Below are 54,849 nucleotides of genomic sequence, written 5' to 3' on the forward strand. Positions count from 1 at the left end.
GTCGGCCGCGGAGCCGCAGCGGGATACCGGCTGGACCTGGACCCGGCGTGCGTCGACGCTGTCCGGTTCGAGGAGGCGCTCCGGGAGAGCCGTCGACTGTTCGCGCTCGGCGATGCCGAGCACGCCGACCGGGCCGCCGCGATGCTTCGTTCCGCGCTCGATCAGTGGCACGGCGAGCCCTACGCTGACCTCGCGGACAAACCCTTTGCCCTGGCCGAAGTCGCACGACTTCGAGCAGTTCACCGTGCGGCACTGCTCCTCTACGCGGAGGCGGTCAACGGGTTGGGGCGGCACGCCGAGGCGATGGGCGACCTGACCGGCGCGGTGGCCGCTGACCCGTACGACGAGGGCCTGCGCTGCATGCTCGCTCTCACCCTCTACCGGGACGGCCGCACTGACGAGGCGGCGGAGGTGTGCCGGGACGGCTTGGCGTTGCTGGGCCGCCGGGGCATCGACGCACCGGAGCTGCATGACTTGCAGCGCGACATCCTGCGGCGGGAGGTGCGACAACCGGCCGGCGGTTCGGCCGGTCGGCCCACGGTGCCCCGGATGCTGCCTCCGGACCTGCCGTTCTTCGTCGGCCGTGCGCAGGAGCTGTCCACGGCGGAGGCCCGGCTGATCGAGCGTGACGAGCAGCGGCCGGCGATTCTGCTTGTCCTGGGTCCGGCAGGGGTCGGCAAGACCAGTTCGAGTGTGCATCTGGCCCACCGGCTGGCCCCTCGATTCTCCGACGGGCAGCTCTACGCCAACCTCCGGGGCTTCGACGCGACTGCCGCGGCGCTGGCGCCGACCGAGGTGCTGCGCGCCTTTCTCGAGGCGCTCGGTGTGGCACCGGAGCAGATTCCGACCAACCTCAACGCACAGGTCGCCAGATACCAGGCCCAGTTGCGGGACCGACGGATCCTGATCATGCTCGACAACGCGCACAGCGCCGACCAGGTCCGGCCGCTACTTCCCGGCTCGGCCACGTGCGTGACAGTGGTGACCAGCCGGAATCGGATGTCATCCCTGATCGCCGTCGACGGTGCCCACCCGCTCACCCTCGGCCTGCTCGATGAGGGGGAAGCGGCCCAACTCGTCAGGGACCGAATCGGCATCGACCGCGCCGGGCAGGAACCCGAGGCCGTCTTCGAGATTGCCCGGCTCTGTGCGGGCCTCCCGCTGGCGTTGTCCATCGCCGCCGCCCGGGCCGCTGCCAACCCCCAGTTCGACCTCCGGTCCCTCGCCGGTGATCTGGCCAGCGCCGGGGTGCTGGACAGACTCACCGACAGCGACTCTTCGGTGGACGTACGCGCGGTGTTCTCCTGGTCCTATCGCGCCTTGACCCCGGCGGCCGCTCGGCTGTTCCGGCTGCTCGGCCTGCATCCCGGCCCGGATTTCACCGCCGCCGCGGCGGCCAGCCTGGCCGGCCTGAGCCGGCGCACGGCCAACGCCCTGCTCGTCGAACTGACCGGTGCCCACCTGACGGGGGAGCGGGTCCCGGGCCGGTACGTCCTGCATGATCTGCTCCGCGCCTACGCGGGTGAACTGTGCGAGGACGAACCCGAACGGCAGGCCGCGCGACGCCGGTTGCTGGACCACTACCTGCATTCGGCCGTCGCGGCGGACAAGGTGCTGATGCCGTACCGGCAACCGGTCGCGGTGGTCGCACCGGAGGAGGGCGTGACGCCCGAAGACCCGGCGGAGGTCGACCCCCTCGCCTGGTTCACCGTGGAACACCAGACGCTCATCGCCGTGGTCGGTTGCGCCGCCCACGCCGGTCTCGACCGGCACGCCGCGCAGCTGGCCTGGGCGATGGCGACCTATCTCGGCCGGGGCAGCTACTGGCACGACGTTCTGGCCACCCAGTCCCTGGCCCTGTCGGCGGCGGTCCGCCTCGACGACCGGTCGGCGCAGGCCCAGTGCCGCAGGGAACTTTCCCACGCGCTCGCCGGGCTCGGGCGACTGGAGCAGGCGCGGGACCAGCTGCACCGGGCGCTGATCGACCTCTCCGACGTCGCGGATCCCATCGGTCAGGCGTACAACCACCTGAGCCTGGGTTGGCTGTACGAGTTGCAGGGTGATCAACGATCGGCGACTCACCACGATCAGGTCGCGCTCGACCTGTTCAGACGAGGTGGCGACCGCAGCGGGCAGGCCCGGGCACTGAACGCGGTGGGCTGGGACTACGCGCAGGTCGGCAACTATCGGCAGGCCATCGGTTACTGCCGGCAGGCGCTGTCGCTGCACGCCGAACTGGGCGACGACGCCGGGGCCGTGAACACCTGGGACACCCTCGGCTACGCCTATCACCACCTGGGTGAGTACAGCATCGCCATCGAGTGCTACGAGCAGGCACTGTGCCTGAACGTCGGGCATCGCTTCAAGGAAGCCGAGGCCCTGGCCCACCTGGGCGACTGCCACCACGCCCTGGGTGACATGGCGGCCGCCGCGAACAGTTGGGGCCGGGCGTACGCGATCATGACCGAGCTGCGCACCGGCGACGCCGACGCGGTACGGGCCAAGCTGGAACTCACCCGGGCGAGGGTGCCGGCCGTGGGTCATGGTGAGGGCGAGCGAGGGGCGTTGAGAACCGCGCCCAGTATCCGCTCCCCGGAGAAGTAGCCGATTCGCCGTGAGTCGAAGCTTGATCCCGGATTGTCGCCCAGGAGTACGACCATGCCTGGTGGGACTCGCTCCTCAGCCAACGCCGGCACCCGGTCACGGGGTACCGGATCGCCCGGCGCCGCCGCCACCCTCTTGATCAACCATCGGCGTCGGCCCACCTCGGCTGCCGAGGCGCCGTCGCGCAGTGGCGGCAGTGGCCACTTGCCGTCGACTGACGGATACTCCACGACCACCACATGCCCGGTGGCCGGCAGGCGGCCCCGCCGCACCAGCACCCGGTCGCCGTCCCGGTAGGTCGGCTCCATGCTGGCGCCGTCCACTGTCACCGCGACGAGACGACGTGTCAGAAGGCGCCATCCGAGCAGGGCCGCGCCGGCCAGGGCAGCCAACGACCCGACGATCAGCAACAGCTCGTACGCCCTCGACGCCTCAGCGAGCGGGGTCCCGAACGTGGCAGCCTGGATCATCGTGCCTCCGTCGTCAGCGCGCTCCCGGCGGTTCCGCCGTAGCCGGACGCTTGAAGATCGAACAACCGGCGGTAGGTGCCGTCGGCCGCGATCAGGGAATCGTGCGTGCCGCGTTCCGTCACCCGACCGTCGGCGATGACGACAATCAGGTCGGCGTCGCGGAGGGTGCCCAGACGGTGGGAGATCAGCACACTGGTCCGGCCCGTGCGGTACCGCAGCAGGCGGTGGTGGATCTCGTCCTCGGCTGCGGCGTCGAGCCCGGCCGAGGGCTCGTCGAGGATCAGCAGGTCCGGCCGGTCACGCAGGAAGGCGCGGGCAAGCGCCAGCCGTTGCCACTGGCCACCCGAGAGAACCACACCGGTGCTCGGGTCCTGCTTGTCGGACTCCTGGTAGAAGATCCGGGACAACAGGGTGTCGTAACCGTGCGGCAGGGCGGTCAGCACGTCATGGATGCCGGCGGTACGCGCGGCGGCGGTGATCCGTCCTCGCTCCGACAGGGCGGTGAGATCACCCAGAGCGATGTTCTCGGCGGCGGTCAGGTCGTAGTGCATGTAGTCCTGAAAGACAGCGCCGATACGGCGCCGCAACTGGGCGGGGTCGACCTCGCGGATGTCCACCCCGTCCCAGAGAACCTGCCCACGGGTGGGGTCGTGGAACCTGCACAACAACTTCACCAGCGTCGACTTGCCGGCACCGTTGAGCCCGACGACCGCGAGGGTGGCACCGGCCGGGATCCGAAGGTTCACCCCACGCAGGACCCACGGCGACCCGGGGGAGTACCGGAACCACACGTCCCGCAGCTCGACGCCCCGCCTGAGCTGATCGACCGGCCGCGCGACCGGGGCGATGGGCAGATCCGGGGGACTGGTCGTCACCGCCACGTAGTGGTCGAACATCAGCAACGCGTGGTGCGCGCGGGCGATCTCCGCCGCCAGCGTGGCCAACGCGCTCTGTACGCCGGCGACCGCCGCGACGAAGACGGTGACCTCACCTACCGTGATCCGACCGGCCGCAGCGGACCGGACCGCCCAGAGCAGACCGATGCCGGCGACGACCGCGGACACGAGCGCCAGGCCGACCTGTGCCAACAGCTCGCGGCGGTCGTTGAGGTGCTTGGCCCGGTTGACCGTCCGGCGGTCGGCCAACATCCGGCCCCGCAGATGGCCGCCTGTGCCGAACAGTCGCACCTCCTTCGCCGCCGCGGAGGTGGAGAGCAACTGGCTGTAGAAGAACTCGCGGCGCTCCGCCGGCCCGATCCGCCACTGCATCCCGGCCCGATAGCGGGCCAACAGCATCTCGGTCGCGAGCATCGGCACCGCCGACGCCAGCACCAGGACGGCCAGCATCGGACTGAACAGGTAGAGCGACCCGAGGAAGCCGGTGACGGTGATCGCCGTACGGGCGGTGCCGAGGACCCCGTCCATGACCTGGCTCGGGGTGCTGCCACCGGTCTGCTGGGCGAGCCGGAGTCGGTCCAGGAACTGAGGGTCCTCGAACCGGTCGAGACCGACGAAGCGGTCCACTGCCGTGAACAACCGATCCTGTGCGAGCAGGCCGACCGACCTGTCCAACTCCGCCCGCAGGTACCGGGTGAGCTGCGGCGCCGACCCCGCCACCATGCCGGCGACGGCGAGCGCCACACCGATCTGGGTCAGCGTCTTCGGCGCCGCGTCGCCGGCGATCCCGTCCAGAATCCCCTTGGTCAACCATGCGATCAGTACCGGCAGCGCACCGGCGCCGAGCATGAGCACCACGTACCCGAGCAGGGTCACCGGGGCGGCCCGGCCGACGAGCAGGCACGCCGTACGGATGCGGCGTGCCGACCGCGCCGGTGGTGCCGACGCCCGCAACCCGCGGGCGTCATCCGCCGCGATGTCGCCGCGCCGCGTCCGCCACCCGATCATGCCGGGGCCGGCGCCGTTTGCTTGATCCGAACCAGCCGGCCGGCGTCATCCGGACCGACCCACATCATCGTGGGATAGGTGAAGGCGCGGAAGGCGTTGCTGAGCGGCCCGCCCTTCGGCTCGACGACCACCCGCGCCACCGGGGCGAGCCGCTCGGTGAACGCATCGGCGTCGTCGGCACCGGCGGCGACGACAGCGAGCACCTGCTCCCGGCCGCCGGGCACCCGCCGGGCGTGCTCGATGAGTTCGGGCAGTTTCTCTCGGCACGAGTCGCAGGAGGTGGAGACGAAGGCCACGAAGGTCTCCGCCCGCAGCAGCTCGCGGCGCACCGGGACGCCATCGACGTCGACGGCGGCGAAATCGCCCACCGGGTCGGCGATGCCCAGTTCGGCGGAGACCCCGGCCTCGTTCGAGAGCAGCGCCGTGTGCTCACGCAGACGCTTCAGGACGCCGAAGGTGAGGAGGAAGTTCACCGTACCGAGCAGGCCCACGACCAGAACGGCCGAAGCAAGGAGGGTCATCTGTTGCTCCCGAAAGTAGTCAACGACTGTGGGTGGTAAGTCGCGGATCGTGGTCGACCCCGCGGAACAGGGCCACCAGGTCGTCGGATCTGATGGCCAGGAAGCCCAGCAGCAGGCCGACGAAGCCGGCGAGCACCAGCCCCGCCGGCCGGAGCGAGCTGGGTGGTGACGCGGCCGAAGCGACAGCCACGACGGCGCCGCCCGCCGCCAGGCCGGTCAGCAGTACGTTGCGGACGACGTGCCGGCGGCCGAGTCTCTGGGCGTTGGCACCAAAGCAGCGGCAGGTACTCGCGGTCCCCCGTCGCACCGCGATTCCCACGCCCACCGTGAAGATGCCCAGCAGCACCGCCGCACCGACCAGCGCAATGCGGGGGACGACACCCGTGGGCACCGCCAACGCCGCACACAGCGCGCCCTCCACCACCACCAGGACGATCGCGGCCGGACGGACCAGGCGCCTCGGCAGCAGTCCGACTCCGCGCAGGGAGGCGACGAACGCGGGGAACGCATCCCGTCCCCACACCTTGCTCACCGAGGACGCCAGGAATACCAGGCCGATCGCGCACCGCACGGTGATGGTCAGATAGTGCATCGGTGTTCCCCTCGCTTCGACTCGTTGACGCCCGGCCACCCCGGCCGAGGATCGACCACCCGATCCCGACGGGTTCCCCATCGGAGAATCGGCTTCGCGACCTCGGCCGGAGGCGGAAAGCCGCATGGTGACAGCGGTCAGTCGCCCTGCGGCCTCAGTTGTCAGCAGCCCTTGCAGTAGATCCACTCACCGGGCTGATCGATTTCCCCGACGGTGCAGGCGTCGCAGGGCAGCGCCCGTCCGCACCGGCTGATGCACTGCCAGCACGAAGGCCAGCTGCCACAGCCCGCCGACGCACTGATCTTGGGTACGAACATGGCCAGCAACCGGCCGCCCATGCCCTCGATGATTCCCCTCATCCGAGCCTCCCGAGATACCCGAGGAGCACCGTGCTTCCTCTGTGGAACACCCTGCCGACGCCTGGTGCAAGGCTGGTGCAAGCACCGTGGAAGAGGTGTGGAAGCACGGCCGGCGTGCGCTCGGCCTCGCTTGACACGACACGGGGCCAAGCGTTGACTCGCGGATATGGGACGGGCCTGCCGCAGCAGGTCGCAGGCATCTTTCTCGTCGCCGCAGCCCTCGTTGTGGGGGTGACCAGTCGTGTCGCGGCGAAGTCCTCAGGAACTCGTCTGCCTGTTCCGGCAGGCGCCGCAGGCATCGGTTATCTGGTGGCCCTGGCGGTAGTGGTGATCGGGTCCCTGATCGTTGCCCGGACCGTCATTCGTCCTGACGGACCGGATTGGCTCGCGTGGGTGCTCGCCGCTGTCGCTTTTGTGGTCACGCTCGGCGGGGCGTGGGTGACGAAGGCGAAGCGAGCGGCATAAGTTCGGGGTCCTACCTGAGCGACATCCGGGCGCGCTTCGCCGGGCAGGCGGACTGACCCGGAGCGATCATCGGAACGACACCGAGACCGGCCTGGCACTGATGGTCCCCGCCAGGGTGGTTCGCCGAAGGTCGGCAGATGCCCTCCCGGCCCGGGTCACGGGAGCGCCGAAGGATCGGTCATTGCCGACTCCGACGCCTCCGTGGCACCATTTATCGATGCGCGTCGAACTCTTGCGTCGCAGCAGGTCTCGCCTACTGCTGGCGATGGCAGCGGCTGCCGTGTCCACCGCATCCCTGGGCTTCGCCACGCCGGCATCCGCCGCGGCCTCTGACGGTCACTACTGCGGGTGGATCTCGCCGGACAGCCCACCAGGCAAGACGGACGCCAAGACCGTCAACTTCACCGGAACTGTCCAGTGCGACGGTCCGGTGCGTCGCGTCGACCTCACCGTGGAGTTGCTCTACCACGGGCTGGTCGGTGGCCCCGGCCAGACGGTGAACGGCCGTACCGAGGTGTGGCAGGACACCAACGTGACCCTGTTCGGTCTTGGCGTCACCAACCCGGGCACGCTCTGCGAGTCGGGCTACTACTCGGGTCGAGCGACCGCCACCGTCCAATTCCTTTCGGGAAGTCCGGAATACATCACCAGATCGGCAACCTCTCTGACGACATACCTGACGTGCCCGCCCCCGGATATTCCGATACCCCCGCCGAGCGGGGCGGTGACGGTCACCAACCCGGGCACCCAGAGCATGCTCAAGCTGGACTCCGTGGCGCTGCAGATGCAGGCCACCGGCGGGAGTGGGTCGTACACCTGGTCGGCGACCGGCCTGCCTCCCGGGCTGGCCATCAATCCCTCGACCGGCCTGATCAGCGGCACGCTCAGCACCATCGGCACCTACAACGTCACGGTCACGGCCGACGGGGGCGGACAGGGCAGCACCACCTTCACCTGGAGTGTCCGAAAAGACTCCCCCTGCACGCGCTGCTGACCAGACCTGCAAAACCCACTCGGTGTCGGAATGACGACGGACGGCCGCACCACGCGCGACCGTCCGCAGCTGCCGCGGGTCAGTGCTCGGCACCGACAAGGCTGGGTGAGTCGTCCTCTCCCGACACCTTCGCACTCACCAGTGAGGTGAGCACCGACAGCACCGCCGCGCCGGACGCGATGCCACCGGCCGCCGCCCAATCCGCCTGCCATGCGTTGAACACGACGTCAGCGCCCCAGTAGAGCAGCAGACCCTGCGCGGCGCTCTTCACCGCCCGCTCGGCGGTGGCCTTCCAGAACTTCGTGGTGAACATCGTGGTACCTCCAGGGGTAGGTTCAGCGGACGGCCCATATCCCAAGAATGCCTGGTCAGAGGCTGTTACAGCTTGCCGCGCGGCCCGGGGATGCCGGTTGTCCCGCCGTGCTAGCCAGGAGAGGTCGGCTGCTTGCCCGGAACGCTTCGGGTACCGCGGCTGGCCTACCGTCCCGAAGGCTGGTGGTGCCAGGTGAAAGCAGTCGTGTACGACCGGTACGGATCCCCGGATGGGTTGCGGATCGAGGACCTCCCCAAGCCTTCCCCCGCCGCCCGACAGGTGCTCGTCAAGATCGCGGCGACCTCGGTGAACCTGAGCGATTGGGAGGCGCTGCGGGGTTCGCCGCTGTATGCGCGCATCGGTGGGCTGCGCTCCCCGGCACGCCGCACCCTCGGCTCGGACATCGCCGGACGGGTCGAGGCGGTGGGCTCCGCCGTCACCCGGTTCCGACCCGGTGACGAGGTGTACGGCGACAACCTCATGCTCAAGGGCGGGTTCGCCGAGTACGCGATCGCCCCCGAGTCGGTCCTGGCCCGTAAGCCCGCCGCCCTGACGTTCGCCGAGGCGTCGACGATCCCGCAGGCGGGCGCGATCGCACAGCAGGGCACTGCGGGCGCAGGAGCCGGCAGCCGAGTCCTGATCAACGGCGCCGGCGGGGGATCCGGCGCGTTCGCGATCCAGTTGGCCAAACGACTCGGCGCCCAGGTGAGCGGGGTCGACAACGCGGGCAAGCTCGACTTCATGCGGTCTGTCGGCGCGGACGAGGTGATCGACTACCGCAGCCGGGACTTCACCCGGGGCGGCCCGTACGATCTCATCCTCGATCTGGTCGCGTACCGGTCGGTGTTCGCCTACCGCCGGGCACTGGCCCCCGGCGGCCGCTACCGGTGCGTCGGCGGATCGGTCCCGGCGGTGCTGCGCGTGCTGACGGTCGGCGCGATGGCCGGCCGGCTCAGCAACCGCCGGCTGGGTGTGCTCGCCGTCCGGGAAGGGCCGGCCCACTTCGAACCGGTGGCCGACCTCTGCGTAGCGGGTGACCTCGGCATCCACATCGACCGGGCCTTCACGCTCGACGAGACCCCTGAGGCGTTGGCCCACGTGGGCGAGGGACGCGCCCTCGGGAAGGTCGTCGTGAGCGTCACCTGACAGGCGTCAGGACAGCGACGGCGGCCAGCGGTGTTCGCGCCACTCGTCCCATGTCGAGAATCCAGCCGGCGGATCGTCAAGAGGTTCACTGCCGTCGAGTTCTGCTCGCGTTGGGATCTCGATGGTGGAGGCCCACTCGGCGAGTTCGTCGTCGGACATCGGCCACGTCGTGTGTGGCGCTTCGGCTTGACGCCGATCACGTCGTCTCCGCTGCTCGGCCGGGGTGAGTTCGAAGTAGCGCATCTCCACCAGCGCGCATCGGTCTGCTGCGGCCTGGCGGAGCGCGGTGCGCTCGTTCCGACTCCAGAGGCCGTAGTCGATCACGACGTTGTTGCCCAGTTCAAGCGCGCGCAGCCCGATCTGGATGAGCCGACCTTCGATCACGTCGCCCGCTGATGCCGGATTCTCGTGGCCGTAGAGAGCCTTCACCCATTCGTCCTTCGTGAGACGGAGCGCTGCCCGCTCGGTCTCGATGCGCCGAGCGGCAGTGGTCTTCCCGGTGCAGGGGAGTCCCACAGTCAGGAACAGTGTTGGTCGCCTCATCATCACCCGCGTCCCGCCGTCAGCGGCGAATGACCAGGTTGGCCATGTCGACGACCGGTCGGTAGCCGAGCGCGGCGTAGATCTTGTTCGAGGTCGGGTTGGCCTGGTCGGTGAACAGGCAGACCCGCGTACCCTCGGCCTGGATTCGTCGGGAAACCTCGGCGACCGCGTTGCTGGCCCACCCCCGTCCGCGTTGGGTGGGCGGGGTGTACACCGGGCCCACCCGGGCCACTCCGAACGACGGCGGGTTGGCACCCGTCAGGTGCACCGGCTCTCCGGCGTCGTCGACCCAGAACCACAGCCGTCCGGCGTGGAGGCGGCGCACCATGTCCGCCCGGTCGGGCATCTCGTGGGCTCTGGTGCCGCGTGGTCGGCCAGCCTGTTCGTCGGCGTCGTCCATGAACGCGGCGAACCAGTCCGTGACCAGCTCCACATCGTCCTCGGTGGCGACCGTCAAGCCGCCCGGCACCGGTGGCGGCATCGTCAGCTCGCCGAGCTCGTGCAGTCGGGTGTGCTGGGTGATGTCGACTCGACCCCCGCCGAGCCGGGTCAGCTCGGCGGCGCACAGTTCCACGGCAGGCAGGGCCCCGTTGACAGCGAGTACCTCCTCCTCGCGCTCGTGCAACGCGTGGGCCAGCGCAACGGACGCCTCGTCGGGCATGGGCAGCAGAAACGGGGGGTGGGGGGCATACGGTGCCGTACGCATCCCGGCGCCGACCACGACGCCGGAGCTGTCGCTGACCACCAGCCACCAATTGCGGTCGGGCTGTGAGATGCCCTCGGCCCGCTGCGACAGCAGCCGGTGCGCGACGGTCGTCACGACCGTGCTGACGACCGGATCGGCGCTCAGGTAGTCATCGGCCACAGCCAGGAACTCGCCCGGATCGGTGCAGAACCGCAGGCGCAGCCCGGCTGTCGAGACAGCGCTCATCCGCCTACGCTAGCCACCGCCCCATTCTCCGCGCCTCCGAATTACCGGCTGCGGCCGGGACTGAGGAGGGCGACTCAGCTGCCGTCAACCGTGCCGTCGCTGAGCTGCGGAGGCTTGGGTAGCAGGATCGGGACCGTTGACAGGCCTTGGATCGCCATCGAGTAGTACGAGTCGAAGAGGTCGAACACCTCGTTGGCCTGGTCAAGGGTGAGGTCGTCGGCGCCGGTGCCGGCTGGCCAGTCGTGCGATGAGACGTGGTACTCGGAGTCCATGGACATCACCTGAACCGATCCGATCTGCCGGGGCGTACGAGGCTCACCTCAGTGAAAACGTACGCGGTGCCGTTCTGGTTCACAGACGGGTGCGTCGATGTATCGTGATCGCTCGATGTGGTGGGCCGAGTGTAACAGGGCTCCACCCTAGTGAAGGTGCTCTTTGGGGCCACCGAATCCGTCGGTTCTGCCCGATAGATGGATGAATTCCCACGTCCTCGCGAGGTACGCGTAACCGGTGGTGCTCGCGTTCAACAGGGCCAGCAACATCAGCGCGCTCCATGCCATCGACGTGATGCCCAGGATCTGCATATCGGCCGGGACTTTCCATTGCAGGAGGGGGAGTTCTGCCTTGTAAACCATGAACAGGCCGCTGGCGGCGATCGAACACAGCACAGTGGCCAGCAGGGAGATCCGCGCCGCGAGTGTTCCCTCAAGTAGACGTCGCGGTTGGCTGTCAAAGCCGAGCCAGGCTGCGGCGACGGCGGGAAAAACCAGAAGGAACGCCGGCACGTCGGTTCCCGGGTCGGGGTCGCGCGAGGTGACGAAGCCGATCAGCCAGATGAGGAGTGCCGCCGCTGTGGAAGCGATGAGCGCGCGGAAGACCGAACCCGGTGGCACCTCGTAGAAGCGGAACCGCACATCCGGGATGCGATCACCGTTGGGCAGTTTTTCCCTGGGCTCGGGAAAGAAGCGTGTGTAGAAGTGGGCGTAGCGTTGGCCGGCGCGTCGGCGGAAACGGTAGTAGGGCGGGGGCGTGGTCAGTTCCAGCAGCGGCCCCGACTTCTCCTGCGCGAAGCTCTGCTCAAGTCGTGACTGGCGATCGTTCCAGTGGGCGTTCAGGTATCCCACCAGTTCCTGCGCCTCCTGTACGCCGACGAACACCCCGTCCTGGCAGTCGATGATGAGGTGATAGCTCTGCGTGGTCCACGCGTTGTCCAACGATATGGAGAAGTCGACAGGTCGGGAGCCGAGCAGCAGACGTGCGCGCGCCTTCAACCAGCTCAGGATGCCCTCGGACAAGGGCGCAAGGGCGAGGGTGGGCGTCATCATCCGCTCGTACGAGACGACGAATCGACCATCCACGGGACAGGGCACAGCCGCCACGACCGCGTAGTGGGATGACAGCTTCTTGATCAGTTGCGCCGCCAGCTTCAGCGCTGCGGGGTTCGCGAGCTTCGTCCGGCCGTTCGCGTGTCCTGCCCGGTACAGCGCGTTGCTGCCCTCGCTGTCATCAGGCTCGTCGCTCGTGGTCGTGGCCCGGCGCATCACCGCCTGGAGAGCGGTCCGTTCCGCGTCGAGAGCGTCCGGGTGTCTGCCGTTGGAGATGTCCTCGCCGTAGGCGATGTCGAGGAGGGTCCGGAGCACTTTGGCGACGAGTTGCAGGTACTGCCGGTAGGAGAGCACCGGTACCGCGCTGCCGTCGGCGGCCAGGACCCGCAGGTTGTCCACCATCTCGCCCTTGCGGGGCACGAGTACGGGGAAGAGGATGACGGCCGGATGCTGGGTGGCGTCGGTGGCGTCGCTCCGCCCACCTTCGAAGCCCTCGTTGCCTGTTGTCGTCCGCTGGGCCGGAATTCCTGGCCTCGGAAGTGTCGCGGTATCAGCGGTGTTCAGCAGCCGTTGGACGTCCCGTGACGGCAACTGCGCATCGATGGTGACCAGCTGGGTCAGCGTCCGCTGGCCCGGATCGTATCGCTCGGTGAGCCGCTGACGAACGTGCGCGGGGTAGATGACGGCAGAGGCGAAAATGCGCGCCTGTGCGGGACCGGCGTTGTCCGAGGTGTTGCTGATCTGCGCTTGGCCAGCGGTTCGCTGCAGGACGTTGACCTGGTATTCGGGTAGCCCCCATACCTTCGTGGATCGATGTGATGTCCGTTGCGGAAGAACGTAACGGCGTCGGGTGTGTATGACGAGGAGCAGACCGAGCGTCAACGCCGCCAGTGCCCGTAGCGCCCATCTCAGGTCGGCGCCCCATCTGTCCGGCGTGCCGACGATCACGAAGACAAACAACAGCGCCATGAGGATGCAGGTGACGAAAACGGAGAGGGCCGATGGCGGCGATACCACTTTTCGCTCTGCGGTGACACGGGCCGACGACGATTTACCCGCCGGCTCTGCTTCCTGCGCGGCCGGTGCGTGTTTGAGCGAGGAGACCACATCCACCTCCGGGATCGCCGCTAGGACTCAATGAAATTCACGTTGGGTTCTACACCCTTACGGCCGGCCATAGAGGGAAGAAGATTGGTGTCAGCGATGCGACAGCAGGACCGGGCGGGCGGTTACAGTTGCCCACAGCAACGGTTCGATTACGGTGGACGGCCGGGCCGGCTGCTGCTCCTCCGAACCGGTTGATTGGGCCCGGCGGCTCAGCCCGCTGGGGGAGCGGGCGGCCAGCGGTACGCCGACAATGGGGGGATGAAGCGAGAGGTGAGCCTGATGCGGGCGAACGGCGCGGTGGCGACGGGTGCGGCGGCCACCGGTGCGCGGGCTGCGGGGGCTGTGTCGCTCGGTGCGCTGGCCGTGGGGGCGCTGGCCGTCGGGGCCGTGGCCGTCGGGGCGCTGGCCATCGGGCGGCTGGCTATCCGCAGGGCAGTGGTGCGGGAGCTGCGCGTCGGCCGGTTGGAGATCGACGAACTGGTGGTGCGCAGTCGACCCACCGCCGAGGAGTAGGGCGTAGCCGCAGCGGGCGGTAGCCGCTGGGCGGGGTCTGGCCGCACCGCGTACGGGAGTCTTGCGGGCACTTGCCGCTCCGGTCGGAGCTGACGCGGGTCCGTCGGCGGGGCATGCTCCCGCCGACGGACCTCAGGCAGGGCGGGCCTACGGTTTGCGGGCGAGCATCCCGACGAACGTGTGATAGGTATCGGTCTGCACCGTGACGGGTGCGTCCGGCTCCGGGCGCCACTCGGCCAGCGGCACCAGCCCCGGTTCCAGCACCGTCAGCCCTTCGGCGAACGAGAGGATCTCCTCGTCGGTACGCCAGCGGCCGGTGCCCAGCGACTCGTTGAAGACCCGTTCGACCTCGCGGGCCTTGCGGGAGCCCTCTGGGTCCCGGTCGCCCGGGTCGCGGAAGTGTGAGATCGCCACGTAGCTGCCGGAGGGCAGCGCGTCGATCAGCGCCGCTGCCACCGCCTTCGGGTCCTCGTCGTCACCGAGGTGGTGCAGGATCGCGAAGAGCAGCAACCCGATCGGCCGGTCGAAGTCGAGGAACCGGCGTGCGTCGGGGTGGTTGAGGATCGCCTGCGGTTCGCGGATGTCCGCCTGGATCACCGTCGCGGTGCCCTCCGCGGCGAGCAGGGCGCGCCCGTGCGTCAGGACGATGGGGTCGTTGTCCACATAGACCACCTGAGCCTTCGGGTTCTGCTCGGTGGCGACCTCGTGCACGTTGCCCTGAGTGGGCAGCCCGGAACCGATGTCGAGGAACTGGTCGATGCCCGCCTCGGTGACGAGGTAGCGGATCACTCGACGCAGGAAGGCCCGGTTCGCCTGGCCGGCGGCCGGCCCGTCCGGGGTGATCCGCAGGGCGTGCTCGGCGACCTTCCGGTCGGCCTCGAAGTTGTCCTTGCCGCCCAGGAAGAAGTCGTAGACCCGGGCCACGCTGGGAATGGTGGGGTCGATGCCGGCGGGTGCCGCCTTGTCGCGGGTCATAGGCGTCTCCATTCGATCGGGGTTGGCGCAGGCAGGGGTCTACGGATGGTGCCGGCGTTGCGGCGAGTGTAACGATCGGAACTGTTGAATTTTGCCCCACTGGTATCGCTCCCAGCCCAGCGAGGGGCGTGAATGGTGCTGACTCGGGAGGAAGGGTGCGGCGACCCTCCGGTGTGGACCGGGCCGTCGCCGACCGAGGCGTGAGATACGTTGGCGATCATCGATGTATCACTGCATGGTCGGTGTATGACAGGCGTCTCCTGGTCCTCGCTGCTCTGCCGTCCCCGGCCGGCCCTGCTGGCCGCCGTCCTGCTGTCGACGGCGGTCCTCGGCACCGCCCTGAGCGCCGCGCCGGCGGCCGATGCCGCCACCGTCGCGCCCGCCGCCCATCCGGGAGTGGCCCCGGCAGCCGCTGCGGGCGCGGTGTCCGCCGCGACGCCGGCCGGAACCGCGCCGCCGGCGCCTGTCAGTACGCCGAGCACCACGCCCGTCCCGCCGAGCCCGCCCACGAACGTGACCGCCAGCGAGGTCCGGACCGGGGCGATCACCCTCACCTGGACGGCCGCCACGTCCGGCTGCTGCGGCATCGCCGGCTACGACATCGCGTATTCCCAGGAGTTTGGCGATATCGGCCTCAGCGCCACCGCCGGCGCGGTCACCACCACCACGATCACCGCCCACGTTGGGCCGGGCATGCAGTTCTCGATCCGCATGATGGCCCGGGACAGTCTCGGGCAACGCTCGAACTGGTCGGACGTGCTGACGGTGGTCACCCCGGTGACGGACACCGGCCCGGACACCACCCCGCCGAGCGCGCCGCAGAGCCTCACCGTCGGCGAGGTGACCGCCTCGACCGCCACGTTGTCCTGGTCATCGTCGACGGACAACGTCGGCGTGCTCGGATACAGCGTCTACCAATTCGACGGCTGGTTCACCTCCAGGCTGATCGCCACCGTGCCGGGTACGACGTACACGGCGTCGCTACCCACGTCGACGCCGACGCCGCTGCGCAACCTGTACTACGTGCGGGCCCGGGACGCGGTGGGCAACGTCTCGATCGCGTCCAACACGGTCGAGCTGCCCACGATGCCCACGACGCCGCCACCCGCCACCTGCCGGGTGACCTACCGCAACCAGTCCGAGTGGCCGGGCGGTTTCGTGGCCACCGCGACGGTTTACAACCTTGGCGCAGCACCGGTCGACGGCTGGACCGTGACCTTCAGCTACCCGGGGGACCAGCAGGTCACCTCGGGGTGGAACGCCACGATCGGCCAGACCGGCACCACCGTGACCGCCCGTAACGTCGACTGGAACCGGGTCCTCGCGCCGGACGGCTCGGCGACCTTCGGCATCCAGGGCCGGTGGGGGGTCAGCGACGCGCCGCCGACCGGTTTCTCGCTGAACGGCGCTCCCTGCACCGTGGGCTGAAGGAGTCTCGTGAACACCCGTCCGGTCACTCCCCACCGTCGCACCAGGGCCCTGGCCGCCGCTGTCACCGCCGGCGTCCTCGTCGCCGCCACGCTCGTCGGCGCGCCCGCACCCGCCTGGGCCGCGAACACGCTCACCATGAGGGGTGCCGACGTCTCCTCGCTTCAGCGCAGCCTGGATCTGGGGGCCACGTACTACGACGCCGGCGGGGTCGCCCGCGACCCGCTGGACATTCTGAGGTCCGTCGGCGTCAACTACGTCCGGCTGCGCGTCTGGAACAACCCGATCAGCGGCTACAACAACAAGAGCAGGGTGTTGGCCCAGGCGAGAGCGGCCAGGGCGAAGGGCCTCAAGGTGCTCATCGACTTTCACTACTCGGACACCTGGGCCGACCCTGGTAAGCAGTACAAACCCGCCGCCTGGGCCACCCACAACCTGAGCCAGCTGCGTACCGACGTCTACGCCTTCACCTACGACGTCTGCGCCAGCCTCAGCGGGCAGGGCACCCCACCGGACAGCGTCCAGATCGGCAACGAGATCAACGTCGGGATGCTGTGGAACGAGGGCAAGGTCGTCAACAACGACTTCGCGCCGCTCGCCAGCCTGCTGAAACAGGGCTACTACGCCACGAAGGCGTGCGGCGGCGGCATCCCGGTGATGATCCATACCGCCAACGCCGACAGCAACGCCAACGCCAGATGGTTCTACGACGGCATCCGCGCCCAGGGTGTGCAGTGGGACATCACCGCCCAGTCGTACTACTGCATGTGGCACGGCAGCCTGGCGAACCTCTACAACAACATCGTCGACCTGCGTGGTCGCTACGGCAAGCCGGTGGTGATCGTGGAGACCGCGTACCCCTTCACCCGCAACAACGCGGACAGCGAGCCGAACGCCATCGGCGACGCGACCTGCGACGGCATCAGCGCGACCTGGTCCGGGCAGGCCCAGGAGTTCGACTGGGTGCAGAACACGGCGCGCAACGCGGGGGCCATCGGTGTCTTCTACTGGGAGCCGACCTGGTACGCCGTCCGGGGCAACGGCTGGGACCCGGCCAACATCATCGGCACCGGAAACCAGTGGGACAACATGGCCATCTTCAACTGGTCCGGCCAGGTGAACCCGGGCGTGCGCTGGACACCGTGACCCGGCCGGGTCGGACGTCCGGCGGCGGCTCCCGGCGTGTGCCACTGCCCCTCGGAGCGGCGGCCACGATCCGTCGCCGAACGTCCGCGATCAGGCGTCGGGGGAGGGTCAGCAGGTGCGGAACCGTCAGCGGTTGAGGTAGGCGGCCAGGCCGCCGAGTTCCTCACTGGCGATGAAGACCGACCGCACGTTGAGGATGGCCTCCTCGACGTGGGTGGGGCAGCCCCACGCCGCGTCGCCCCACGAATCGGCAATCTTGATCTCGGCCGGCGCGGTGCACCCGGCGGCGCCGCCGAGTTGGCAGTGCTCAGGGTGCGGCGCGGCGGCCTGCGCCGCCGCGGCGGCTCGCATCTGGGTGGCGAGTTCCGCGGCGGCGGCGGCACGCTGCTCAGCCTCGGCGCGGAGCTCCCGCTCCACGAGCACCACCCTGGCCAGCTCGTCATTGGCCGACCTGGCGTGTGCCTCGGCGGCGAGCTTCGCCTGCTCGATGTGGTGGCGTTCGATGGCCAGGGCTGCGGTGCCGGCGAAGAGCCGGGCAAGGGCGAGGTCGGTGTCCTGCGGGACGCGCGGGGTGCGGTGGTACATCGCGAAGGTGCCCAGCAGGCCGCCGTCGCGGGCCAGGATCGGCGTCGACCAGCAGGCCGCCAGTCCGGCCTGGTCGGCCAGGCCCCGGAAGTCGTCCCAGAACGGGTCGGTGGCGATGTCGGTGACGATGACCGGCGCCCGCCGGTGGGCGGCGGTGCCGCAGGAGCCGACACCTTCGCCGGTCGCGATGCCGTCGATGGCCTTGTTGTAGAAGTCGGGCAGGCTCGGCGCGGCACCGTGGCGCAGGTGTCGGGCGTCGGCGTCGGCGAGCAGGACGGAGACGAGCACCCCCGGTGCGAGGTTCTCGATGCAGCGGGCCATCCCGTCGAGCACCTCGGTCAGCGGTGCCTGGCGGGCGATCTGCTCCAGCAGGGCCCGGTGTTCGGCCATCAGCCGTTGGGCATGTCTGACCTGTGTGGTCTCCACACCGAGCACCCGAATCCCGGTGACGTTGCCGTCGGCGTCCCGGCGCGGCTCGTAGGTGAAGTCGAAGAACGCCTCCCGCACCTGCGGGCCGCTGCCCAGCATCACCTGGATGTCCCGACCGGTGTAGGGCTCACCCGTACGGAAGACCTGGTCCAGTAGCGCGATGAAGCCCTGATCGGCCAACTCGGGCATCAGTTCGGCGAGCGGGAGCCCGACGCGGGCGCGTTCTTCACCGATGGTGGCGAAGAACGCCGGGTTGGCCGTCTCCAGCAGGTGCTCGGGCCCCGTGAGCGACGCGAAGACGGCGATGGACTCCCCGAACAAACGCCGCAGGTCCTCCTCCGCTGCCTGCTCGGCAGCAGCCGGAGCCGCAGCGGCAGGAGACCGTTGGCCTGGCACTGCGGTCATCGTGTGGTCTCGCCTCTCGTCTGCGGCTGTCGCCGGTCCAGCGTACTCACGCGCCCGGCACTGAGGTCCTACCCACCAACCAGGCGTCGCAACCCGCCGCCCGAGCAGCCACGACACCCGGCACGCGGGGTTCGTCAGCCCGTCTGGTGCGAGGGCTCCGCCGTGGTGGGCCGGGGTTGCTGTTGCCACGGATCACCGCGGGCGCCGGCGGCGAGGTGTCGCTCGTAGCTGTCCACCTTGCCGTCGACGAGGTCGAGGCAGTCGCGCAGCCGCGTGAGCTGCTCGGTGATGTGGCGCCGGTGTTCACGGAGCAGTTCGAGCCGTTCGGCCTCGTTGCCGCTGCCCTCGCGAACGAGCTGGGCCAGGCGGCCGATGGTCGTGAGCGGCATACCGGAGGCCCGGAACTTGACGCAGTTCGCCAGCCACTCGACGTCCCAGGTGCTGTAGACGCGCCTGCCGGACCTGTCACGCTGCACCTCGCTGGCCAACAGACCCGCACGCTCGTAGAGGCGCAGGGTGTGCACACTCAACCCGGTGCGCTGTGCCACCTGCCCGATGCGCAGCCCGCCGTCCGCCATGGCACCGACCGTAGCCCGTTGACCTAGACCCCGGTCTAGCACCTAACGTCCGCCTCATGACCCACACCACATTCGGCCCGCACAGTACGACCGACGACGTCCTCGCCGGAATCGACCTCACCGGCACTACCGCAGTCGTCACGGGCGGCTACTCCGGCCTCGGTCTCGCCACCACCCGCGCCCTCACCCAGGCCGGGGCCCGGGTCATCGTCCCCGCTCTTCGGCCGGACGCGGCGCGCCAGGCACTCGCCGACACCGCCGGGGTCGAGGTCGACCGCCTCGATCTGGCCGATCTCGCCTCCGTCCGCGCGTTCGCCGAACGGTTCCTCCGCAACCATCCCGCCCTCGACATCCTGGTCGCGAGCGCCGGCATCATGGCCTGTCCGGAGACACGCGTCGGCCCCGGCTGGGAAGCGCACTTCGCGGTCAACCACCTCGGCCACTATGCGCTGACGAACCTGCTGTGGCCCGCCCTCACCGCCGCCGACACGGCTCGGGTCGTCTCGGTCGCCTCCGGACGGGACCCGGCGTGGCGTATCCGGTGGGACGACGTGCAGTTCGAGCGCCGCTACGACAAGTGGGAGGCGTACACCCAGTCGAAGCTCGCGAACATCCTGTTCGCCCGCCACCTCGACCTGCTCGGCAGGGAACACGGCGTCCGCGCCTTCTCCGTCAACCCTGGCTGGATCCGCACGCCCCTGCAACGGCACCTCGCGGCCGAGGAGATGGTCGCAGCCGGCTGGATCGACGCGGACGGGAACTCCGCGCCGGGCCTGTTCAAGACCGTCGAGCAGGGCGCTGCCACCCAGGTCTGGGCCGCCACGTCACCCCAGCTCGACGGGAACGGCGGCGACTACTGCGTGGACTGCCACCGCACCGACAGCGACCCGACGGACAGTGGCGAGGCAGCTCGACTCTGGGCGTTGTCAGCCGAGCTGACCGGCCTCGATCTCATCGCCTGAGCCGGAGTCGTGCGGCGAGGGCGGGCTCCTTCCCGGAAGGCTTGTCGAATCAGGCTTGTCCTGCAATTCAGTTCATGGAAATCCGCGTCTTGATCTATGTCTGCACCATCCACAATTGAGCGAAGTTGCTGGACATGGGACCGAATTGCGTTTCACGGCCGACGCCGGGCGCCACATGAAATCCTATCGATTGCTGGATGTCTCAACGTCCGAGAGCCTTATGAACAAAGAAGGTGCCTTCTTTAGCTAATCGGTTGGTGCGACGAGACAGCAGGGGGACGCCATCGGCAGCATCGCCATGGCACCTTGAACGCGCTGCCCCCATCCGGGCGCATCACCAGCAGATCTGGGAGACCTACACACCAATGACCAACCCCTACGACCCTGCGCAAAACCAGCCATCCTCAGGCGCTCAGCAGCCGGCACCGCCAACCGCTCAATTTGCCCAGGTTCCCGCCGGCCAGTATCCGCCGCCGCCCGGGCAGAATCCGGCGCCTGTGGCGCCGCCGCCCACGCGCAAGCGGTCGTGGCTGATGCCCACCCTTATCGGTGCGGCTGTCGTCGTGGTGCTCTGCTGCGGTGGTGGGCTCGTGATCAGCCTGACCGGCGATGACAAGACGTCCGACGTGTCGGCCAGCACGGACATCCCCGCAACCGGCAGCAGTGCATCCGCACCAGCTGCGGCAGCGCCGAGCACGGCGGAGTCGGCACCCGCGTCCGCGAAGCCTGACCCGGTGACGACGACCGCCGCTCCCGACAAGCCCAAGGCCTTCGGCACTGGTGACAAAGTGCGCGGCGGTGACTTCGAATTCACCGTCAACAGCGTGAAGTGTGGGATCTCCCAGGTTGGCAGCGAGTTCCTGAACAAGAAGGCGCAGGGCACCTTCTGCCGGGCCAGCGTGACCGTCAAGAACGTCACCAAGAGCGCCCACACCTTCCACGCTGATGGCACCATCACCGCCCAGGACGGCTCTGGTCGGAAGTACGAGGTCGACGGCGAGGCAGCCATCTACGGCAACACCGACGGGCAGGGCTTCCTCGACAAAATCAACCCGGGCAACTCGGTGAAGGCAAACGTCTACTTCGACGTACCGAAGGGCACGAAGCTGAAGAGCATCACGTTCGATGCCGGCTTGTTCACTCTCGCCGAGGACGCTGTCGTCACTCTGTGACGGAGACGAACCAGCAAGGCGCCGGGCTCACGGATGTGGGCGTGCCTCGTCGTCATTAGACCAATCGATGGCGGCGAGGACGCTGATGCTCTCCAAGGCTGCGGATCGCCCGTCGTGCCGCCAATGGCGGCACGACGGGCGATCGCTGTCGCGCACCAGGCATCGCCGTACCAGACGGCGGTTCTCCGGTCGCCCTGGTCTCGCGAAGGTCAGATCAGGGCCGCGGCCAGGGTGCGGAACGCGTCGGCGGGGAACGTCGTGTCGTCGCCGCCGTTGAGCACCTGGATCGCCACCTCGTCGGCGCCGGCCTGGTAGTGCTGCTCCAGGCCGGCCGCCACCTTCTCGACCGTCCCCCAGGGGATCAGAGCGTCGACGAGCCGGTCGCTGCCGCCGTCGGCGAAGTCCTCATCGGTCCAGCCGAAGCGCCGCAGGTTGTTGGTGTAGTTCGGTAGCGCGAGGTACCCGCTCGTGTACTGCCGGGCGGTGGCGCGTGCGGTGGTGGCGTCCGCGTCGAGGACCACCGCGACCTCCGGGGCGAGCAGCCGGTCTGGCCCGATCGCCGCCCGGGCCTCGGCGGTGTGCTCGGCCGGGACGAAGTACGGGTGGGCCCCGGCGGAACGGTCGCGGGAGAGTTTCAGCATCCGCGGGCCCAGGGCGGCCAGGATGCGTCGCTCGGGCGAGAGCCCGGCCGCGTCGAGGCCGTCCAGGTAGTCCACCATCCTTGAGTACGGCTTGCGGTAGTCGGTGCCGCCGCTCTCCACCACCACTGCGTGGCTGGCACCGAGACCGAGCAGGAACCGGCCCGGATGCGCCCGCTCGGCGTCCTGGGCGAACGCCGCCACCTCGGGGGGCGACGAGTGCCAGATGCTCACGATTCCCGACGCGACCCCGATGCGCGTGGTCCCGTCCAGGATCTCCCGGAAGCGCGGGGCGACGTTCTCGCCGAAACCACCGGAGAACCAGATTCGTGAGTAGCCGAGATCCTCCAGCTCGGTCGCGGCGTCGATCACCGCGCCCCGACTCTCGCTGGCGAGGAAGAACGGTTGCCATACGCTGACGAGTCGTTGTGCCATACCTGAACCCTACGGCCTGCGGCAGCGTCGCGGCGTGGGTTCAACCCGGCCGATGACCATCCGCCTCGGTCTGCTGTGGACAGTCATGGCGTCGGCCCGCTTCATCGCTCTCGTGGCCGGGGTGCCTGTCCGGCCTGGATCACTCACGGTGCCAGGCCGGCCTGGATCGCCAGGATGGCCGCTCGTACCCGGTCGCGGCTGCCGGTCTTGGCCAGCACGTTCGTCACGTGGGACTTGACGGTGCTCATCGACAGGTAGAGGCGTTCGGCGATCTCGTTGTTGTTGAGCCCGGCGCCGATCAGGGCCAGCACGTCGACCTCCCGGGCGGTCAACTTGTAGGTCGACAGGTCCACCCGGGTCGCCGGGCCGGTCGCCCGGACCCGGTCGAGGACGGCACCGGTGACCTCGGCGGAGAGGACCGCCTCGCCGGCCGCGACGGTGCGCACCGCGGCGATCAGGTCGCGGGCGCTGGACCGTTTCAGCAGGAACCCGCGCGCCCCGGAGGCGATGGCGTCCAGCACGTAGGCGTCGTCGTCGAAGGTGGTGACGACGATGACGGCCGGTGCGTGCGGGATCGTGGCCAGCTCACGGGTGGCCTGCAGACCGTCGAGCACCGGCATGCGGATGTCGACGAGGGCGACGTCGATGCGGGAGTCGCGGCGCACCGCGTCGAGGAACTGCCGGCCGTCGGCCGCCTCGGCCGCGACCTGGATGTCGGGTTGGGATCGCAGGATCAGGCTGAAGCCGTCCCGGACCAACTCCTGGTCGTCGGCGATCGCGACGCGGATCACCGGTTCACCACCGGCAGGTTGGCCTGCACGACGGTGCCGCCGCCGGGGCGTTGGCCCAGCTCCCAGCTGCCACCGTACGCGGAGACGCGTTCCCCGATGCCGAGCAGACCCGACCCGCTCGTGGGCGTGCGGGGCGGTCCGACGCCGTCGTCGCTGACCCGCAGGCGGGCATGGTCGCCGACCCGGACCAGTTCGACCCAGGCCGCCGTGGCTTTCGCGTGCCGGGCGATGTTGGTGAGGGCCTCCTGGGCGATGCGGTAGACGGTCAACACCCCGATCTCGTCCAGACCCGGATCGGGGTCCAGTTGGACCCGCACCGTCACGCCCTGCTGGCGCAACGGCTGCGCGAGCAGTTCGTCGATGTCGGACAGGCGCGGCGGCGCGCTCACCGCGATCGACGCGTTCGGGTCACGCAGGTGCACGACGAGAGTGTCGAGTTCGCTCAGCGCGGTACGGCCGCTGCCCGCTATCGCCCGCAACGCCGCCCCCGGGTCGTCGCTGAGTTGGCCCGCCTCGGCCTGCACCACCATCGCGGTGACGTGGTGGCCGACCACGTCATGCAGCTCGCGGGCCAGGTTGGTGCGCTGTTCGAGCCAGGCGGCCTGGCCGCGTAGGTCGGCTGTCTCCCGGGTGAGGGCGTAGCCGCGTGACCACGAGCGCAACAGGATCGCCAGGAGGTAGCCGGCCGTCACGAAGAAGAACGGCTGCTCGTACAGCCCCCGCTCGTTGAGCAGTGCGATGCCGAGTGCGCCGGCCGCACCGGTCAGACCACCCACCCAGCCCAGCCACGGGTGTCGGGCCGGGTCCTCGCAGGTGGAGACGAACACCAGGCCGGCGGCTGCGAGGCCCAGCTGCACCGATTCCCCGGTGCTCACGATCGCCACGAACCCCGCGCAGACCGCGAAGATCAGGGCTCGGTGGCGCGGGTGCAGCGCGGTGGCCCCGAGGCCGACCGGCAGCACCAGCCACGCCCAGCCGGCCGGAACGGACACGCCCCCCTCGACGGTGGTGACGACGGCGACGATGATCACGCCAACCACGCCGTACGCGAGTCGGCGCGCCCGCGCGGGGTCACGCAACAGTTCGCGGATTCCAGTGCTCACCCGCACAGTCTCCGCGACCAGCCGGAACGCCGACCAGTACCCAGGTACCGGATCGGCCGGCACCCCGGTACCGCCCGCGCGCCCAGATCGGCACCGCGGCACGTTCCGCGCGAACGCTCAGCGGACGAACCTGCGGGGGTGACTCTCGTTGACTCCCGTGCCGCCCTCACCGTCGGCCCTTTCCGTACGGTTCCCAACTACATCACCGCCGTTCGTACGGTCGCCGCTGTCGCCGTCGGTGTCGTCGCCCTCGTCTCCGGTTCGGTGGCATTGATGGCGGTATCGTATGGTATCTACTGGGTCGGCGACGTGCTCGACGGCTGGGCCGCCCGCCGACTCGGCCAGGAAACGCGAGCCGGGGCCGTCTTCGACATCGTGAGCGACCGCGCCTGCACCGCCGTGCTCTGCGGGGGCCTGGTCGCCCTCGTGCCTGAGGTCGCGGTCGTCGCGGTGGTCTTTCTGCTCTCGTTCCTGGTGCTGGACACCATGCTGTCGCTGGCGTTCCTGTGCTGGCCGGTGCTCAGCCCCAACTACTTCCACCTCGTCGACCGGCGGGTATGGGCGTGGAACTGGTCGCCGCTGGCCAAGGTCGCCAACACCGCCGGGGTGATCGGCGCCATCGCGTTCGGGCAGTACCGGCTCGCGCTGGCCGTCGCCGTCGCCGTCGTCGCGGTGAAGCTGTGGTCGGTCGCAGCGGTGCTCCGGCTGCTCCACCGGGACGGCCGGGCGTGAACAGCCTCGCCGAGGCCGCGGTGGCGCTCGGCTACGGTCTCGCCTCGGCGCTCGTCCCGGTCGTCAACGCCGAGGCGTACGCGGTGGTCGCCGGGCACCGTGGCGGGCACGCTCTCCTCGCCGTGCTCGCCCTGGCGCTCGGGCAGACCGTCGGCAAGCTGCTCCTGTTCGAATCGGCGCGACGCGGATCGGGGCGGCTGGCCCGGACGCTCGCGCGGCGCGACGAGTCAGGTCGCGCGGCGGCCCGGACGGCACGGTGGACCGCGCCGATCCGGCGCTGGCTCTCCCGCCGCCGCACCGCGCTGCCGACCGTGCTCGTCTCCGCCACGGTGGGGGTTCCACCGCTGGCTGTCGTCAGCCTCGCCGCCGGCACCGCGGGCCTTCGACGCTGGGAGTTCGTCGTCGTGTGCCTGTCCGGTCGGATGCTCCGGTTCGCGGTCCTCGTCCTGCCGGCGGCGCTGGCCTGACCGCCGGTTCACCTCAGAGGAGCCGGCCGTCGTGGGCGAGCAGGGCGATCTGGGTACGGTTGTCGAAATCCAGCTTGGTCAGGATGTGCGAGACGTGGGCCTTCACCGTCGTCACGCTCATCAGCAGCTCGCCGGCGATCTCGGCGTTGGAACGCCCGTGGGCGATGGCCAGCACGACGTCGCGTTCCCGGGGCGTGAGCACCGCCAACCGCCCTCGCGCCTGCTCGTAGGTCTCGGCCCCCGACGCGACCCGCTGCATGAGCCGGCGCGTCACCCCCGGCGACAGCATCGGGTTGCCGGCCGCCACCGCGCGGACCGCCTGGCTGATCTGCTCGGGTGGAGTGTCCTTGAGCAGGAAGCCGCTCGCGCCCGCTCGCAGGGCCCGCACCACGTGCTCGTCGGTGTCGAAGGTGGTGAGCACGATGATCTCGGGCGGCCGGTGGCGGCGGCGCAGGCGCTCGGTGGCGGTGATGCCGTTGACGCCGGGCATCCTGATGTCCATCAGCACCACGTCGGGCAGGTGCCGGTCCACAGCGGTGATCGCCGTGGCACCGTCGGCGGCCTCGCCCACGACGACGATCCCGTCCGCCCCGTCGAGCATCAGCGTGAGCATCCCCCGCACGAGGGGATCGTCGTCGACGATCACGACCCGGATCGGTCCCGTCACGTCGGCCACGGCAGCCACGCGGTGAGGTGGAACCGGCCCGTGGCGTCGACGTGGTGGGTGACCCGACCACCGGTGAGCGCGGCCCGCTCGGCGAGGCCGATCAGACCCGTGCCGGCGCTGCCGGTGGCGCCGCCGTCAGGCGTGGTCGGGTTGCTCACCGCGATGCGCAGGCCCGTGCCGGGCGCGCCGCCGAGCACCAGCCGGACCGGCTGCCCGGCGGCGTGCTTGCGGGCGTTGGTCAGCGCCTCCTGCGCGATCCGGTACGCGGTGCGGCCCACCGCGGCGGGAATCTCGACCGGCGGACCGAGCGGGTCGTCGACCTCGATCCGTTGCCCGGCGGCCCGCGCCTCGTGGAGCAGGCTCGGCAGGTCGGCGAGGGTCTGCCCGGGTGGCGCGTCAGTCGGCGACTCGGCGTCGTCGCTGCGCAGCAGGGTGATGACCTCGCGCAGCTCGTCGAGGGCGTGATGGGCGCTGGCCCGGATCACCCCGGCGGCGGCGCTGAGCCGCTCGGGCGGCGCGTCCGGCCGGTACTCCATCGCGCCGGCCGCCGCCGCCAGCAGTGACAGCCGGTGGGCCAGCACGTCGTGCATCTCCCGTGCGATCCGGCCGCGTTCCGCCGCCCGCGCCTCGTCGACCCGCCGTTCCTGCTCCCGCTCGGCCCGCCGGGCCCGGTCCCGCAGCTCCGCCAACAGGGCGTTGCGGGCCTGCGCCCAGGTGCCCCAGCCGAACAGGGCCGCGTACGCGATCGTCATCAGCACCAGCCGCCACCCGTACGGCAGGCTCGGCACCGGCCGCCAGAACGCCTGCACCGCCTCACCCGCCACGCTGACCGCCGCCACCGCCGCCGCCTGGCGAAACGGCCGGTTGCGGGCGAGGAACAGCACCGCGAAGCTGGCCACCGGCGTGGCCACCGGGGACAGCGCGACGAGCACACCGGCCAGCACACCACCGGTGCGCGGGCGGCGGATGACCACCGGAACGAGGATCAGGGCGGTCACCGCCAGCGCGACGTCGACGCCGATCATTCCGGCGGAGCTGGACCGGGTGGCGGACCACAGCATGGTCGCGACGAGGACGCCGACCGCCGCTGTCGTCACGCCCACCCGAGCGAATCGCCACGCCCCGGGCGGTTCGACCTCGCACGCCGCCGCATCCACATCGCGCACGCTACTGCGCTGGTGGCGGGCCGGACCACCTCCTTTGGTAGTACGCCGAGCCGCCGGCGGACGTACCCGTCGCGGCGTCCGGACCGACGCGTCCCGCCCGGCCCGGTCCGCAGACTCAGGCCATGACGAAGAACCTTCCCCTGGTACGGGCCATCGTGGCGGCCGGCGCGATCGTGGTGGCGGTGGCCGAGTTCGCGTTGCTGCACTCGGCTGCCGGCGTCGACCTGTCGGTCAGGTCCGGCAGCTCGACCCGACAGGTCACTGTGGGCGCTGTCATCGTCGCCGCGGCGGTCGCGGCGCTGGCGGGCTGGGCGCTGCTCGCGGTGCTGGAAGGTCGCACCGACCGCTCCCGTGTCTGGTGGACCTCGACAGCGGTGACGGTCCTGCTGCTGTCGCTCGTGGTCGGGCCACCCAGTGGCGTCGGCGGGGCAGCGAAGGCGACCCTCGCGCTGCTGCACCTGAGCGTCGGCCTCGTCCTCATCCTCGGCCTGCCCCGGCCCCGACCGGCAGGGGCGGACCGGTGACCGCGCTGACCGTCCGCAAGCAGGACGGGGCGTTCGTCCTCGACTCCGGGTCACGCGCCTCGCTGCGTACCGGCTGGACCTGGCGGTGCGGTGAGATCCGCACCGGCACCGGCCGCTGGACGGTCGAACCGACCGGCCGCCGACGGACCGGATTCACCGCCCGGGGCGAGTACGGCGTGCCGGTGCGGCTCGACCCGGGCCGGTCGCACGTGCCGGGGCCGGGCGGGGTGGCGCGCTGGCTGCCCGGTCACTGCGGTGGTGAGCTGGTCCGCGACGGGCACCGCCTGGCGGTGCGGCTTCCCGGCCGACGGGGTGGGCCGATCCGCGTCGACGTCACCGGCGAGTGGGCCGAGCTGGAGTTGGTGGTGCTCACCGCCTGTTTCGCGCTGATGAGCCAGCGGCGGCGGCGCACCCTGATCATGATGGCGGTGGTCAGCGGGGCCGGTGGCTGACCGTTCGACGGCGGAGCGTGCGACGCGACGCGGTGGGGTCGGCCAGCGCTGGTCCGACGGCGCGACCGCGACGCGTGTCCACGGCGAGCAGGGTGAGCGCGGCCAGCGCCAGCAGCCCGCCGACGAGCGCCAGCGGGCGGGCCCCCGAGGTGGGCAGCAGGGCACCGCCGAGCAGTGACCCGCCGGCGATGCCGGTGTTGAAGGCGATGCTGACCCCGGCCGACGCGATGTCGGTGCTGCCCGGGGCCAGGTGCAACATCCGGTTCTGCACGGCGGAGCCGAACGCCGCGTACGCGAGGCCGATCCCGGCGAGGAACGCGACCACACCCGGCTTGAGCGCGCCGAGCGCGTACAGCCCCAGCAGCGACACCATGCCGATGCTCAGCGGCGTCAGCAGCGAGGCGATCGGTCGGCTGTCCAGAGTCCGCGCCGCGACCAGGGTGCCGACGACCCCGGCCGCGCCGGAGACGAACAGCAGCGGTGCCAGCACCGCGTCGGCGAAGCCGCTGACGTCGAGCAGGAACGGTGTCACGTAGGTCTGCAGGGTCATGAAGCCGCCGATGCCGAGGGCAGTGGCGATCAACAACACCACGAAGCGACGCCCGTCCGGCGCGGAGCCCCGGGCGGCGCCACCAGCGGCCGGGGGATAGGACGGGAGGAGGACCACCACCGCGGCGGCGATCGCCAGACCGACCCCGGCCAGCACCGCGAACGCGGCGCGCCAGCCGGCCTGCTGCCCGAGCCAGGTGCCGAGGGGTACGCCGAGCACCGGGGCGAGCGTCGCCCCGGTCGCGAACAGGGCCACCGCCCGGCCGCGTACCGCGACCGGAAACGGTCCGATCACCGTCGCCGTGGCAACGGACCAGAACAGCGCCTGGGCGAGGGCGGTGACCAGACGGGCACCCGCCAGCACGGTGTACGTCGAGGCGAGCGCGGCGGCGGCGTTGGCGACGGCGAACAGCAGCATCGTGACGCCGAGCAGCTGCCGCCGGGGGATCCGCTGGGTCAGCCGGGTCAGCGGCACGGACGCCAGCACCACCACCACGGCGTACCCGCTGACCAGCAGTCCCACCTGTGAGCGGGACCGGCCGAGATCGGGTGCGATGTGGGTGAGCAGACCGACCGGCAGCAGTTCGGTCGTGATGAACGCGAACGCGGCGAGGGAGAGCGTGACGAGCACCGCCCTGGCCCTTCGCGGCGACACCTCCGGTGCCATGGTCCACCCCCGTTCCAGGGGTCACCGTAGTGGAGTCCCCGACCTCAGCTCCGCTCGCGGGTCTCTCGACGGACGTCGATCCCGTCACGGGCGGGCCGGTTGCCGTTGTCGACGGCCGGGCCTGCGCTCACTGTCGGGTCCGGAACGGGGCAAGGACGGCCCGAATCTGCTCAGCCGCGCCCCAGTCGTCGTCGAACTGGGCCAGCACGGCGAGGTGCTGCCGCAGTTGGATGAGCGGCATGCGGGCCTCCCAGCCGTCGTCGAGCGAGGTCAGCTCCGCGTAGAGCGCGAACATCCGTCGTGCCTCGGGTGGGGGAGAGGTGGACCACACGTGCGCGAGGTCCACCTCGGCCCACATGTACGACACGGCCGGGTCGATCAGCGCTGGCTCTCCGTCCACGGTCGCCATGATGTTCTGTGCCCACAGGTCGCCGTGCGTCAGACACGCCGGCCGGTCCGGCAGCAGGTCCGGCAGCCGGTCGCAGAGCCGTTCCAGCGCGGCTCGGTCCGCCGCGTCCAGCGCCGCCTCGACGCGGGGCTGATCGAGCCAGCGAAGCAGCCGGTGCTCGGCGAAGAAGGCGAAGCCGTCGTCGTTCCAGGTGTTGATCTGGCGGCGGCGACCCAGCCAGTTGTCGTGGTGCCAGCCGAAGCGAGGATGGGTGGTGCTCAGGTGCAGGCGGGCGAGCAGGTGCGCGAACCGCTCCCAGAAGACCTCGCTCTGCGGCCTGGCCCGCAGCACCGACAACACCAGCAGGTCCCGATCCGCCAGGATCACCTCGGGGGTCGCCACCCCGCCGAGCTCGCGCAGCGCGGCCAGCCCGTCGGCCTCGGCGGCGAAGACGTCGTCGGCCGGCGGATCGGCGAAACCCTTGACGAACACCGGCGGAGCGTCCCGGCGGGTGGCGATGCCGGCCAGCGCCGCGAGCCCGCCCGTCACCGGCCGCACCGTCACCACCTCACGCATGCCGGCCCGGTGCAGCCGCTCCAGCAGGGTCATCCGGGATGCTCCTCGTGTCCGGCGACGGTCAGCCGATCCTAGGTGGCCGGTCGCGGCTCGTCCTCCCGGTGTTGGACACTGCTGGGCATGGGTCACGTGTCGGTGGACCAGCAGCGGCTGGAGCGGGTCGTCCAGGAGTTCGGTGCGCGGTGGACGAGAGACGCCGCCGACATCGAGACCTACCTGGCGGCGCAGGTCGCGGACACCAGCCACCGCGAGGTCGTCGGCCCGCTGCTCGCCGCCAGTGGGGCCAGCGGCGTGGTCCTGGTCGGCGGTCGTGAGGTCGCGGCCTGGGGCGACCCGGACGTCCCGGAGATGGCTTTCAGCGTCACCAAGTCCGTGGTGTCCGTGGTGGCCGGCCTGGCCTTCGACGACGGGCTGTTGGTGCCGGACCAACCGGTGCACCAGGTCGTCGACGTCGCTGAGTTCCACGGGCCGCACAACGAGCAGATCACCTGGCGTCATCTGCTGCAGCAGTCGAGCCAGTGGAAGGGCGAGCTGTGGGGCAAGCCGACGAGCGTCGACGCGCAGAGCTTCCGCGAGCGGACGGAGGTGCACGGTACGCCTCCAGGGCAGGGGTGGGCGTACAACGACGTGCGGATGAACCTGCTGGCGTACGCGTTGACGCTGCTGCTCCGCCGGTCGCTGCCGGAGGTGCTGCGGCAGCGGGTCATGGACCCGCTGGGCGCCTCCGACCGGTGGTCGTGGCACGGGTACCGGACGAGCGTCGTCGACATCGACGGTCGCCCGACCGCTGTGGTCTCCGGCGGCGCACACTGGGGCGGAGGGCTGATCATCCCCGCCCGGGACCTGGCCCTGATCGGTCAGCTCTTCCTGGACCGGGGGACCCATGCCGGGACCAGGCTGCTCAGCGCCGAGTGGGTTGATCAGTCGTGGTCTCCGTGCCCGGTGAAGCGGGAGTACGGCTATCTGTGGTGGCTCAACGACGATCAGGTGCCGTGGCCGGGAGCCCCGGCCACCGGCCGCAGCGCCCGGGGCAACGGCGGACGACACCTGCTGTGGGTGGATCCGGCCCGGGAGCTGGTCCTCGTCTCCCACTGGACCGAGGAACCGCTCGAACTGATCCGTGCGGTATCCCGCGCCGTCGGCCGGTCAGGGCCGGTTGTGGACGAACCACACGTCACCGGCCGATAGGGCGACGGCGACCTCCCACCGGCGCAGGTCGAGGTTCGGGGCGCGCATGGTAGTCGATCTCGTTCTGCTCGACCTGCTGGTCCTCGCTGTAGTGGCGGTAGCTCAGCCAGGGTGCGGAGGTTGCGGCGGCCCCGGCGAACGCGCGCAGCTCGGATTCCGACGGACCCTGCTCGGGCTCCGGCCGGATCGTGAGCCCGTCGTCGAAGTCGTCGGTGACCAGGACGGGCCGACGTCCGGTGACCGGCACCAGCGCGTCTGCGGCCCGCCAGGCCTCGTACAGACTATCGGGGTCGACGTCGGCGACGAGGATGGTGCCCGACGGGCCGTGCCCGATCGGCAGGCCGGCCAGTGGGGTGCCCACGAATGCCGCTTCGATCCGGGCGAGGTCGTCTGGCCCCTCGACGGGTTTCCCGCTCATGCGAAGCGGTCGGCCAGCTTCGTCAGCTTGCTGACGTAGGCCGGCCAGTCGAAGTCGTCGGGGAGGATGGTGCTGTCCCGCCGAAGGCCGATCGCCGCGTCGTGCTGTTCGCGGATGATGTCGGCGTGCCCGGCGTGACGGGCGAGATCGCAGGTCACGTGGATGATGATCCGGTGCAGCGTCACGTCCTGCGAACCGGGCCGCCACCACGACACGTGCCCCGGCGCGTCGAGCGGTAGCTGGTCGATCGTCTGGTCGGCGAACGCGGCGACCCGGCGATACAGGTCGATCAGCCCGTCCTTCGTCTCGTCCTCCCGGGCGTACCAGTCGGCCTGCGGGTCCTCGTCGAACGCCGCCATCGGGACCAGCTCGTCAGGGGTCGGGAACTCGCGGCCGAAGGTGGGCCCGAAGTAGCCGGCTTCGACATTGAGGCAATGCTTGAGAATGCCCAGCAGGTTGTTTCCGGTCGCCGTGCGGGGCAGCCTGACCTCGCGTTCGCTGAGCCCGTCGAGCTTCCAGATGAGGTCTTCGCGGGTCCCTCGAAGGTAGAGGTGCAGCGCAGCCTTCATGTCGCTCAGATCAGCCATGCCGGCCAGTCTTCCCTACCCGTCTGACGTTTTGGCACCCTCGGCGGGCCGGTGCCGGGGCACCGGCCCGCCGAGCGACGTGGTCAGCTTCCGGTGCAACTCGCGGTGGCTCCGCTGCCGGTGCCGGTGCCCTGGAATCCGAAACTGGTGGCCTGTCCCGCGGCCAGTCGCCCGTTGTAGCTCTGGTTCGCGACGGTGATGGTTCCGCTGGTGCCGCTGCTGACCCCGTTCCACAGCGAGCTGACCGACGCGCCGCCGGGCAGGGTGAGGGTGACCCGCCAGCCGGTCAGCGCGGTGGTTCCCGCGGTGACGCTGACGTTGGCGACGAATCCGCCGTTCCACTGGTCCTGCACGGAGTAGACAGCGGTGCAGCCGGGGGTGCCGGTGGGCGGCGGCGTGGTGGGAGGTGGGGTGGTCGGCGGCGGCGTGGTGGGAGGTGGGGTGGTCGGCGGCGGCGTGGTGGGCGGTGTGCCGTCGTCGAGCGTCAGGTTCTTCTGCTGGACGCTCCACTGGCTGCGGCACAGACCGCAGTCGGCGCCGACGAAGTTGCGACCGGCGGTGGTGTCACCCTTCAGGCGCCACTTGAAGTAGAGGGTCGCGACCCGACCGAACTCGCCGCCGTTGGTCTGGTCGTAGGTGCCGCCGTGCCCGACGTTCAGGTTGCCCATGAAAGCGGGCAGGCCGGCGGGGAGTTTGCCCCAGTCATCCATGGCGTTCGGGTACGCGATGTCGCTGGGCCCGCCGACGAAGTAGGCGATCGGCTTGGTCAGCCTCCGGAGCTGGTAGTCGTCGGCGTCGTTCAGCAGTCCGCTGCTGAAGATGCCGGTCGTGGTGACGCGCGGGTCGTTCGAGACGGCGTACGCCTCCAAGCCTCCGCAGGAGAAGCCGGCGACGGCGACCTTGCTCGTGTCGATCTTGTTGTAGTACTTGCTGCCCTGCCGGGAGTTCTCCGCGACGGCCCAGTCGATGGACTGGGTGAGCATCTGGGAGGTGGTGGAGCCGGACCCGTTCGGAGCACCGTTGGCGATGGCCAGGAAGCCGTGGGAGGCGATCTCGCGGAGGAAGTTGCCCTGGGAGAGGCCGTTGGCCGAGCAGCCGCCGTTGCCCCACACGACGATGGGCAGGCGTTCGGACGGGAGTGTCTGGGGTCGGAAGATGGTGTGATTGGCAAGGGTGGTCGAGGTTTCGTAGTCGGCCGGGTAGGGGCCGGAGCCGCCGACGGCGGCGGACGCCGGTGTCCCGCTCAGCGCCATGATCACGGAGGTGACCGGGACGATGGCGGCCGCCAGGCCCGCGTAGATCTTCGATCGCCTTCTCATTGAACCCTCCAGGAACAGTCACGGTGGCGCTCCCTGGGGTGGTGGTGTCATCCGCACCCCGACGAAGGTGGTCGGCGCTGGCCACGGGTCTGGTCGACAGGGGCGCGTCGCGGCCTGGGCGGTGGCCGTGCCCTCGGCCACCACTGCCCGCTCGTCCGGCGCCGGCGACCGCCCGGCCGCGGTCCCCACAGGCGATCCGATGGGAGCTGTGTGCAGTTACTATCACTCTCGTAACGAAAAGTGTCAATGTCTGGGCTATTCTGACCGGCCGCGACCGGTCAGCCGACAGGTGGTCTGCCGCCGATCGGCGCCGGGCGGGAGGGGTTCCTCGACGCCCGGAAATGGGTGATCCACGACGAGGCCTGCGGCCAGTGCGGCGTCATCACCTCGACCAGACGCGCCTGGGCGAGCGAGCCGAGCATGGTGTGGATGTCCAGGAAGGTCTCCCGGGCCTCGGGACGGGGCCAGGGCTGCGGTAGCAGATGCGCGGGCAGGTCCGGGTCGACGTCGGCGAACTTCCGCCAGGAGTCCATGGCTGAGGTGCGCGCCACCAGCGCCCGGGCCCCGTCCACCTCCCCGTTGCGCGCGGCCGTTCGCAGTTGCGCGTACCGCGCGACGAAGCTCGCGTACGCCGAGGCGAGAGCGGTCAGGTCGTACGCGGCGGCCGGACCGTGTGGCCCGGTCTCCTCGTCGAACCGGGCGTGCAGGACCGACCACCGGGCGCCCTCCACGTGCCGCAGCAACGCACGCAGCGCCTCCCGCACCGGCGCGGCGTCGGACCCCGGCCGGATCCACACGCGGTCGTACAGGCCCACGAAGCCCAGTGCGCTCAACGACCTGCGCAGCGCGTGACGGGACGCCTGGCCGGAACTCGGAAGGGAGAAGGACGCCAACAGCCACTCGCCGGTCCAGGACGCCGGGTGGGAGCCGAAGTTCAGGAAGTGCTGCATCCGGGAGCGGTGCTTGGCGATCGCCTGCGGCGTGAGGTGGTAGACCGGCGGCCGGCGGTTCCCCCGCACGGCGATGAGACCACGCTTGACCAGCCGGGACAGCGCGGCACGGGCACTGGACTCGCTGACCCCGAACTCGCCCAGCATCGCGATGACCGCCGTCGAGGGCAGGTCGGCCTCCGCGGAGTCGAGGTACTCGCCGAGCAGGGTCGTCAGAAGGTGCTGCGGGCTGGACCCGGCCTGGGCCCGGGGGGTTCGGACGTCGTCGGCGGGCTCGTGGAGGTTCACCTCACCAGACTGCCGCACCACGACGCGCACGGGCCTCGTCACGAGCAGGGCGGGGTAAGGCGCTGCCCGGGGCGGACGAGGGCACTATCGTTCTGGCGTGCACATCCGCTTCGACGTCCCCGCCGATCCCGCCTACCCCGGCCGGGTGGCCGCCGCGCTCGGCGCCGTCCGGCTCCGCAGATTCGGCTATATCGGAGCGGTCCTGACGGCGGTCGGGGTCATCGGCCTCGTCATCTCGCGGGGGTTCGGGTGGGGCGAGCGGAGTGCACCGCTGTGGACCGCGCTGGTCGTTGCCGGTGTGCTGTCGATGCTGTACCGGCCGTGGGTGCTGGCCCGCGCCCGACGCCGCTCCGGCCGCTACGCCGTCGCGGGCGCGTACGACATCACCGATGACAACATCATGATGCGCAGCGGCTCCGAGTCCGGTGGCATCGCCTGGGACGGGGTCGACCAGGTGCGCGACGTCGGAGATTTCTGGGTCGTGTACGTCGGCCGGATGCCGGCGACCGTGATCCCGCGCTGGCTGATGGCCGCCGAGGACGCCGAGACGTTGCGCGCCCACCTGACCGAACGAGGGCTGCTGGGACATCGGTGAGCCCGGCTGGCGTGCCGGAAAGCGGCACGCCAGCGTCGCGGAATCGGGCCGCCGTGTCGGCATCCGCGGCCCCTGATCGGCGACGGCTACCTATCCTCGACGGAGATGCACCACATCTGAGTGGTGGCCGTCGGCCCGACGGCTGACAGGAGGCCGTCATGAGCAGCAAGGATCGACCTGCGGGGATCAGCCCCACGGCGGTGGAGTCAGCGCCGGGGCTGTGGCGGATCGACCTGCAACGGCACGACCTCAGCATCCCCGGGCGGGAGGTCATTCAGACCCGGGTGGAGTTCACGCCGGATTCGCCACCGTTCAAGCACTTCCACCCCGGCGAGGAAATCATCTGCGTTCTGCAGGGAACGCTGGAATACCGGCTCGAGGGGCAGCCGCCCGTGGTGTGCAATCCCGGCGACGCGCTGACCGTTCCGTACGGTGTGCACCACCAGGCCCGCAATGTCGGTGACGGTATCGCTGTCGAGCTGGCCACGTACGTCGTCGAGAAGGGGAAACCACTTCTCACCAAGGTGGAGTGAGTCGGGGGCCAGGCGAGTCGCCTGGCCCCCTCCGTGCGGGCTCGGTCAGCCCAGGTACTTCTCCCACGGACCGGTGATGGCCAGGGTGAGGCCCGGGTCCTGCATGTTGACGAAGAGCACCTTGCCGTCGGCGCTGAAGGTCGGCCCGCAGAACTCCGAGTCGTTGAGCTGGTTGCGGGCGATCGGGTACGTCGGGCCGCCCGGGATGGTGCTGAGCACGTGCGAGGCGCCGGAGCCGTCCTCGGCGAGCACGAGGCTGCCCCACGGGGTGACCGTCACGTTGTCCGGGCCGTCGAAGGTGAGGTCGGTGTACCTGACCGCCGTGCCCTCCTCGGACTGGGTCTGGTGCGGGAAGTACGTCACCAACTGGATGGTCTGGTCCTTGAAGTTGTAGAACCACACCATGCCGTCGTGCGGCGCCGCGTCCGCCGGCAGGTCACCCTCGTCCCAGGCGTACGAGTTGACCACGTACACGCCCTCGTCGGTGGCCCACACGCCCTCGAACTTGCGTCCCCGGGTGACCTGGCCGTCGGCGAACTGCTCGCGTACCGACGTGGTGCGTGCGTCGCGGTCCGGCACCTCGATCCAGCGGACCGGGAAGGGGCGGCCCAACTGGGCGGAGGTCAGGTACGCGACGTCCGGCAGCACCGAACCGTCGTCCATGATGATCTGCATGGCGGCGAGGACACCGGCGTTCGGTGCGAGGCGGGTGAGCACGCCCGGGCCCAGCTTGACGCCGTGCGGCGCCGTCCAGCGGTAGAAGAGGCCGTTGGGCCCGTCGGCGTCCTCGGAGAGGTAGATCCGGGTGCGGTCCCTGTCGACGGCCAGAGCCTCGTGGGAGTAGCGGCCCAGGCACTTGATCGGCTTCGGGTCGGCGCTGCCGTCGGCCCACACCTCGAAGACGTAGCCGTGGTCCTTCTGGTAGACGCCGGAGCGGTTGCCCTCTTCCCACTTGTCGCCGGCCCGGTCCTCGGTCTCCTCGCAGGTGAGCCAGGTGCCCCAGGGGGTCGGCCCGCCGGCGCAGTTGGAGATGGTGCCGGAGAGCGCCACGAACTCACCCAGGTTGCGGCCCGCGAGGTCGGTCTTGATCACTGTGCAACCGCCGGCGTCGACAGCGCCCGCGTCGTAGACGGTCCCCTTGACGTGCGGCACACCGAACTCGGCGCCCGGGTCGATCTCGTGGTTCTGGATCAGGGTGTACCGGCCCCGGCCGGCGTCGTAGACGGCCATGCCGTCGTGGTCCGAGGGGGTCACGCCCTGGCCGCGGTCGAGCCGGGTGACGCCGGTCCGGGTGATCACCGTGTAGCTGAAGCCCTTGGGCAGGGCCAGGACTCCCTTGGGGTCGTCCACCAGCGGCGGGAAGGGCACGTTGCCGGGCTTCACCGGCGGGTGCGGCCGGGCCGGGCTGGCCTGGGCCAGGGACGGCAGGCCGCCCGCGACGGCAAGGCCGACGCCGGCGGCGGCACCGCTGGCGAGGAAGGTACGACGAGAGGAAGGCACGCGGATCAGCTCCTGGTCAGGACAAGTGCGACGGCTCGCAGCCAACTCCTGCGGGCGGACGGCGACACGTCACCAGTGGGAGCGGACGGTGACATCGGGGTGAAGAGTCAGGGTCGCGACGGCGTGCGGGTTGTGATGTCGGCGGCCTGCGGGCTTGACCTTGACGCTGCGTCAACCCTCCATGCTGACGCCATGAGCATCCCGCCACCAACAGCGCAGGTCGAGCAGCCAGCGATCCACGTGCACGGCCTGGAGAAGTCGTTCAAGCAGCTGAGGGTGCTGCGCGGCGTCGACATCGACGTGGCGCGCGGCAGCATCTTCGCCCTGCTCGGCTCGAACGGGGCCGGCAAGACCACCGTGGTGCGAATCCTGGCCACGCTCCTGAAGGCCGACGGGGGGACCGCCCGGGTTGCCGGCTTCGACGTGGCGACCCAGGCCGCCGACGTACGGCAGGCGATCAGCCTCACCGGGCAGTTCGCGGCTGTCGACGAAATCCTCACCGGCCGGGAGAACCTGGTCCTGGTCGCCCGGTTGCGCCACCTCAGTGAGCCCGGCGTGATCGCTGACGACCTGCTGCGGCGCTTCTCGCTGACCGAGGCGGGCAGCCGCAGGGTGCGGACCTACTCCGGCGGCATGCGTCGCCGGCTGGACATCGCGATGAGCCTGATCGGGAACCCGCCGGTGATCTTCCTCGACGAGCCGACGACCGGGCTGGACCCGGAGGCGCGCATCGAGGTGTGGCAGGCGGTCAGGGAACTCGCCAGTGGCGGCACCACAGTGCTGCTCACCACCCAGTACCTCGACGAGGCGGAGCAGCTCGCCGACCGCATCGCGATCCTGCACGAGGGCCGGATCGTCGTGAACGGCACCCTCGACGAACTCAAGCAGCTCCTGCCACCCGCCCAGGTCGAGTACGTGGAGAAGCAGCCGACCCTGGAGGACGTCTTCCTCACCCTCGTCGGCACGAAGACGGAGAAGGAACAACGATGAACAAGCACTTCCTCGGCGACACGACGGTCCTGCTGGGACGCTCACTGCGCCACATCGCCCGCAGCCCGGACACCATCATCACGACCGCTGTCATGCCGATCGCCTTCCTGCTGCTGTTCGTCTACGTCTTCGGCGGCGCGATCGAGACCGGCTCCGACTCGTACGTGAACTATCTGCTCCCCGGCATCCTGCTCATCACCATCGCGTCGGGCATCTCGTACACCGCCTTCCGGCTGTTCCTGGACATGCAGGGCGGCATCTTCGAACGGTTCCAGTCCATGCCGATCGCCCGATCCTCGGTGCTGTGGGCGCACGTGCTGACCTCGCTGGTCGCCAACCTGATCTCGCTCGCCGTGATCGTCCTCGTGGCCCTGGTGATGGGCTTCCGCACCGGCGCCGGGGTGCTGGACTGGCTCGCCGTCGCCGGCATCCTGCTGCTGTTCACCCTGGCGCTGACCTGGATCGCCGTGATCCCCGGCCTCACCGCGAAGTCGGTGGACGGCGCGAGCGCGTTCTCGTACCCGCTGATCTTCCTGCCGTTCGTCAGCTCGGCCTTCGTGCCCACCGCGTCGATGCCCGGCCCGGTGCGCGCCTTCGCCGAGCACCAGCCGGTGACCGCCATCGTCAACGCGATCCGGGACATCTTCGCGCAGAAGCCGGTCGGTGCCGGCATCTGGGCCGCCCTGGCCTGGTGCGTCGGGATCCTCGTGGTCGCGTACGTGTTCGCCAACCTGACCTACCGCCGCAAGATCTCCTGATGCGGATTCGGGTGGGGCCGGACGACTCGCAAGGCAGGATCAGTGCATGTTGACGATCAGCCAACTGGCGGCGTACGCCGGCGTCACCGTGCGGGCGGTACGGCACTACCACCAGATCGGCCTGCTGCCGGAGCCCGAGCGGGACTCCTCGGGCTACCGGCGGTACGGCGCTGCGGCGGCGGTGTCCCTCATCCGGATTCGGATCCTCGCCAACGCCGGGGTGCCGCTGTCCCAGATCGGTCAGATGCTGGAGGCCGACGCGCCGACCTTCGCCGCCGCGGTCGCTGACATCGACAGACAGTTGAGCGACGAGATCGCCCGACTGGAGGCCAGCCGTCAGCAGATCGCGCAACTCGCCGCAGGGGACCGGCTGGCACTCCCGCCGCAGGTGATCGCCTATCTCGACCGGCTCCGGGAGATCGGGGCCTCGGAGCGGGTGGTGGCGGGCGAGCGGGACGGCTGGATCCTGATGGCGGCCCGTTGGCCCGACCGCGTCGGCGACTGGATGCCCGGCAAGATCGCGCAGCTGGATGACCCGCAGGTCGTTCGGCTGTACCAGATCCTGTCCGGGGTCTTCGACAGCGACGCGGGCGACGACGCGCGCCTGGAGGAAGCCGCCGACCTCATCGCCGGCCTGGCCGAGCAGGCGTACGCCTCCGGCGAGATCGACCTCGGCGAGGTGGGGCAGGACGACCTGCCGTTCGACCTGCTGGACGCGCTCGCCGTCGAGGCCGACCCGCGGTTGCAACGCCTGCTGGACCTCGTCCGGGAACGGGGTTGGGCCGGGCTGGCCAGGTTGGAGCGGCTGCCGGCGTCCCCCGACTGACCATCGCCAGCAACCGCGGTCAGCTCTGCTGGTAGTTCACCGCGGCGAACCCGCACGGCTGGTGCAGGTGCAGGTAGTAGGCGCCCTCGCCGACCTCGTCCAGGTCGGCACCCCCGATCAGGCCCAGGTAGTCCATCGGCTCGCCGCAGCCGGGGCAGTCGGGGTGCTCGGCGTCCTGGATCCAGTCGGGCCGGCCACCCACCGTCGAGCCACCCTCGTTCCAGGCGCTGGCCTGGTACGGGCTCGCCAGGGCCGGCCCCGGAACCGGGAGCAGCGTCGGCGGGTCCTCCGGCCCGACGTCACCGCCCAGGTAGCTCGGACGGATGTTGTCAGCCCACCAGTCGGTGGTGCCGGCCGGCGTGACCCGGCTGTACAACGTCGTGTAGCAGGCGCAGAAGTGGCAGGTCTCGATGACCAGGCGGCCGGACCAGCCGGTATGTGCCAGCGCGGCGCGGATCGTGGGGTCGGTGGTGTCAAGGTCGGCGGCGACCCAGAGGGGTGACGTGCACCAGGGGCAGGCGGGTCGGTCGGCTGGCGCGGGCCCGTCCCGCATGACCCACCGGTACGCGAGGTCAGCGCACAGGTCCCGGCGGTTGCCGTCCGGCCCGATCGTCCAACCGCCCTCGAGCGCATAGCTCAGCACGCCGACGTGCAGGTCGTCCGCACCGGCTGGCGGCTGCGTCGACCAGCGACGCAGGGCACGCTCGGCGAGCGGGTGCCCGCTGTGGGCCAGGATGAGGAGCAGGTGGTTGAGCCGGTCCGGCGTCCGCCCGCCGTCGATCTGCTCGATGACCCGGCCGACCACGTCGGCGTTCGCCGCCCGGTACAACGTCGCCGGCCACAGCAGATCGAGGTCGAGCAGACTTGCGTGGTACGGCGACAGTCTCCGCGGATCGGCGGCACCGATCCCGGTCAACTCCTCGATCGCGTCGTCGTCCCCGTCCGCCGCTCTGCCGATCAGTTCCTCGATCACCAGCGGATGGTAGCCGGGTGGCGGCCGCGCTTGTGAGGTCGGCGATCCGTTGACGCATCCGGCGCGGCTCGCCACCACCGGCGGGACGCCCACGCCGCCAGTCCGGCGCCGGCGGCGTTGAGCAGCACGTCGTCCACCGACGACACCCGGTCGAGCCGCAGGACGTACTGGGCGGTCTCGACCAGGATGGAGGAGCCGGCCGCGAGGGCCAGGATTCGCGGTACCGACGCCAGCGCCCGGAACCGCAGCGGGGCGAAGAACCCCACCGAAGCGAAGACCAGCAGATTGCCGACGACCTGGACCGTCGCCGTCAGCGGGCCCCCGTCGGAAAAGATCGTGAGCAGGTCGCGTAGCGGCACCAGGGCCACCCGGCCGGACACCACCCCGGCCTGGTCGCCCGGCAACATGATCATCCAGACCCACGGCACCGTGCCGTAGACGATGCCGACGTCGGCCAGCGACGTCCGCCACGCCGAGGTGGTGCCGGCGGCACGTCGGCGGCGCGCCACCGCCCACACCGTCAGCGCGGCCAACGGCAGCAGGAGCACCGTGATGAGGACGACGCCGTTGATCGTGCCGAGCCAACCGTGCCAACCCTTGACCACGTGCCCCCGCCTCTCGCCCGGCCCCGAAACCTACCCGGACCGGGCGGCGCGCGTTCGCCCGTTTGTGACACCCGTGGGTCGGGGACAACAGCGGCATGGGGACGCAGATCCTGGTGATCCAGGGAGCCGGTGCCGGCGTACACGACGAGTGGGACAACCGGCTGGTGGACAGCCTGCGCCGTGAGCTCGGGGACGGGTACGAGGTCCGCTATCCGCGGATGCCCGACGAGGACGACCCGAGCTACGCCACCTGGAGCGCGGCCATCCGGCGGGAGATCGCGGCGCTGGCCGACGGGGCGATCGTCGTGGGCCACTCGGTGGGCGGGACGATCCTCGTCCACACCCTCGCCGAGCAGCCACCGCAGCGGGTGCTCGGCGCGATCGTGCTGATCGCCGCCCCGTTCGTCGGCACCGGCGGCTGGGCCGCCGACGAGTTCGAGTTGCCGCCCGACCTCGGCGCGAGGCTGCCGCGCGGGGTGCCGGTGCACGTGTTCCACGGCCTCCGGGACGACACGGCGCCACCGTCGCACGCCGACCGGTACGCCGACGTCATCCCGCAGGCGCGTCTGCACCGGCTGCCGGAGCGCGATCACCAGCTCAACGATGACCTGCGCGAGGTGGCTGCGGTGATCCGGCGCGGTCCAGCGACCGCAGCGGACCGTGTTCCGCCGCGGTCGCCGCTCGTCTGAACCGAAGCTGGTGCTCAGCGCATCACGGGTTCAACCGCACCTCGGGCTGGTGGCGGCGGGCGAGGTGATCGATGCCGGTAACAATGGCGGCGATCACCGTGATGAGGATTGCCAGTGGTAGCGGCTGACCGTCGAAGTGCCGCATCGCCGTGTTGACGAGAAGCGGGTCGGGGATGAGCCACCCGGCCAGGAATCCGGTGAGTCCGACGCCGACGATGACGGCGGGCCGATGGCGGCGGACCGCGAAGGCGGCGACGACAGCGGCGGTGGCGGCGGCGAGGATCCCCAGGACCGTCGGCACGGCGTCGAGAACGTAGACGCCGTGGCGTCCCCATGCTCCGGTGCCTTTCCAGGCGAGGATCCCGAGCGGGACGAGGGCCCACCAGAACAGGCGCGGCCGGGGCGCGGTCCACCGCTCCCGGGCGGCGATCACGAGCAGGACGAGGATCGAGACCGGTACGGCGGTGGTGAAGAGCTGTTGGCCGAGATTCGTGCCCATGCCGCCGCCGTTGCGAGCATCGACGACGAACCAACCGACGGTGGCCGTCAGGAATATCGCCTGTACGGTGAGGGCGGTCCGGGCCGCGCCGCACAGCCAGGCGATCAGCGGTGCGAGGGGCAGCAGGCCGAGACCGACTGTCTGTGGCCAGCCGGCGATGATGGCCGGCATGTCGGTGGCGAGGACGGCGCCGGTGAACAGGTCCAGGGTCTGACCGGCGGGCTGGGTGCCGGCGGCGACGAGCAGGGCACTGAGGCCAGTGGTGAGGGCTGTGGTGGTGACGGGCGTGGTGAGTCTCAGTCGGATAGCCAGGGCGACGATGTGCAGTGTCTCGTGCCAGCTCGGGTGCCGGCGGCCGTGGTCGAGGTCCAGCAGCAGTCCGAGTAGTTCCTCGCCGCGGGCGGTGCGGTGCGCGGCTGGCAGCAGCCGCAGCAGCCGTCGATATCGTCGCTCCAGACTGCTCCTGCCCGGGTTCATCCGGTGGTCCCGAGGCGCGGAGCGTTGCGGGCGGCACGTTTGCTGAGGCGCTCCTCGGCGAGCCGGACCGCTCCGGCCATCCGCTGGCTCTCGGCACGGATGGCGTCTGCCCCCGCGTCGGTCAGTTTGTAGAAACGTCGCAGCCGACCCTTCTCCACCTCGTCGTGGTCGGGGGCGATGAGCCCCTGGGCGACGAGACGGTCAAGGGCTCCGTAGAGGGTGCCGGCGCGTAACCGGATCCTGCCGTCGGTCATCTGGTCGACCTCCGTCACCACGGCGTAGCCGTGCCGGGGTTGGTCGGCGAGGGCGGAGAGGATCAGGAACGTCTGCTCACTGAGGTCCATGCACGATATATATCGCACCGCGATATATAAAGCAACGATGCCGGTGTGGGACGTCGCCGGTCGTGCCGCCCCCGGCTGCGTTGCGGGGGGCGGCGCGACCGATCAGTGGGTGGGTGGGCCAGCTGCGGGTGGACCACTGCTGGTTGCTGCCACCGTTGCAGGCCCAGAGGATGAGTTTGGTGCCGTTGGCGGTGGCGGCGCCGTTGGCGTCGAGGCAGAGCCCGGACTGGACGCCGGTGATGGTGCCGTTGGAGTTGAGGTTCCACTGCTGGTTGGTGCCGCCGTGGCAGTCCCAGATGATGGCCTGGGTGCCGTTGGTGGTGCCCTGGCCGAAGGCGTCGAGGCACTTGTTGCCGTACACCTGGAGTTGTTTGCCGGCGGTGTAGGTCCAGCGCTGCGCGGTGCTGTTGCTGATGCAGTCCCAGAGCTGGACCTGGGTGCCGTTGGTGGTGGTGCCGTTCGGTACGTCGGCGCAGCGCCCGGACTGGCCGCCCACGACCTGGGCGTTCTGTTGCGGGTTGCCGCCTCCGGCCGGTGCGTAGCCGGCGGCGTTGATGTTGGCCTGGACGGCGTTCTCGGTGGCGGCCGTCGGGTAGCCGGAGGTCAGTACGCCCTCGAAGAACGTGCCCCGGCCGGTGATGCTGTTGTCGCCGCCGATGCCGAGCAGGATGGCCCCTTCCTTCTTCATCGGGTGGTAGCCGTTGGGGCGTGGCCCGTCGAAGTAGGTCGTCAGGCTGCCCGACTGAGCGTTTCCGCCCCGGATCGCCCAGTGGTTCGGCTCGCCCTTGACCATGGCCGTGACGAAGCGGTGGTTGATGGACGCGATGTTGTTGTAGCCCGCGTTCACCCCGGAGAACAGCCCCCACTCCAGGTCGGCCATGATCCAGGGGCCGGCGCCCGCGCCGTAGCCCCACTGCTTGTTGGCGCCGAAGTAGACGGTCTCCATGATGGCGCGTTCGTCGGCCAGGTTGTTGGTCTGGGCGTTGCCGTAGTCGAAGCAGCACCACTGGTTGTAGTGCGTGCCGTCGACGACCGCGTAGATGCCCTCGGGCTGGTCGCCGGTGGCGACACCGTTGGTGTTGTTGTTGCGGTAGCCGGTGCCGGGGGCGATGTAGACGCCGTACGCCTTCTGGCCACCGACGGTGACCGGGGCCGCCTTCGCGTCGGCGAGGTTGTCCCAACCGCCAGGTGCGGGGCCGGCGAAGCCGCCGGGCGGTGCCTGGGTGAGCCGGTTGTTGCGGCCGGACTGGTCATAGATGATCGTGATGACGCAGCTGGTGTTGGCGCAGAAGGCGTCCTGGGTGGCGGCGTTGGCGTAGCCCCCCTCGCTGAGTACGCCCACGTCGCGGGTGGTGTTGTCCGACGAGCGTCGGACCTGGTAGAGCGGGCCGTTGTAGGCGCCGTACAGCGCGCGGGTGGTGCTGTGCGCGGCCACGCAGGGTGTGCCGCCGGAGGCGTAGATGTCGCACGGGCCGGTGCCGGCGGCATGGGCGACGCCCGGGGTGTCCGAGACCACGTAGACGCCGGCGCTGACGACCACTGCCAGCAGGGTCCCGGCGGCGGCCATCAGGCGACCCAGTTTTCTCTTCACATTCATCGGATCCTTTCCGGTACGGGACGGGGTGCGGTGCGGAGATTGACGTCACACGTCATACCTGTGACATTAATAGTCGTCCATCTATGAGCGCTAGTTGGCACACGTTGGTTGTCGATCGATGAGCCTGAGGACGGATATGCTGGCCGGCGGTGCAAGGTGCGTCCCCGTGTCGGGGCAAGAATCGATTCGAGGGCGATTGATGAACATCGGGGAGATCGCCCGTCGGGCGGGGGTGTCCCGCAGCACCGTCTCCTACGTGCTCAGCGGGAAACGCAGCGTCTCGGAGGGGACCCGGCAACGCATCCAGTCGGTCATCGACGAGTTGAACTACCGGCCGAACGCCAGCGCCCGCGCGCTGAAGGAGGGGCGCACCCGCACCCTCGGGCTGGTCATCCCGCCGGCCAGCCAGCGATTGACAGACATGCAGCTGGGCTTCGTCGCCAGCGTCGTCGAGGCGGCCGCCCGCCACGACCTCGATGTGCTGCTGTCCCCCTCCGGTGGCGACCATGACCGGTCCTTCGAACGGATCGTGACCGGGCGTCGGGTGGACGGCGTGGTCCTGATGGAGATCCGGTTGGCCGACGACCGGGTGACCCGGTTGACCACGGCCGGGCTGCCGTTCGTCACGATCGGCCGGACCGCCGAGCCGCACGGGATGAGCTGGATCGACATCGACTACGCCGGCCTGATCGCCCGGTGCGTGCAACACCTGGCCGATCTGGGGCACCGGCAGGTGGCCCTCGTGAACCGGTCGGCGGAGCTGGTGGCCGCCGGATACGGCCCCAGCCATCGCGCGCTGGCCGGCTTTCGTGCGGCGGCGCTGGAGCGGGGGCTGACCGGCGTGGAGGTCTGCAGCGGCGACGACACGGCCTCCGGCGAGGCGTGCATGGAGCAGCTGCTCGCCACGCACCCGGAGGTCACCGCGGTGGCCACCATCAACGAGGCCGCACTGCCCGGGATGCAGCGCGCGCTGACCGGCGCCGGGTTGTCGGTGCCCCGCGACTTCTCCGTCACCGGCGTCGCCGCGCAGCACTGGGCGGAGGACTTCCGTCCGCCGTTGACCGCCGCCGACGTGCCGATGGTCGAGATGGGCGCCGAGGCGGTGGCGCTCCTGCTGGAGATCATCGCGGCTCCCGGCGCCGTGCCACGACACCGCCTCTACAGCCCGCCCATCTCGTTGCGTTCCAGCACCGGGCCGGTCCGGGCCCGCTGATCCGACCCGGCTACCCGCCCCTGACCCGCCGTTGCTCCGCGGCGGCGGCGAGGATGAGATAGCTGCTCGCGGTCCAGGTATACGCCCGGTCGCGCAGGCCGGTGCCGGTCTCGGCGTCGAAGTTCTCCGCGAAGCCGGACTTCTCACACAGGGCGAGGAAGCGTCGGCTGATGTCGTCGGCGATCCTGGTCTGCCCGGCCCGGCGCAGGCCGTCCTCGACCAGCACCGTGGACGGTGCCCAGATCGGGCCACGCCAGTAGCCGTCGGCCACGTAGTGGGCCGAGTCCGTCGGCTCGGTGGCCAGCCCGTGCGTGGTCAGGTGGGTTTCGACGCCTCGCGCCAGCGCGGCGGCGACCGGGGCCGGCAGGTCGGCCCCCAGCGCGACGGGCATCAGGTCGAGCAGACTGCGGCTGGATCGCCGCTGCCCGGTACGGGGGTCACGGGCACGGAAACGCTCACCGTCCCACAGGTCGCGCAGCATGGCAGCGTGGATCCGGTCGGCCTCCCGGGACCAGCGGGCGGCGGGCTCACCCAGCTCGGTGGCGAGGTCGGCGAGGCAGCGCAGCTGCGACACCAGGAACGCGGCGAGGTCGGCCGTCTCGAGGACCCGGCTGTCGTCGAAGGTGGTGGCGTTGTCCCAACCGCTGTCGTTGCCGTGGTGGTAGTGCGGCAGGTCGTGGCCGGGGGCCCGCCGCGCGTCGAGCCAGAACCCGGTCCAGCGCGCCACCCGGTCGTAGGTCTGCGCCAGCGCCGCCCGATCCGGCGGCTCGGGAAGGCGTCGGCGCAGGTGACGCAGGGCCCAGCCGTGGATGGGGGGCTTGACGTAGTTGTGCAGGACCTCGGAGTGGGTGACCGAGTCGGGCAGGGCGCCGGTCTCGTCCTGGTGGTCGAAGGGCAGCTGGAACTGGTGCCAGGCCAGCTCCGGCTCGCCGGCAGCCAGGGCTATCGCGTTGAAGCAGTGGTCCCAGCTCCACACCTTGTCCATCCAGTGCTTGGACATCAGCACGGCCGGTCGGGTGACGAAACCCGCCGGAGCGACGGTGGCCGACCACAGGACGTACGCGGCCAGCTCGGCGGCCGGGGTCTGGGCACCACGCCAGGGCGCGATCGCGTCGACGAACGCGGTGAACTCGGCCATCCGGTCACGGCACAACCGCTCGAAGGCGACGGATCCGGCGTACGGACGGCGCGCCGTGGCGTACTCCTCGATCGCGATCTCCCAGGGCTGGTCGCCCGGCAGGTCCACGGACCGGTCGGCGGTGCCGAGCGCCTGCGCGCCGTCGGTCCGCGACAGAGCGCCGGAGAGCACTGTGACCCGGTAGCGGCGACCGGTCTCGTACGAGGTGAACACGTGTGACCCGTCGACCGGGTCGGCGTACAGGTAGGTGCCGCTGAACGGGGTGAGGGTGTGCGCGGCGGCGGCCACCCGCAGGCCGAGCCGGTGGCCCCGGATCCGCAGGGTGTCCGGCCCGTCGTAGACGGCCTCGATCCGGCCGGTGCCGTTGTGCCAGGTCAGCACCGTGGGTGTGGCGACGACGGTGGTGCCGGCGACACTGGGGGCGAGCCGCAGGACGGGGTGCAGCCCGGTCTGGTGCGAGACCAGGTGCAGATCGTCGGCGTACGTCTTCTCGGCTACCACCGGGGAGATGTCGAACCAGGATCCTCGGTAGCTGAACGGGATGTCCTGGATTCCGAACTCCGGACCGGACGGGGCGACGGTCATGGGTGGCGGGTGCCTCTCTGTGGTGCGGGTGGTCGGTCCTCGACCGCCGCGGATGGTCAGTCCTTGACGGCGCCGGCGGTCACGCCCATCGAGACGTAGCGCTGGGCCAGGATCAGCAGTACGGCGGCGGGGATCGAGGCGACGACGGCGGTGGCCATGATGGCGTTCCACTGCTGGTTGTTGTTGCCGATGTAGTGGTAGATGCCGAGGGTGATCGGCTGGTGGTCGCCGCCTCCGGCCAGGGTCGAGGCGAAGATGAAGTCCGACCAGGACCACAGGAACGCGAAGAGCGACACCGTGACGATCGAGTTGCGGCTGACCGGCAGCACCACCGACCAGAAGGTCCGCAGTCGACCGGCGCCGTCGACCACTGCGGCCTGGAGCAGCTCGTCGGGGATGCCTGACATGAAGGCCGTGAAGATCAGGACGCCGAACGGCACCGCGAGCGTGGTGTCGGCCAGGATCAGGCCGGGCAGCGTGTTCAGGACGCCGAGGGTGAGGAAGATGGCGTAGAAGCCCATCGCCATGATGATTCCCGGGATCATCTGCGCGATCAGCAGCACGAAGCTCAGCGCCGGCCCGCCGGGTGGCCGCAGCTTCGCCAGGGCGTAGCCGGCGGGGGCGGCCAGTGCGACTGTCAGTGCCACGGTGCCGAGGCCGACCAGGAAGCTGGTGCCGAGGTACGGCAGTTGCTGGTCGAGCACCGCCCGGTAGCCGTCCAGGGTGCCGTTCGTGGGGAACAGGTGCGGGGGACTGGCCCGCATGTCCTGGTCCCGGGTGAAGGACACATTGATCATCCAGTAGACGGGGAAGAGCATCAGCCCGGTCAGCACCAGGCCGACGCCGGTCTTCCACCAGGCCCGAGGCGTCGAGGTGGTCATCGCAGCTGCTGCCTCCGCTCGATCCGGATGTAGACGAGGCCGGCGATCAGGGCCAGCACGATGAGCAGGTTCCCGATGGCCGCGCCCGGGCCGAACTCGGGCAGCAGGTTGCCGAAGCCGAGCCGGTACGACCAGGTGGCGAGCGTGGCGGAGGAGCCGGTCGGGCCACCCCTGGTCATGATCCAGATGATGTCGAAGACCTTCAGCGTGTAGATCAACCCCAGCAGGAGCGTGATCGCGGAGACGGGACGCAGCAGCGGGAAGGTGATCCCCCAGAACCGTTGCCACCCGGTCGCGCCGTCGAGCGCGGACGCCTCGTACATCTCCGCCGGGATCGCCTGGAGGCCGCTGTACAGCACCACCAGGTTGAACGGGATGCCGATCCAGACGTTCGCGATGACCACCGAGGTGAGCGACCAGCCCGGTGAGGTGAGCCAGTTGACCGGGTCGATCCCGACGACGCCGAGCGCCGCGTTGACCAGCCCCGAGTCGCTGTTGAGCAGCCACGACCAGGTCGACGCCGAGACGATCAGCGGCAACAGCCACGGTACGAGGATCAGCGCCCGCAGCGTGCGCGACAGCGGGAAGTGCTGGTGGAAGAAGAGGGCCAGGGCCATCCCGATGGTGAACTGGAAGGCGAGCGAGGCCGCGGTGAAGACCACCGTGTGCGTGAGCGTGGGCCAGAACGCCGGGTCGGTCAGGACCGTCCGGTAGTTGTCGAGGCCGGCGAACGGTGCCCCGCCCTGCACGAACGAGCGGACGGTGTACTCCCGCAGGCTCAACTCGACGTTGCGGTAGAGCGGGTAGGCGTAGAAGGCCGCCAGGTAGATGGTCACCGGGGCCAGGAAGCCCCAGGCCCACCATCGGTTGGGCCGGCGGGCCCGGGACGGGGGAGGCCCGGGTGGGGCGGTGCTCGCCGCCCCACCCTGGTCCCGTACGGCAGTGGAGGTCTCTGTCGTGGCGCGCATGGTGTCGGTTCGGATCGCTTACCTGGTCGAGGCGGCGGTCTGCGCGGCGGTCAGCGCCTCCTGTGGTGACTTCCCGCCGCTGAGGGCCGCCTGGACCGCCGTCCACAGGGATTCGGAGATCTTCGGGTACTTCGTACCGAGGTTGTCACCGGTGCGGCCCTTGGCTGCCCGGACCGCCTCCACCCAGACCTTGAGCTTCGGGTCCGCGGTCGCCTGTCGCTCCTGCACGGCGGCGACGGGTGCGACGTAGGAGAGCGTGGTGTCCGTGGTGAGGAGGTTGTCGGCGTTGGTCAGACAGGCGACGAGCTGCTGCGACGTCTGGTAACGACCGGTGTTTTTCTGCACCGGGATGGAGACGAACTCACCACCGGTGGGCGCCGGGGCCGGGCCGCCCGCGCTGGCCGGGACCGGGATGGTGCCGTACGCGAAGGGAAGCTTCTCCGCGTTCGCCAACTGCCAGGTGCCGTTCTCGGCGAACGCGTAGTCGCCGGTGGCGAACTCCTGCCAGCTGGTGGTCTGGGTGTTGTTGATGACGGAGTTGGGGGCGTGGCCCTGCTTGAGCCAGTCGGTCCAGAGCGTCAGTGCGGACACCGCCTGCGGCGAGTCCAGGCTGGTCAGTTGGGCCCCCGATCCCCAGAACCAGGGCAGGAACTGGAAGCTGCCCTCCTCGGTGCCGATCGCGGAGAAGGTGATGCCCTTCTTCCCCTTGGCCTTGACCTTGGTCAGGGCTGCGGTCAGCGACGTCCAGTCCGTGACGGTGGCGGGATCGACGCCGGCGGCGGTGAGCAGGTCCTTGTTGTAGTAGAGGGCGAGGGTGTTGGCCCCGATCGGCACCCCGTAGGTCTTGCCGTCGCTCTGGCCGGCGCCGAGCAGGTTCTTCTCCATGGCGGAGACGTCCAGCTTGTTGTCGTCGGTGGTGGTGAGCGCACCGGCCTCGGCCAGCGTCGAGATGACCGGGTTGTCGACGATCAGCACGTCCGGCGAGTTCCCCTGCTGGGCGGCGAGCAGCGCCTTGTTGGTCAGGTCGGTGGTGTCGTAGCCGGTTCGCTCGACCGTCACTCCGGCCGAGGTGCCGCACTTCTTGAGCAGCGCGACCCACTCGGAGTCGTCGGCGAACTGCGGATACGGGTCCCAGACGAGGTAGGCGCCCCCGTCGGAGGGGCCGTCGGTGGACGACGAGCAGGCACTGCCCGTCACTGCGGCGAGAGCTATCACGGCGACGGCGGCCAGGCGCCGCCGACGATTCAGTCCGGTCATCTGGTGCCTCACTTCAAATCGATCGTCAGGTGGGGTGTGTGGGTTGATCGTCGCGGGTTGGACCAGTCCAACCATGACGCGAATCGATTCGACGAATCGGTTCGCCCGAAGATAGGTCTGGGCGTGGCCGGGGGTCAAGAGCCGGTCGGCCGGTCGAGGAGGATCGCAGGGCAACGTGGACGTAACCGCGCCGTCATCTCATTGACATCGTTCAGTTCGTGGTCCTACGATCCGTGCGAATCGATTCGCAAGCGCTGCCCTCCGGAGAGCGTCCCCCGCGCCCCACCAAGGAGCCGCCCGTGAAAACCCCGTCCCGCAGCAGGTCAGGACGAGCCCGCGTGTTCGCGGCCCGACTCGTCGTCGGCCTGCTCGCCGCCGCAGCCGCCGTCACCGTCGTCGCGTCCCCCGCCCAGGCCGCCGACGAGTCGATCAGTGTCAACTTCTCCACCACCAGCGGTGCGCCGACCTACCGCGCGTCCGGCTGGATCTACGGCATGACCGAGAACGCCAGCGGCCCCGCCGACCACTTCTACCGGGACGTCAAGTTCCAGTACATGCGCGCCGGTGGCGCGCAGCTTCCGGGGAGTGGCTGGGTCGGCGGCACGTACGACCGTCGCTGGAACTCGACCCTCGCCCAGGCGCGCCGGACCACGTCCCTCGGCGGAAAGTTCATCATCCTGCCGCACGACCTGTGGGGCGCCGACGGTGCCGGAATCTCCCGCTTCCCCGGTGACAACGGCAACTGGACCGACTACGACAACTTCCTGACCCGCCTGATCAGCGACGTACGGGCGTCCGGCCTGTCGGTGCAGTGGGACATCTGGAACGAACCCAACATCACCATCTTCTGGAACCGGCCGATCTCCCAGTACCTCGAACTCTGGCGTCGGACCTACCAGCGCATCCGGGCGGAGTTCCCCAGCCAGCTCATCGTCGGGCCGAGCTGCGCCTGCGTGCCGTCGACCACGCACGCCTTCTGGAACCAGTACCTGGACTTCGTGCGCTCGACCAACACGGTGCCGGACATCATCAGCTGGCACTCGCTGCCCGGTGACCCGGTCGCCAACGTCGCCGCCGCCAACGCCACCCTCGACCCGCGCGGCATCGCCCACCCACGTCCGTACCAGATCAACGAGTACGGCGCGCCGGACGAGCAGAACCCGGCCGACGGCGCCTGGTACATCGCGCGTCTGGAACGGGCCCGGGCCGACGGCCTGCGGGCGAACTGGGCCAGCGGCGGCAGTCTGCACAACGACCTCGGCAACCTGTTGATCCGCAACTCGGCCGGCCAGCACCAGCCCAAGGGGGAGTGGTGGAACTACCGCTACTACGCCTCCCAGGTCGGCGAGAACGTCGCGGTGACCCCCAGCCAGTCGTACGACGCGTACGCCACGAAGACGGCCGGGTCGGCGAAGGTCCTGCTCGGCGGTGGTCGTACCACCGGGAACCTGACCGTCAACCTGCAACGCCTGGACACCACCAGCGGCATCGTGCAGAACAACCAGGTCCGGGTCGTCACCCAACGCATCCTGCACAACGGCGGTGGCGCCGTGCCGGGGCCGGTCACGGTCTCGAACAGCGTGGTCACGGTCTCCAACAACAACGCGACGGTGACAGTTCCGTACACCAACCAGACCGACACCTACACCGTCACGCTGCTGCCCCCCTCGGACGGTGGCTTCCAGTCGGTGGCGGTGGCCCAACACTCCCAGCAGTGCCTGAACAACGCCGGGCTGAGCACCGCCGACGGCAACGTCCAGCAGCAGAACCACTGCGACGGGGGTGACCAGCAGCTGTGGAACTTCCGGCCGGTGGCCGGCGTGGCCAACACCTACACGGTGGTCAACCAGCAGAGCGGCAAGTGTCTCGACGTCAGCGGCGTGTCCACCGCCGACGGCGCGGCGGTGCACCAGTGGACCTGCCTGAACGGCCTCAACCAGCAGTTCACGCTGCGCAAGGTGACCTACGCCGGCAGCGACTCGCACGACTACCAGCTCATCGCCCGCCACAGTGGCAAGTGCGTCGATGTCAACGCGGTCTCCACGGCGGCCGGCGCGCAGGTGCACCAGTGGACCTGCCGGGCGGCCAACCAGGGCAGCCCGTTGAACCAGACGTGGCGGCTCCTGGGGCGGTAGGCGTCCCGGGAAATGGTGACGCGCTGGCCGTCGGTCCCACGGCCAGCGCGTCACGTCGCATTGCATTCATTGACATAAATTCCACAAAGGTCATACGATTCGCTGCGAATCGATTCGCCGCCACCACTGACCTGGCGCATCGACAATCCCCCTCGCCTCCACGACTTCCGAGGAGCACCCCGTGCGAACCCCGTCCCCCATCGGGCCAGGAAAGGCCCGTGACCTCATCCCGAGACGTCGTCGCGCCCGACGGCTGACCGCCGTGGCGGGCGCTCTGGTCGGCGTTCTCGTCGGCATCGGCGCCACCCCGGGCGCCTCGTCGCCGTCCGCCGAGGCGGCCGCCGCGCCGCTGGCGGCCGCCATCCAACCGGGGCAGAGCACCCCCATCGTCGGCACCGCATCCGGCCGCTGCCTCGAAGTGCCCAACTCCAGCACCACCAACGGCACCCAGACGCAACTCTGGGACTGCAACGGCAGCGCCGGCCAGAGCTGGACCTGGACGTCGACAAAGCAACTCCAGGTGTACGGCAACAAGTGCCTGGACGCCTCCGGCCGGGGCACCACCAACGGCACCCAGGTGATCATCTGGGACTGCAACGGCCAGAACAACCAGCAGTGGAACGTCAACAGCAACGGCACCGTCACCGGCGTGCAGTCCGGGCTCTGCCTCGACGCCAACGGCGCGGCCACCGCCAACGGCACCAAAATCATCCTCTGGGCCTGCAACGGCGGCACCAACCAGCAGTGGGCCTCGCCGACCACCACCCCGCCGCCGACCAACCCGCCCACCGGCGCGCGCCCGTGCGACATCTACGCCTCCGGCGGCACCCCGTGCATCGCCGCGCACAGCACCACGCGAGCGCTCTACGAGGCGTACGCCGGCAACCTGTACCAGGTCCGACGCTCGTCGGACA

57 protein-coding genes (2 of these 57 running past the window's edge) are annotated in these 54,849 nt (G+C 70.1%); 23 read left to right on the forward strand and 34 right to left on the reverse strand.

The window, feature by feature from the left end:
• On the forward strand, positions 1-2,604 hold the 3' portion of the coding sequence (locus IF22_RS0118775; RefSeq protein ID WP_167337313.1) for an AfsR/SARP family transcriptional regulator. It extends 261 nt beyond the left edge of the window; only the last 2,604 of its 2,865 coding nucleotides appear in the window; the start codon falls outside the window, past its left edge; its stop codon occupies positions 2,602-2,604.
• Here IF22_RS0118775 and IF22_RS0118780 read toward each other — a convergent pair.
• The 5 genes from IF22_RS0118780 to IF22_RS35065 all read right to left on the reverse strand — a co-directional run bounded on the left by IF22_RS0118780 (position 2,541) and on the right by IF22_RS35065 (position 6,450).
• Complete coding sequence (locus tag IF22_RS0118780; protein WP_081883903.1) at positions 2,541-3,074, reverse strand: S26 family signal peptidase; 534 nt, start codon at positions 3,072-3,074, stop codon at positions 2,541-2,543. The genes IF22_RS0118775 and IF22_RS0118780 overlap by 64 nt on opposite strands.
• Positions 3,071-4,978 carry an ABC transporter ATP-binding protein gene (locus IF22_RS0118785; RefSeq protein WP_081883904.1) on the reverse strand — a complete coding sequence of 636 codons (1,908 nt, stop codon included), beginning with the start codon at positions 4,976-4,978 and terminating at the stop codon, positions 3,071-3,073. The genes IF22_RS0118780 and IF22_RS0118785 overlap by 4 nt, the downstream gene beginning before the upstream one ends.
• Complete coding sequence (locus tag IF22_RS0118790; protein ID WP_051708614.1) at positions 4,975-5,499, reverse strand: thioredoxin domain-containing protein; 525 nt, start codon at positions 5,497-5,499, stop codon at positions 4,975-4,977. The genes IF22_RS0118785 and IF22_RS0118790 overlap by 4 nt, the downstream gene beginning before the upstream one ends.
• A 19-nt stretch (positions 5,500-5,518) precedes the next feature.
• Positions 5,519-6,091, reverse strand: a complete 573-nt coding sequence (locus IF22_RS0118795; protein WP_051708615.1) for a MauE/DoxX family redox-associated membrane protein — start codon at positions 6,089-6,091, stop codon at positions 5,519-5,521.
• Between the two features lie 161 nt (positions 6,092-6,252).
• Positions 6,253-6,450, reverse strand: coding sequence for a hypothetical protein (locus tag IF22_RS35065; protein WP_156057661.1), 198 nt, complete (start codon positions 6,448-6,450; stop codon positions 6,253-6,255).
• A 231-nt stretch (positions 6,451-6,681) separates the two neighbouring features.
• On the opposite strand from IF22_RS35065, the gene IF22_RS35070 reads away from it, so the two are divergent.
• Positions 6,682-6,915 carry a hypothetical protein gene (locus IF22_RS35070; protein WP_156057664.1) on the forward strand — a complete coding sequence of 78 codons (234 nt, stop codon included), beginning with the start codon at positions 6,682-6,684 and terminating at the stop codon, positions 6,913-6,915.
• 217 nt (positions 6,916-7,132) lie between these two features.
• On the forward strand, positions 7,133-7,909 hold the full coding sequence (locus IF22_RS0118805; RefSeq protein ID WP_245233670.1) for an Ig domain-containing protein: 777 nt from the start codon (positions 7,133-7,135) through the stop codon (positions 7,907-7,909).
• Positions 7,910-7,988: 79 nt separating this feature from the next.
• Here IF22_RS0118805 and IF22_RS0118810 read toward each other — a convergent pair whose 3' ends face one another.
• On the reverse strand, positions 7,989-8,222 hold the full coding sequence (locus tag IF22_RS0118810) for a holin (RefSeq protein ID WP_030333742.1): 234 nt from the start codon (positions 8,220-8,222) through the stop codon (positions 7,989-7,991).
• A 192-nt stretch (positions 8,223-8,414) separates the two neighbouring features.
• Here IF22_RS0118810 and IF22_RS0118815 point away from each other — a divergent pair, with 192 nt between their 5' ends.
• Positions 8,415-9,368, forward strand: coding sequence for an NAD(P)-dependent alcohol dehydrogenase (locus IF22_RS0118815; RefSeq protein ID WP_030333745.1), 954 nt, complete (start codon positions 8,415-8,417; stop codon positions 9,366-9,368).
• Positions 9,369-9,374: 6 nt separating this feature from the next.
• On the opposite strand, the gene IF22_RS0118820 is transcribed toward IF22_RS0118815, so the two are convergent.
• The 4 genes from IF22_RS0118820 to IF22_RS0118835 all read right to left on the reverse strand — a co-directional run bounded on the left by IF22_RS0118820 (position 9,375) and on the right by IF22_RS0118835 (position 13,280).
• A complete protein-coding gene (locus tag IF22_RS0118820) occupies positions 9,375-9,914 on the reverse strand; it encodes an AAA family ATPase (RefSeq protein ID WP_030333748.1) in 540 nt (179 codons plus the stop codon).
• A 16-nt stretch (positions 9,915-9,930) separates the two neighbouring features.
• Positions 9,931-10,842, reverse strand: a complete 912-nt coding sequence (locus tag IF22_RS0118825) for a GNAT family N-acetyltransferase (protein WP_030333750.1) — start codon at positions 10,840-10,842, stop codon at positions 9,931-9,933.
• Positions 10,843-10,916: 74 nt separating this feature from the next.
• Positions 10,917-11,114: a hypothetical protein gene (locus IF22_RS0118830; protein WP_030333752.1), complete on the reverse strand. Its 198-nt coding sequence runs from the start codon at positions 11,112-11,114 to the stop codon at positions 10,917-10,919.
• A 147-nt stretch (positions 11,115-11,261) separates the two neighbouring features.
• Complete coding sequence (locus IF22_RS0118835; RefSeq protein ID WP_156057668.1) at positions 11,262-13,280, reverse strand: hypothetical protein; 2,019 nt, start codon at positions 13,278-13,280, stop codon at positions 11,262-11,264.
• Between the two features lie 252 nt (positions 13,281-13,532).
• Here IF22_RS0118835 and IF22_RS0118840 point away from each other — a divergent pair, with 252 nt between their 5' ends.
• Positions 13,533-13,787: a hypothetical protein gene (locus IF22_RS0118840; protein ID WP_030333755.1), complete on the forward strand. Its 255-nt coding sequence runs from the start codon at positions 13,533-13,535 to the stop codon at positions 13,785-13,787.
• Between the two features lie 147 nt (positions 13,788-13,934).
• Here the strand turns inward: IF22_RS0118840 and IF22_RS0118845 are convergent, their stop codons facing one another.
• Positions 13,935-14,762: an SAM-dependent methyltransferase gene (locus IF22_RS0118845; RefSeq protein WP_030333757.1), complete on the reverse strand. Its 828-nt coding sequence runs from the start codon at positions 14,760-14,762 to the stop codon at positions 13,935-13,937.
• A gap of 246 nt (positions 14,763-15,008) precedes the next feature.
• On the opposite strand from IF22_RS0118845, the gene IF22_RS0118850 reads away from it, so the two are divergent.
• The gene (locus IF22_RS0118850; RefSeq protein WP_030333759.1) at positions 15,009-16,190 is read left to right on the forward strand and encodes a cellulose binding domain-containing protein; all 1,182 of its coding nucleotides are present in this window, start codon (positions 15,009-15,011) and stop codon (positions 16,188-16,190) included.
• Between the two features lie 9 nt (positions 16,191-16,199).
• Positions 16,200-17,336 (forward strand): glycoside hydrolase family 53 protein, encoded by a 1,137-nt coding sequence (locus IF22_RS0118855; RefSeq protein ID WP_245233671.1) that lies wholly within the window; start codon positions 16,200-16,202, stop codon positions 17,334-17,336.
• 126 nt (positions 17,337-17,462) lie between these two features.
• Here IF22_RS0118855 and IF22_RS0118860 read toward each other — a convergent pair whose 3' ends face one another.
• Both IF22_RS0118860 and IF22_RS0118865 read right to left on the reverse strand, forming a co-directional pair.
• Positions 17,463-18,755 carry a GAF domain-containing protein gene (locus IF22_RS0118860; protein WP_030333762.1) on the reverse strand — a complete coding sequence of 431 codons (1,293 nt, stop codon included), beginning with the start codon at positions 18,753-18,755 and terminating at the stop codon, positions 17,463-17,465.
• Between the two features lie 134 nt (positions 18,756-18,889).
• Complete coding sequence (locus IF22_RS0118865) at positions 18,890-19,333, reverse strand: MerR family transcriptional regulator (RefSeq protein ID WP_051708616.1); 444 nt, start codon at positions 19,331-19,333, stop codon at positions 18,890-18,892.
• A 56-nt stretch (positions 19,334-19,389) separates the two neighbouring features.
• Between IF22_RS0118865 and IF22_RS0118870 the strand changes: the two genes are divergently transcribed.
• Positions 19,390-20,295: an oxidoreductase gene (locus IF22_RS0118870; protein WP_030333765.1), complete on the forward strand. Its 906-nt coding sequence runs from the start codon at positions 19,390-19,392 to the stop codon at positions 20,293-20,295.
• A 365-nt stretch (positions 20,296-20,660) separates the two neighbouring features.
• Complete coding sequence (locus IF22_RS33180) at positions 20,661-21,467, forward strand: DUF4352 domain-containing protein (protein WP_030333767.1); 807 nt, start codon at positions 20,661-20,663, stop codon at positions 21,465-21,467.
• A 209-nt stretch (positions 21,468-21,676) separates the two neighbouring features.
• Here the strand turns inward: IF22_RS33180 and IF22_RS0118880 are convergent, their stop codons facing one another.
• From IF22_RS0118880 to IF22_RS33835, 3 genes are all read right to left on the reverse strand, one after another.
• On the reverse strand, positions 21,677-22,540 hold the full coding sequence (locus tag IF22_RS0118880) for a TIGR03620 family F420-dependent LLM class oxidoreductase (RefSeq protein ID WP_030333768.1): 864 nt from the start codon (positions 22,538-22,540) through the stop codon (positions 21,677-21,679).
• 143 nt (positions 22,541-22,683) lie between these two features.
• On the reverse strand, positions 22,684-23,331 hold the full coding sequence (locus tag IF22_RS0118885) for a response regulator transcription factor (RefSeq protein ID WP_030333770.1): 648 nt from the start codon (positions 23,329-23,331) through the stop codon (positions 22,684-22,686).
• Entirely contained in the window at positions 23,328-24,434 is a 1,107-nt protein-coding gene (locus IF22_RS33835) for a sensor histidine kinase (protein WP_156057671.1), read from the reverse strand. The genes IF22_RS0118885 and IF22_RS33835 overlap by 4 nt, the downstream gene beginning before the upstream one ends.
• Positions 24,435-24,572: 138 nt before the next feature.
• Here IF22_RS33835 and IF22_RS0118895 point away from each other — a divergent pair, with 138 nt between their 5' ends.
• Positions 24,573-25,166, forward strand: coding sequence for a CDP-alcohol phosphatidyltransferase family protein (locus IF22_RS0118895; RefSeq protein ID WP_030333773.1), 594 nt, complete (start codon positions 24,573-24,575; stop codon positions 25,164-25,166).
• Positions 25,163-25,633, forward strand: a complete 471-nt coding sequence (locus tag IF22_RS0118900) for a hypothetical protein (protein WP_030333776.1) — start codon at positions 25,163-25,165, stop codon at positions 25,631-25,633. The genes IF22_RS0118895 and IF22_RS0118900 overlap by 4 nt, the downstream gene beginning before the upstream one ends.
• A 13-nt stretch (positions 25,634-25,646) precedes the next feature.
• On the opposite strand, the gene IF22_RS0118905 is transcribed toward IF22_RS0118900, so the two are convergent.
• Positions 25,647-26,309 carry a response regulator gene (locus tag IF22_RS0118905; protein WP_030333777.1) on the reverse strand — a complete coding sequence of 221 codons (663 nt, stop codon included), beginning with the start codon at positions 26,307-26,309 and terminating at the stop codon, positions 25,647-25,649.
• Positions 26,297-27,466, reverse strand: coding sequence for a sensor histidine kinase (locus IF22_RS0118910; RefSeq protein WP_245233672.1), 1,170 nt, complete (start codon positions 27,464-27,466; stop codon positions 26,297-26,299). Before IF22_RS0118910 ends, IF22_RS0118905 begins: the two co-directional genes overlap by 13 nt.
• A 122-nt stretch (positions 27,467-27,588) precedes the next feature.
• Here IF22_RS0118910 and IF22_RS33185 point away from each other — a divergent pair, with 122 nt between their 5' ends.
• Positions 27,589-27,990, forward strand: coding sequence for a DUF6069 family protein (locus IF22_RS33185; RefSeq protein ID WP_036411808.1), 402 nt, complete (start codon positions 27,589-27,591; stop codon positions 27,988-27,990).
• Positions 27,987-28,442: a hypothetical protein gene (locus IF22_RS0118920; RefSeq protein WP_030333783.1), complete on the forward strand. Its 456-nt coding sequence runs from the start codon at positions 27,987-27,989 to the stop codon at positions 28,440-28,442. The genes IF22_RS33185 and IF22_RS0118920 overlap by 4 nt, the downstream gene beginning before the upstream one ends.
• Here the strand turns inward: IF22_RS0118920 and IF22_RS0118925 are convergent.
• Positions 28,423-29,658 (reverse strand): MFS transporter, encoded by a 1,236-nt coding sequence (locus IF22_RS0118925; RefSeq protein ID WP_081883907.1) that lies wholly within the window; start codon positions 29,656-29,658, stop codon positions 28,423-28,425. The two genes, IF22_RS0118920 and IF22_RS0118925, sit on opposite strands and share 20 nt — an antisense overlap.
• Positions 29,659-29,785: 127 nt before the next feature.
• Positions 29,786-30,655, reverse strand: a complete 870-nt coding sequence (locus IF22_RS0118930; protein ID WP_030333787.1) for a fructosamine kinase family protein — start codon at positions 30,653-30,655, stop codon at positions 29,786-29,788.
• Between the two features lie 87 nt (positions 30,656-30,742).
• Here IF22_RS0118930 and IF22_RS0118935 point away from each other — a divergent pair, with 87 nt between their 5' ends.
• Entirely contained in the window at positions 30,743-31,810 is a 1,068-nt protein-coding gene (locus IF22_RS0118935) for a serine hydrolase domain-containing protein (protein WP_081883908.1), read from the forward strand.
• Here the strand turns inward: IF22_RS0118935 and IF22_RS0118940 are convergent.
• The 4 genes from IF22_RS0118940 to IF22_RS0118955 form a co-directional block, all read right to left on the reverse strand.
• On the reverse strand, positions 31,797-32,228 hold the full coding sequence (locus IF22_RS0118940) for a hypothetical protein (protein WP_030333791.1): 432 nt from the start codon (positions 32,226-32,228) through the stop codon (positions 31,797-31,799). The two genes, IF22_RS0118935 and IF22_RS0118940, sit on opposite strands and share 14 nt — an antisense overlap.
• On the reverse strand, positions 32,225-32,815 hold the full coding sequence (locus tag IF22_RS0118945) for a DinB family protein (protein WP_030333792.1): 591 nt from the start codon (positions 32,813-32,815) through the stop codon (positions 32,225-32,227). Before IF22_RS0118945 ends, IF22_RS0118940 begins: the two co-directional genes overlap by 4 nt.
• A gap of 83 nt (positions 32,816-32,898) precedes the next feature.
• Positions 32,899-34,134 carry a cellulose binding domain-containing protein gene (locus IF22_RS0118950; RefSeq protein ID WP_030333795.1) on the reverse strand — a complete coding sequence of 412 codons (1,236 nt, stop codon included), beginning with the start codon at positions 34,132-34,134 and terminating at the stop codon, positions 32,899-32,901.
• A 278-nt stretch (positions 34,135-34,412) separates the two neighbouring features.
• Positions 34,413-35,372 carry a PaaX family transcriptional regulator gene (locus IF22_RS0118955; RefSeq protein WP_030333796.1) on the reverse strand — a complete coding sequence of 320 codons (960 nt, stop codon included), beginning with the start codon at positions 35,370-35,372 and terminating at the stop codon, positions 34,413-34,415.
• Positions 35,373-35,469: 97 nt separating this feature from the next.
• Between IF22_RS0118955 and IF22_RS0118960 the strand changes: the two genes are divergently transcribed.
• Both IF22_RS0118960 and IF22_RS0118965 read left to right on the forward strand, forming a co-directional pair.
• Positions 35,470-35,967, forward strand: a complete 498-nt coding sequence (locus IF22_RS0118960) for a YcxB family protein (RefSeq protein WP_030333798.1) — start codon at positions 35,470-35,472, stop codon at positions 35,965-35,967.
• A gap of 158 nt (positions 35,968-36,125) precedes the next feature.
• Complete coding sequence (locus IF22_RS0118965) at positions 36,126-36,500, forward strand: cupin domain-containing protein (protein WP_030333800.1); 375 nt, start codon at positions 36,126-36,128, stop codon at positions 36,498-36,500.
• 45 nt (positions 36,501-36,545) lie between these two features.
• Here IF22_RS0118965 and IF22_RS0118970 read toward each other — a convergent pair whose 3' ends face one another.
• A complete protein-coding gene (locus tag IF22_RS0118970; protein WP_030333802.1) occupies positions 36,546-38,000 on the reverse strand; it encodes an alkaline phosphatase PhoX in 1,455 nt (484 codons plus the stop codon).
• A 192-nt stretch (positions 38,001-38,192) separates the two neighbouring features.
• On the opposite strand from IF22_RS0118970, the gene IF22_RS0118975 reads away from it, so the two are divergent.
• From IF22_RS0118975 to IF22_RS0118985, 3 genes are read left to right on the forward strand one after another with little or no spacing between them, the layout of a single operon-like run.
• Positions 38,193-38,990, forward strand: a complete 798-nt coding sequence (locus IF22_RS0118975; RefSeq protein WP_030333804.1) for an ABC transporter ATP-binding protein — start codon at positions 38,193-38,195, stop codon at positions 38,988-38,990.
• On the forward strand, positions 38,987-39,748 hold the full coding sequence (locus IF22_RS0118980; RefSeq protein ID WP_030333805.1) for an ABC transporter permease: 762 nt from the start codon (positions 38,987-38,989) through the stop codon (positions 39,746-39,748). The genes IF22_RS0118975 and IF22_RS0118980 overlap by 4 nt, the downstream gene beginning before the upstream one ends.
• A 46-nt stretch (positions 39,749-39,794) precedes the next feature.
• Positions 39,795-40,574, forward strand: coding sequence for a MerR family transcriptional regulator (locus IF22_RS0118985; RefSeq protein WP_030333807.1), 780 nt, complete (start codon positions 39,795-39,797; stop codon positions 40,572-40,574).
• 19 nt (positions 40,575-40,593) lie between these two features.
• On the opposite strand, the gene IF22_RS0118990 is transcribed toward IF22_RS0118985, so the two are convergent.
• Both IF22_RS0118990 and IF22_RS0118995 read right to left on the reverse strand, forming a co-directional pair.
• The gene (locus IF22_RS0118990; RefSeq protein ID WP_030333809.1) at positions 40,594-41,547 is read right to left on the reverse strand and encodes a hypothetical protein; all 954 of its coding nucleotides are present in this window, start codon (positions 41,545-41,547) and stop codon (positions 40,594-40,596) included.
• Positions 41,544-42,152 (reverse strand): VanZ family protein, encoded by a 609-nt coding sequence (locus IF22_RS0118995; protein WP_051708618.1) that lies wholly within the window; start codon positions 42,150-42,152, stop codon positions 41,544-41,546. Before IF22_RS0118995 ends, IF22_RS0118990 begins: the two co-directional genes overlap by 4 nt.
• 95 nt (positions 42,153-42,247) lie before the next feature.
• Here IF22_RS0118995 and IF22_RS0119000 point away from each other — a divergent pair, with 95 nt between their 5' ends.
• Entirely contained in the window at positions 42,248-42,841 is a 594-nt protein-coding gene (locus IF22_RS0119000) for an alpha/beta fold hydrolase (protein WP_051708619.1), read from the forward strand.
• A gap of 22 nt (positions 42,842-42,863) precedes the next feature.
• On the opposite strand, the gene IF22_RS0119005 is transcribed toward IF22_RS0119000, so the two are convergent.
• The 3 genes from IF22_RS0119005 to IF22_RS0119015 are packed head-to-tail and all read right to left on the reverse strand — an operon-like array spanning position 42,864 to position 45,728.
• The gene (locus IF22_RS0119005) at positions 42,864-43,817 is read right to left on the reverse strand and encodes a hypothetical protein (RefSeq protein WP_030333813.1); all 954 of its coding nucleotides are present in this window, start codon (positions 43,815-43,817) and stop codon (positions 42,864-42,866) included.
• The gene (locus tag IF22_RS0119010; RefSeq protein WP_030333815.1) at positions 43,814-44,161 is read right to left on the reverse strand and encodes a PadR family transcriptional regulator; all 348 of its coding nucleotides are present in this window, start codon (positions 44,159-44,161) and stop codon (positions 43,814-43,816) included. Before IF22_RS0119010 ends, IF22_RS0119005 begins: the two co-directional genes overlap by 4 nt.
• Positions 44,148-45,728, reverse strand: coding sequence for an arabinofuranosidase catalytic domain-containing protein (locus IF22_RS0119015; RefSeq protein ID WP_425339851.1), 1,581 nt, complete (start codon positions 45,726-45,728; stop codon positions 44,148-44,150). Before IF22_RS0119015 ends, IF22_RS0119010 begins: the two co-directional genes overlap by 14 nt.
• A gap of 229 nt (positions 45,729-45,957) precedes the next feature.
• Between IF22_RS0119015 and IF22_RS0119020 the strand changes: the two genes are divergently transcribed.
• Entirely contained in the window at positions 45,958-46,971 is a 1,014-nt protein-coding gene (locus IF22_RS0119020) for a LacI family DNA-binding transcriptional regulator (protein WP_030333818.1), read from the forward strand.
• 10 nt (positions 46,972-46,981) lie between these two features.
• On the opposite strand, the gene IF22_RS0119025 is transcribed toward IF22_RS0119020, so the two are convergent.
• The 4 genes from IF22_RS0119025 to IF22_RS0119040 are packed head-to-tail and all read right to left on the reverse strand — an operon-like array spanning position 46,982 to position 51,800.
• Entirely contained in the window at positions 46,982-48,694 is a 1,713-nt protein-coding gene (locus IF22_RS0119025; RefSeq protein WP_030333820.1) for an amylo-alpha-1,6-glucosidase, read from the reverse strand.
• 56 nt (positions 48,695-48,750) lie between these two features.
• On the reverse strand, positions 48,751-49,575 hold the full coding sequence (locus IF22_RS0119030; protein WP_030333822.1) for a carbohydrate ABC transporter permease: 825 nt from the start codon (positions 49,573-49,575) through the stop codon (positions 48,751-48,753).
• A complete protein-coding gene (locus IF22_RS0119035) occupies positions 49,572-50,543 on the reverse strand; it encodes a carbohydrate ABC transporter permease (RefSeq protein WP_030333824.1) in 972 nt (323 codons plus the stop codon). Before IF22_RS0119035 ends, IF22_RS0119030 begins: the two co-directional genes overlap by 4 nt.
• Before the next feature lie 18 nt (positions 50,544-50,561).
• Positions 50,562-51,800 (reverse strand): sugar ABC transporter substrate-binding protein, encoded by a 1,239-nt coding sequence (locus tag IF22_RS0119040; protein WP_030333826.1) that lies wholly within the window; start codon positions 51,798-51,800, stop codon positions 50,562-50,564.
• Positions 51,801-52,138: 338 nt separating this feature from the next.
• On the opposite strand from IF22_RS0119040, the gene IF22_RS0119045 reads away from it, so the two are divergent.
• Positions 52,139-53,935, forward strand: a complete 1,797-nt coding sequence (locus IF22_RS0119045) for an RICIN domain-containing protein (protein WP_051708620.1) — start codon at positions 52,139-52,141, stop codon at positions 53,933-53,935.
• Between the two features lie 181 nt (positions 53,936-54,116).
• On the forward strand, positions 54,117-54,849 hold the 5' end (the start) of the coding sequence (locus tag IF22_RS0119050) for an arabinofuranosidase catalytic domain-containing protein (protein WP_209444577.1). The gene runs 842 nt beyond the window's last position; only the first 733 of its 1,575 coding nucleotides appear in the window; its start codon is at positions 54,117-54,119; the stop codon falls past the right edge of the window.

Origin of the sequence: Micromonospora parva, assembly GCF_000718515.1 — a bacterium.
Lineage (GTDB): Bacteria > Actinomycetota > Actinomycetes > Mycobacteriales > Micromonosporaceae > Micromonospora > Micromonospora parva.

What these genes read in the sequence shown, in the direction of transcription:
- IF22_RS0118935 (WP_081883908.1), top strand. Translation starts at nt 30,743, where the DNA reads ATGGGTCACGTGTCGGTGGACCAGCAGCGGCTGGAGCGGGTCGTCCAG.
- IF22_RS0119000 (WP_051708619.1), top strand. Translation starts at nt 42,248, where the DNA reads ATGGGGACGCAGATCCTGGTGATCCAGGGAGCCGGTGCCGGCGTACAC.
- IF22_RS0119015 (WP_425339851.1), bottom strand. Translation starts at nt 45,728, where the DNA reads ATGGCCGCCGCCGGGACCCTGCTGGCAGTGGTCGTCAGCGCCGGCGTC.
- IF22_RS0118805 (WP_245233670.1), top strand. Translation starts at nt 7,133, where the DNA reads ATGCGCGTCGAACTCTTGCGTCGCAGCAGGTCTCGCCTACTGCTGGCG.
- IF22_RS0118790 (WP_051708614.1), bottom strand. Translation starts at nt 5,499, where the DNA reads ATGACCCTCCTTGCTTCGGCCGTTCTGGTCGTGGGCCTGCTCGGTACG.
- IF22_RS0118975 (WP_030333804.1), top strand. Translation starts at nt 38,193, where the DNA reads ATGAGCATCCCGCCACCAACAGCGCAGGTCGAGCAGCCAGCGATCCAC.
- IF22_RS0119025 (WP_030333820.1), bottom strand. Translation starts at nt 48,694, where the DNA reads ATGACCGTCGCCCCGTCCGGTCCGGAGTTCGGAATCCAGGACATCCCG.
- IF22_RS0118830 (WP_030333752.1), bottom strand. Translation starts at nt 11,114, where the DNA reads ATGGACTCCGAGTACCACGTCTCATCGCACGACTGGCCAGCCGGCACC.
- IF22_RS0118950 (WP_030333795.1), bottom strand. Translation starts at nt 34,134, where the DNA reads ATGAGAAGGCGATCGAAGATCTACGCGGGCCTGGCGGCCGCCATCGTC.
- IF22_RS0119030 (WP_030333822.1), bottom strand. Translation starts at nt 49,575, where the DNA reads ATGACCACCTCGACGCCTCGGGCCTGGTGGAAGACCGGCGTCGGCCTG.
- IF22_RS0118795 (WP_051708615.1), bottom strand. Translation starts at nt 6,091, where the DNA reads ATGCACTATCTGACCATCACCGTGCGGTGCGCGATCGGCCTGGTATTC.
- IF22_RS0119020 (WP_030333818.1), top strand. Translation starts at nt 45,958, where the DNA reads ATGAACATCGGGGAGATCGCCCGTCGGGCGGGGGTGTCCCGCAGCACC.
- IF22_RS0118850 (WP_030333759.1), top strand. Translation starts at nt 15,009, where the DNA reads ATGACAGGCGTCTCCTGGTCCTCGCTGCTCTGCCGTCCCCGGCCGGCC.
- IF22_RS0119010 (WP_030333815.1), bottom strand. Translation starts at nt 44,161, where the DNA reads ATGGACCTCAGTGAGCAGACGTTCCTGATCCTCTCCGCCCTCGCCGAC.
- IF22_RS0118845 (WP_030333757.1), bottom strand. Translation starts at nt 14,762, where the DNA reads ATGACCCGCGACAAGGCGGCACCCGCCGGCATCGACCCCACCATTCCC.
- IF22_RS0119035 (WP_030333824.1), bottom strand. Translation starts at nt 50,543, where the DNA reads ATGCGCGCCACGACAGAGACCTCCACTGCCGTACGGGACCAGGGTGGG.
- IF22_RS33185 (WP_036411808.1), top strand. Translation starts at nt 27,589, where the DNA reads ATGACGAAGAACCTTCCCCTGGTACGGGCCATCGTGGCGGCCGGCGCG.
- IF22_RS0118930 (WP_030333787.1), bottom strand. Translation starts at nt 30,655, where the DNA reads ATGACCCTGCTGGAGCGGCTGCACCGGGCCGGCATGCGTGAGGTGGTG.
- IF22_RS0118945 (WP_030333792.1), bottom strand. Translation starts at nt 32,815, where the DNA reads ATGGCTGATCTGAGCGACATGAAGGCTGCGCTGCACCTCTACCTTCGA.
- IF22_RS0118840 (WP_030333755.1), top strand. Translation starts at nt 13,533, where the DNA reads ATGAAGCGAGAGGTGAGCCTGATGCGGGCGAACGGCGCGGTGGCGACG.
- IF22_RS0118925 (WP_081883907.1), bottom strand. Translation starts at nt 29,658, where the DNA reads ATGGCACCGGAGGTGTCGCCGCGAAGGGCCAGGGCGGTGCTCGTCACG.
- IF22_RS0118860 (WP_030333762.1), bottom strand. Translation starts at nt 18,755, where the DNA reads ATGACCGCAGTGCCAGGCCAACGGTCTCCTGCCGCTGCGGCTCCGGCT.
- IF22_RS0118820 (WP_030333748.1), bottom strand. Translation starts at nt 9,914, where the DNA reads ATGATGAGGCGACCAACACTGTTCCTGACTGTGGGACTCCCCTGCACC.
- IF22_RS0118980 (WP_030333805.1), top strand. Translation starts at nt 38,987, where the DNA reads ATGAACAAGCACTTCCTCGGCGACACGACGGTCCTGCTGGGACGCTCA.
- IF22_RS33180 (WP_030333767.1), top strand. Translation starts at nt 20,661, where the DNA reads ATGACCAACCCCTACGACCCTGCGCAAAACCAGCCATCCTCAGGCGCT.
- IF22_RS0118785 (WP_081883904.1), bottom strand. Translation starts at nt 4,978, where the DNA reads ATGATCGGGTGGCGGACGCGGCGCGGCGACATCGCGGCGGATGACGCC.
- IF22_RS0118880 (WP_030333768.1), bottom strand. Translation starts at nt 22,540, where the DNA reads ATGGCACAACGACTCGTCAGCGTATGGCAACCGTTCTTCCTCGCCAGC.
- IF22_RS0119040 (WP_030333826.1), bottom strand. Translation starts at nt 51,800, where the DNA reads ATGACCGGACTGAATCGTCGGCGGCGCCTGGCCGCCGTCGCCGTGATA.
- IF22_RS0118810 (WP_030333742.1), bottom strand. Translation starts at nt 8,222, where the DNA reads ATGTTCACCACGAAGTTCTGGAAGGCCACCGCCGAGCGGGCGGTGAAG.
- IF22_RS0119005 (WP_030333813.1), bottom strand. Translation starts at nt 43,817, where the DNA reads ATGAACCCGGGCAGGAGCAGTCTGGAGCGACGATATCGACGGCTGCTG.
- IF22_RS0118825 (WP_030333750.1), bottom strand. Translation starts at nt 10,842, where the DNA reads ATGAGCGCTGTCTCGACAGCCGGGCTGCGCCTGCGGTTCTGCACCGAT.
- IF22_RS0118940 (WP_030333791.1), bottom strand. Translation starts at nt 32,228, where the DNA reads ATGAGCGGGAAACCCGTCGAGGGGCCAGACGACCTCGCCCGGATCGAA.
- IF22_RS0118865 (WP_051708616.1), bottom strand. Translation starts at nt 19,333, where the DNA reads ATGGCGGACGGCGGGCTGCGCATCGGGCAGGTGGCACAGCGCACCGGG.
- IF22_RS35065 (WP_156057661.1), bottom strand. Translation starts at nt 6,450, where the DNA reads ATGAGGGGAATCATCGAGGGCATGGGCGGCCGGTTGCTGGCCATGTTC.
- IF22_RS0118870 (WP_030333765.1), top strand. Translation starts at nt 19,390, where the DNA reads ATGACCCACACCACATTCGGCCCGCACAGTACGACCGACGACGTCCTC.
- IF22_RS0118985 (WP_030333807.1), top strand. Translation starts at nt 39,795, where the DNA reads ATGTTGACGATCAGCCAACTGGCGGCGTACGCCGGCGTCACCGTGCGG.
- IF22_RS0118780 (WP_081883903.1), bottom strand. Translation starts at nt 3,074, where the DNA reads ATGATCCAGGCTGCCACGTTCGGGACCCCGCTCGCTGAGGCGTCGAGG.
- IF22_RS0118965 (WP_030333800.1), top strand. Translation starts at nt 36,126, where the DNA reads ATGAGCAGCAAGGATCGACCTGCGGGGATCAGCCCCACGGCGGTGGAG.